Genomic DNA, 55,571 nt, shown 5'->3' on the forward strand with positions numbered 1-55,571 from the left:
CCGTCATCGGGATGAACGCGCAAATGAAGAAGATCAAACCCCTTGCACTCTCACGCCAGATCGGAGCGCTCATCCAGGCAGCTCGAAGTACTCGCGTTGAGCAAACGGCCAGCGCCAGTCAAACCCATCACGAACGAGCGGTTCAACGCCCGGGTCCATCACCACGACGCGGAGATCTCGTAATGAGGCAACGAATCAATCTTCGCGGAGGTATTGACGTGAGGCAACAGGGTACCCGCAGGCAAAATTTGAACATCTCTTGACATTCACAAAAACGTTTATGTAAGCTCTCACCCACATCAACAAAAACGTTTTTGGGATTGGGTTCAACGATGAGCAAGCGTGTGGGCATTCGAGAGGTCGCGGCCGCGGCCGGCGTCTCTGTGACGACCGTGTCGCACTCGCTCAGCGGTGGCGGACAGATCAGCGACGCCACCCGGGAACGGGTCAAGACCGTGGCCGAGGGCCTCAATTACGCCCCCAACCGGCTCGCCAGCGGCCTGCGCAGCAAGCGGTCGCAGATCATCGGTTTCGTCAGCGACGAGATCTCCACCACGCCATACGCCGGCAACGTTCTGCTCGGCGCACAAGACGCCGCCGCGGCCAACGACCAGGTGCTCATGGTCGTCAACTCCAACCGCAACTCCACGATCGAAGACCGCGGCATCGACGCACTGCTGCAGCACCGGGTAGACGGCATCATCTACGCCCGCATGTACCACCAGGCGGTTGAACTGCCGGCGGCCCTGAGCGGGATTCCCACCGTGCTGCTCGACGCATCCAGCGACCGCACCGACCTTTCGTCGGTGGTGCCCGACGAAGAAGGCGCCGCCCGCACCGCCATGGCGCACCTGCTCGAGGCCGGGCACCGTCGCATCGGCTACCTGGGCAACATCGACGACATCCCCGCCACCCGCGGCCGCCTCGCCGGCTACCGGGCAGCCCTGGCCGAACACGGCATCGCCTTCGACGAGTCGCTGGTCACCGAGAGTGAATCGATGACCGGGCCGGGTCGGGATGCCGCCAGCCGACTGCTCGCCCAGCCCGAACGGCCCACCGCACTGTTCTGCTTCAACGACCGCATCGCCATGGGCGCCTACCAGGCCGCACACCTCGCCGGCCTGGAGATCCCCCGGGACCTGAGCATCGTGAGCATCGACAACTTCGAGGTGCTCGCCGACGCCCTGCTGCCGGGGCTCACGTCCATCGCGCTGCCGCACTACGAGATGGGCCGGTGGGCCATCGAACGGCTCGCCGCCGAGCTGGCCGACGACGCCGATTCGGCACCGCAGCAGATTCAGATGCCCTGCCCGCTCGTTCTGCGGCAGTCAGTTGGCCCGCCTCCGCGCTAGCGCGGCGACGAGCCAACCCACATACTTCGCGCCCGCTGGAACGGCCGCGACGATCGGCGCAACCGCCGATGCACACCCCAAACCCCCGAATAGAAGGAATGAAGATGAGACACGCAAAGAAGCGCCTGATCGTAGCGAGTTTACTCGCCACGAGTCTCGTTGCCGCCCTCGCCGGCTGCGCCCCCAGCACGGCTGGCGGCTCCGACGGCCAGAACGGTGAATTGACCATCTGGACGCACAACGGCGGCAACACCGAAGAGCTCGCCGCGGTGCAGGCCATCGTCGACGGCTACAACTCCAGCCAAGACGAAACCACCGTGAAGCTGCAGGCGTTCCCGCAGGCCTCCTATAACGACTCGGTGATCGCGGCCGCGGCATCCGGCAAGCTGCCCTGCATCGTCGACATCGACGGCCCGAACGTGCCCAACTGGGCCTGGGCCAAGTACCTCACCCCGCTCGACCTGAGCGTGGACCTGGACGAGAACCTGCCCAGCACGCTGGGCATCTGGAACGGCGAGACCTACTCGGTGGGCTACTACGACGTGGCGCTGGCGATGTTCGCCCGCAAGTCCGTGCTCGAGGCGAACGGCATCCGCCAGGCCACCATCGACCAGCCCTGGACCCAGGCCGAGTTCGACGACGCACTCGCGAAGCTCAAGGCCGACGGCACCTGGGCCAACCCGCTCGACATCGGCACCGGCGACGTGGGCGAGTGGTACCCCTACGCGTTCTCCCCGCTGCTGCAGTCCTTCGGCGGCGACCTCATCGAACGTGACGAGTACCAGTCGGCCGAGGGCGTGCTCAACGGCCCCGAAGCCCTCGAATGGGCCGAGTGGATGCAGTCCCTCGCCACCGACGGCTACATCGCCACCAAGAGCGGCGCCGACTCCGCCCTCGACTTCCAGAACAACGTCACCGCCATCCAGTACGGCGGCAGCTGGGCCGCGGCCCAAAACTCCGCCGCCCTCGGCGACGACCTGGCCGTGATGCCCTCCGTCGACCTCGGCGAAGGCACCAAGATCGGCGGCGGCTCCTGGCAGTGGGGCGTGACCACCGGTTGCGCCAACCCCGAGGCCGCCATGGACTACCTCTCCTACTCGCTTTCCCCCGAGAACATCGCCGCGGTCGCGGTGGCCACCGCCACCATCCCCGCCACGGATGCCGCCGCCGCCCTGGTGCCCGGCTTCGAGGAGGGCGGCGACCTCGCCATCTTCCGCGAGTTCTCCGCGAACAGTGCGGTGCTGCGCCCCGAGACCCCGGCGTACCCGTTCATCGCAACGGAGTTCACCAAGGCGACGCAGGACATCATCAACGGCGGTGACCCGCAGGGCACCCTCGACGCGGCGGTCAAGGCCATCGACGCCAACATCACGTCCAACGGCGGTTACACGCAGAAGTAGTCGACCGCGGGGGCGCGACTCACGCGCCGCGCCCCCGCCCTCGCTCAGGGAGACTCTCATGACCACCACGATCGAACGACCCCCCGCGGCCCCCGCCGCCGCCGGCCCGGCCCGGCCCCGCAGGCCCAAACGTGACCGCACCAGCAAAACCGAGAACCTCGCCGGGCTGGCCATGCTCACGCCCGCCGTGCTGCTGCTGGCCCTCTTCATCTTCGTGCCCGCGATCCTCGCATTCGGGCTCGCCTTCACCAACGCCCGACTCATCTCGCCCTACCCGGCGGTGTTCGTCGGCCTCGACAACTTCGTGCGGCTGTTCGCGGATGCCGCGTTCTTCCGGGCGCTGATCAACGTCGGCTACTTCGCCGTGGTCGTCGTGCCGCTGCAGGCCGGGCTCGCCCTGGTCATGGCCATCCTGGTGAACAAGAAAGTGCGCGGCACCACGTTCTTCCGCACCGTGTACTTCCTCCCGGTCGTCACCTCCATGGTGGTCGTGTCGCTGCTCTGGCTGTTCATGTACCGCCAGGACGGCCTGATCAACGTGATCATCGACCGGGTCACGATGGGCCTGGTCACCGGGCCGGACTGGCTCAACGACACCACCACCTCGATGCCGGCGATCATCCTCATGTCGGTCTGGCAGGGCGTGGGATTCCACATGATCATCTGGCTCTCCGGCCTGCAGACCATCCCCGCCGACCTCTACGAAGCGGCCGACCTCGACGGCGTCTCGCCGTGGCAGCGGTTCAGGTACATCACCTGGCCGGGCCTCTCCGCCACCCGCAGCCTGATCCTGGTGACCATCACCATCCAGGCGCTCAGCCTGTTCACTCAGATCAGCGTGATGACCCAGGGCGGTCCGCTCAACTCCACCACCACGGTGGTCTACGAAGCCGTCGAATCCGGCTTCGCCCAGCAGGAGACCGGCTACGCCTCGGCGATCTCCCTCGTGTTCTTCGTCATCGTGCTGCTGATCTCGGTTGTGCAGCGGTTCCTCAGCAGAGAGAAGGCCTGATCATGGCGATCTCAAACGTAGCCATCGCAGAGGTGGCACCGGCATCCGCCCCGCACGTGGTGCTCGGTCGAAAGACGGCCCGCAAGAAGCGCGTGATCGGCATCGGCGGCTACCTCCTCCGCATCGGCCTGGCCGTGCTGTTCCTCTTCCCGATCCTGTTCATGTTCGTGTCGTCGCTCAAGCCCGACCAGCAGATCTTCGGCGACCTGTCGTCGATCGCCGCGTTCCTGCCCATCGGCAACATCTCGATGGACAACTACGCCGCGGTGTTCGACCGGGTGCCCGCCGCCCGATTCCTGGTCAACTCGATCGGCATCTCGGCGATCACCGTGGTCGCCGGCATCCTGGTGAACAGCCTGGCCGCGTTCGCGCTGAGCCGGATGCGGGTGCGCGGCAAGACCGTCATCCTCACGCTCATCATCGCCACCCTGATCGTGCCGTTCGAGACCCTCGCGCTGCCGCTGGTGTGGTGGGTGAACCAGCTGCCCTCGTTCGAGCTGACCGAGCTGGGCTTCATGTTCAGCAAGGGCTGGATCGACACCTACCAGGTGCAGATCATCCCGTTCGTGGCCAACGCGTTCTCGATCTACCTGTTCCACCAGTACTTCGAGTCGATCCCCAAGGAGCTCGACGAGGCCGCCCGCATGGACGGCGCCGGCTGGTTCCGCATCTACCGGCAGGTGGTGATGCCGCTCTCCGGCCCCGCCATCGCCACCGTCGCGATCCTCACCTTCCTGCCCGCCTGGAACTCCTACCTCTGGCCGCTGATGGTGGTGCAAACCGAGGAGCTCCGCCCGGTGATGGTGGGCGTGCAGTACTTCTTCCAGCTCAACGTCTCCTGGGGCGAGGTGATGGCGTACTCCACGCTGATCACGCTGCCCGTGGTGGCCCTGTTCATCGCTTTCCAACGCTCATTCGTCAACAGCATCGCGTCCAGCGGTGTGAAAGGTTAGGCCGGTTCTATGTCGCTCCAACTGCCCGATAAGTGGATCTGGGACTCCTGGTACGTTCAGGTCGACGGCGTCACCCACGCCTTCTATCTGCACGCCAGCAAGGCCCTTGGCGATCCGGAACGCCGGCACCGGCACCCGATCGTCGGCCACGCCGTCAGCACCGACCTCACCAACTGGACCGTCGTGCAAGACGCGCTGATCATCTCGGATGCGCCCGCCTTCGACGACGGAACCACCTGGACCGGCTCGGTCGTGCGGGCCGACGACGGCCTCTGGTGGATGTTCTACACCGGCACCTCCCGCGCCGAGAACACCATGGTGCAGCGGGTGGGCGCGGCCACCTCGGCCGACCTGCTCAGCTGGACCAAGGTCTCGACCGAACCTCTCGTGGAGGCCGACCCGGCCTTCTACGAGACGCTCGACCTCACGGTCTGGCACGACCAGGCCTGGCGCGACCCGTGGGTGTTCCGTTTTCCGGGCGAGAGCACCTGGCAGATGCTGATCACCGCCCGCGCCGCCACCGGCGACCCGCTGGTGCGCGGGGTACTCGGCCACGCCACCAGCTCCGACCTGCTGAATTGGACCGTGCAGCCGCCGCTCAGCCAGCCGGGACAGGGCTTCGGCCAGCTCGAGGTGTTCCAGTTCGAGATCGTCGACGGGGTGCCGATCCTGCTGTTCTGCTGCGGCGTCAGCGAGCTCTCACCCGAGCGCCAGGCCGCCGGTGAGGTGGGCGGGGTCTACAGTGTTCCCGTGGACTCACGACTCGAGCAAGTGGACTTCTCCGGCTCGGTGCTGTTCGATCGCACCGACCTCTACGCTGCACGGCTGCTGCAGGATGCCGCGGGCGGCTGGGCGCTGCTCGGCTTCATCAACACCGTCGACGGCGAGTTCGTCGGCACACTGAGCGACCCGATCCCGGTCACGGCCGATCCGGTTCTGGGCCTCGTGCACCGGTCGGTACCCGACGCAGCCGCAGCGCCCGCGTTGGCGGCGGCGCTGTGACCGGGGCGGATGCTGCCGGGCGAGCTGTGCTGGTGGTCGGCGAGGCGCTGATCGACCTAGTGCAGCGGGCCGACGGCTCCCGGCACGAAGCCCCTGGCGGCAGCCCCGCCAACGTGGCGCTGACGCTGGGCCGGTTGGGCCGGCATCCGCAACTGCTCACCAGCCTGGCCGATGACGATCGCGGCCACGCCGTGCGCGCCTGGCTGACGGACTCGGGGGTGCGGGTCGCGGCGGCGAATGTCGCCGGGGCACGCACCTCCACCGCAGCCGCCGTGCTCGACGCCACCGGCGCAGCGAGCTACGAGTTCGACCTGACCTGGGCCGTGGACGCCTCCCTGGCGGGCCCGGCTGATGTGCTGCACGTCGGCTCGATCGCCACCGTGATCGAGCCGGGCGCGTCAGAGGTGGCGAGTCTGGTGCAGGAGCGCCGCGCGACGGCCACGATCACGCTCGACCCCAACATCCGCCCGGCTCTGATCGAGAGTGCCGGTGCCGCACGGTCACGCCTCGAGCAGCTCGTGCGCCTCGCCGATGTGGTGAAGGTCAGCGACGAAGACCTGCTCTGGCTGCGCCCCGACCAGAGCCTGGCCGACGCCGCGGCCTACTGGCTGGCCGCCGGCCCTGCCGTGGTGGTGGTCACCCTCGGCGGGCAGGGCGCCTTCGCGCTCACCGCCGCCGGCCGGGTGTCGATCGCTGCCCCGACGGTGACGGTGGTGGACACCGTCGGAGCCGGCGACACCTTCATGGGCGCCCTCATCGACGGGCTCATCGACGCGAACCTGATCGGCGCCGACCGCCGGCAGGCCCTGCGCGATATTCCGCTGGGCGTTCTCGAGGGCATCATGCGCCAAAGCGCGGCCGCCGCGGCGATCACGGTCTCCCGCCCCGGCGCCGACCCGCCCACCCGCGCGGAGCTCGACGCCGCCTGAAGCCAGCGGGGGCGAGCTGGCGATTCGCGACCAGGCCCGAGTTGCGTCACTGCTTCCACTCGGCGCGGCTGCGTGCGGCACCGATTTGTGACGTTGCCCCCATCGGCATCCTGCCGCGTGGGCCGCCTGCTCCATACTTGGATACACGGGCATTCGCCCGCCACGATCCACGGAGATGAGACCGGTGTCAGACCCCAGCCTTCGCCTGCCCAACACGCAGTTCTGCGCGGTGCTCAACCTTGGCGTGCTGCCCCTGGTGGCGCCGCCGCTGCCGCCCCGGTTCGCGTTCCCGGTTCTGGATGCCCAGTGGCTGGAAGACGGCGCCGCGATCTACATCGGCTTCGAAGAGGGCGAGCTGCACTTCGACGTCACCGAGCACGGCACGGAGCACCACTTCCACAACGCCGACGGCGTCGACAGCGACATCAGCCCGTGGCCGCGCGCCGACACCGCGGCCCTGCTGGCCTGGGCCGTGCCGTTCGTGGCTCACGTGAGCGAGTTGCTCGAAGAGCTCACCATGGATGCCGCGGAGGCCGCCGAATGGAGCGCGCTGGGCCTGACCGTCTACGCGACCAGCCCGGAGGAACCCGTGCAGCTCGAGGTCGTCGACCTCGAACTCGAGGGGGAACAGCTGATGCTGCCCTGGCTGGGCGCCGGACACGTGGGCCACGACCACATCGACGGCCCCAACCATCCGATCGCGCTGCTCTGGAACGCGCAGCACGACGAGCCCGACGTGCCCCTGGCCTCGGCCTGGACCGACCCGGCCACCGGCCAGCCGGCCGTGCTCGCCCGCCCCCAGGTGGACTGGGACGCCGTTGGCCTGCCCGAGGCCGAGGTGCTCGAGTGGCTGGAGGGGCTCTACCTCAACCACCACCTGCTCGCCGACCCCGAAGAACTGATTCTGCGGGCCGGCCTCGAGCGGATCGCCGGGATTCGCTAGCCCGGACGCCGCAGCCTCCGACCGACAAGGAGTACGCATGACGAACCGACAGCGCAGGGTGAGCGTGGTCAGGACGCCGTGACACCCTGCCGGCTGCGGCTCCAGGTGACCAGCGGATGCAGCAGCGAAATCAGTTGGCGCCCAGACGGCGTGAGGTTGTAACTGATCGACACCGGAGTGGTGGGCTGCACATCCCGCTCGATCAGGCCTTCGGTTTCGAGTTCCTTGAGCCGGGCCGCAAGCACCCGGTCGGAGATGCCGTCCACGAGGGCGCGGTACTCCGAGAAGCGGCGAGCGCCGCGAGCTCCGGCCATCAGGATCGCCGCGCTCCACTTGCGGCCGGCCAACTCCACGGAGATCTGGAACCGGCGGCACTCCTCCTCGTCGAGGGCAAAGGTGGATTCGGTTGGGGTCTTCATTTCCGACTGCTGCACTGACATTCCGCTCCCTCGACTCGCTAACTATTGGTTAGCAGCTTACCCCCGGATGGCGAAAAGTGGCGAGGTTTGCCATCGTGGGGTATCGGCGCTCGTTCGAGACGCCCGCACTGTGCACAGAAAGGCCCCCATGGTCACCACGATCGGCATCCTCGGGGCGGGCCGCGTCGGCTCCGCCATCGCCCGCACCGCACTCAAGGCCGGCTACGCCGTGCACATCGCCGGCTCCGGGCCGGCCGCCGACATCGAACTGATCGTCGACATCGTCATCCCCGGCGCCGTGCCGATGACGGCCGCGGAGGTCGCAGCGTCCTCCGACCTCGTCGTGCTGGCCGTGCCGATGCACAAGTTCCGCTCGGTCGACCCCGCCACCCTGGCCGGCCGCATCGTGATCGACACCATGAACTACTGGCAGCCCATCGACGGCGAGCTCGACGAGATCGCCGCAGACCCCCGCGGCAGCAGCGAGGTCGTCGCCGACTACTTCGCCGATGCCCGCCTGGTGAAGACGCTCAACCACATCGGCTACCACGACCTCGAGACGGATGCCCGGCCGGCCGGCCACCCCGAGCGGCACGCCCTGGCCATCGCCGGCGACGCGGATGCCGCGGCCGTGGTCGCCGAGGTCATCAACCGCTTCGGCTTCGACCCGGTGCTCGCCGGCCCGTTGGCATCCGGTGTCGCGTTCGAGCCGGGCTCGCCCGTCTTCGGCGGCCGGCACACCGCGGCCGAGCTCGCCGCCGAGCTGGAGCCGGCCGAGGCCGCCTAGCCCCGCTCAGACTCGCTCCACCCACCAGACAGAGGACAGAACCATGGAAATCGGCGCCTACAGCTTCGGCGACACCCCGTTGAACCCCGACGGCTCCCCGCGCAGCACGGCGGAGGGCATCCGCAACCTCTTTGACGCCATCGTCGTCGCCGACAAGGCCGGCCTGGACTACTTCGGTATCGGCGAGCACCACACCGTGAGCATGCCGGCGTCCTCCCCCGGGGCCCTGATCAGCGCCGCCGCCGCCGCGACCGGCCAGATCATTCTCGGCAGCGCCGCGAGCGTCATCAGCACGGATGACCCGGTGCGGGTCTTCCAGCAGCTCGCCACCGCCGATGCGATCTCCGGTGGCGGCCGGGTGGAGATCACCGCCGGTCGGGGGTCATCCGTGGAGACCTTCCCGCTGTTCGGCTACGACCTGGCCGACTACGACCGGCTCTACGCCGAGAAGCTCGACCTGCTGATGACCATCAACGACAGCGCGACCGAGAACGTGACCTGGTCGGGCACGGTGCGGCCGACGCTCGACGACCTGGCCGTGGTGCCCCGCCCTGTCGCCGGTCGCCTGCCGATCTGGTTGGCCACCGGCGGCAACGCGGCCTCGTCGGCCCGGGCCGGCAAGCTCGGCCTTCCGGTCTCGTACGGCATCATCGGCGGCGAGCCGCACCGGTTCGCCCCGCTCACCGAGCTGTACCGCCGGTCGGCCGCGCAGGCCGGTCACACCGAGAACATCAAGGTGTCGGTAGCTACGTTCGGGCTGGTGGCGCCCACGAAGAAGGAGGCCCTGGAGCGCTTCTACCCCGGCTGGCACAGCCTCAACGTGGAGATGGGCCGGCTGCGCGGCTGGGGCGCCCCCGATCGCCGGCAGTTCGACGCCCAGGCTGCCGCGCCCGGCGCCTACTACGTGGGCGACCCCGACGACGTCGCCGAGCGCATCGTGCACCTGCACGGCTACCTCGGTCACATGCGGCACTTCCTGCAGGGCGACTTCGGCGGCCTGCCCACCGAGCACCTGCACGAGTCGCTCACCCTGCTGGCCACCGAGGTGAAGCCGCGCGTGGCGCGGCTCCTCGCCGCCAAGTAACCCAGGCCAGGCTCGCCGGGCGAGCTCGCTGCGGCGCGGATGCCTCGCCCGTGCAGCGCGCGCGGGCACCACTCGGGAGGTGCGCGGGTGGCGCGCCGCTTCGCGGGTGGCGTGCCGCCCGCGAAGCGGCGCCTGACCCGCGAAGCGGCTGCCGACCCCACGAGAACGCGGTGGGGCGTGGCCCCGCCGGCGGCACCCGCGGGTACGGTGGGGCCATGACGGATGCGGCACTAATCGGCTCGGTGAGCGCACCCGACCTGCACGTGATGACCTACAACATCCGGCGCAAGCTGCCCACGCTGCGCCCGGACAGCCCCGACCGGTGGGACACGCGCAAACGGCTGCTGCAGCGGCTGCTCGCGGCCGAGCAGCCCACCCTGCTGGGGGCGCAGGAGGCGCTGGCCGAGCAAATCGACGTCGTCGCCGCCGCCCTCGGGCCGCACTACAGTTGGGTCGGGCACGGCCGCCATGCCGACAGGAGCGACGAGCACAACCCGATCTTCTACGACACCCGCCGCCTGCAGCTCACCGACTGGCGCCAGTGGGCGCTCTCGAGCACGCCGGAGGCACCGGGGTCGAGGTCCTGGGGCAACCTCGTGCGCCGGGTGGCGGTGTCGGCGGACTTCATCGACACGGCCACCGGCATCCGAGTGCTGGCGTTCAACACCCACTTCGACCACCTGTCCTGGCGGTCCAGGTTGAAGGCAGCCACGTTCCTGCTCGACCGGGTGCGCACCGCCCGCGCCGCTGAGCCGGATGCCGCGGTGGTCGTCACCGGCGACTTCAACGCCTCGGCCGATTCGGCGGTGTACCGCCGCCTCACCGAGGAGGGCTTGTTGCGGGACACCTGGACGGCCGCGACCACCCAGCTGACGCCGCAGTGGGGCACCATCTCGCACTACAAGCAACGCCGCCGCGGCGGGGCCCGCATCGACTTTGTGCTGGTCGGGCCGGGTATCGACGTGAGCAGCGTCGGCATCAATGCCGCCAGGTACGCCGGCAGGGCCGCATCCGACCATGAACCGGTGCAGGCCGTTCTGCGCCCGATGCCCTCGCCGACCGACGGGCAATCCGGTTAGGGTGCTGGCATGATCTCCGGGCTGCGTCGGCCCTCCGGGGCTGCAGAGGTGCTCGCCGACGCGCTCCGGGCCGTGGCGTTGGTGGGCATTGTCGTCGCCGGCGTCGGCTGGGGGCCGCTCTCCGGGGTCAGTCTCGCGCTCGTGGCCGGCGGGATGCTGCTCCCCCGGCTCCTGGGCCTGCGGCCGAGCGTGGACATCGCGTTCGGCATCGTGGTGCTCGTGGCGGTGTGGAGCAGCGTGTTGGACATCTACCTGACCACCAGGTGGTGGGACCTGCCGATGCACTTCCTGACGAACGGTCTGTGCGCCGCGCTGCTCTACATCGTGTTCGTGCAGCTCGGGGTGCTGGCCGACGCCGAGACACTTCCCCGGCCGCTGGTGACCACCGCTGTCGTGACCCTGGCGCTGGGCATGGCCCTCGGCGTTGTGTGGGAGGTGTTCGAGTGGGTCGGGCACAACTTCATCGACAACGCGATCTTCGTCGGCTACGACGACTCCATCGGCGACATGGTCTGGGGTGCCGCGGGCGCACTGCTCGCGGGCTGCCTGATGCGCCATCTGGCCGGCCCGTCCACTGCCGCCGCACGGTGCGACAACATATTGCTCAGCGACGAGGCCTGACCGGAGCGCTGCCGACTCCCGTCTCTCGTGTCGCCCCCCCTTGTATCGGACCCTTTGTATCTGATAGATATAGCTGTGAGTGAGAGCGAGGGTACGGATGGCGGTGTCAGAACAGACCCGTATGGCCGTCCTCGGCGGGCTGAGCATCACGCCGATGACGGGTTATGCCCTGCGCGAGCAGATCCGCGACACCCTCGGGCACTTCTGGGCGGAGAGCTTCGGCCAGATCTACCCAGCGCTCTCGGCCCTGGAGCGCGAGGGCCTGATCGAGCGTCAGCCCGCCGCGCGAGCGGGTTCGTCCACCTTTGCGATCACGCCGGCGGGCAGCATCCGGTTGCGCGAACTGCTCTCAGAGGCCCCACAGCCCGCCCAACCGCGCAACGGCCTGCTGCTGCGGCTGTTCTTCGGGCGGCAGCTGGGCGAGGCGGCCTGCCGGGCGTTGGTGCAGGATGCCCGCGCCCGCGCCGAGACCGACCTCGCCCGGATGCGCGGCCTCCGCGCCGAGCTGCGGGGCGATATCGGCCCGGATGCGCCGTTCATCCTGCTCACCGTGCTGGCCGGGGAGCACTCCGCGCGAGCCTCGATCGCGTGGGCGGAGGAGGCCACCCGGCTTCTGGACGGCCTGGTCGCCGCGGAACCGGAGCCCTCGTGAGCGCGGGCCTGGTCACAGCGGCCTCGATCGTTTTCTGTGTGCTCATGGTCGCATTGATCGTCTTCCAGGCCGCGCTCATCGCCGGGGCGCCGCTGGGGCACCTCGCCTGGGGCGGCCAGGACCGGGTGCTGCCCATTCAGAAACGTCTGGGCAGCGCCGTCTCGATCGGGCTGTACCTGGTGTTCGGCGTGGTGGTGCTGCAGCGAGCCGGGTTGGCCGACGTGATCCCCTGGCCGGGGTTCGTCGGCGTCGCCATCTGGGTGCTCGCCGGCTATTTCGCGCTCGGCATCGTGCTGAACGGCATGTCCAGGTCGAGGCCGGAGCGGTGGACGATGGCGCCGCTGTGCGCGGTGCTTGCGGGCCTCACGGTGATCGTGGCTCTGGGCTGAGGTCGGCTCGCAGGGGCGCGGCGAAGAACTCCCGCTCGTGCCCGGCCGAGGCGCGAAAGGCCAGCGCCATGCGGCGCCGGGCCGGTTCGTTCGCGGCTGAGGCCGCCCCTGTGACGATCTCGATCGCGCGGGCCGTCGACGCGGCGAACGCCTCGTCCGCGTAGGTGTCCAGCCAGCTGCGGTACGGATGCTCCGCGTGCGACAGCGGATGCAGCCGCGCGCCGACATCCTGGTACATCCAGAAGCAGGGCAGCAGCGCCGCGACGAGCACGCCGTAGTCGCCGCTCGCGCCGGCGGCGGCCAGATGGTTGAGGTAGGCCGTGGTCGCCCCGCTGGGCCGCACGTCGGCCAGGTTCTCCTCGTCGATCCAGCCGGTGTGCAGGGCGAGTTCGGCGGCGATCGCACCGTGCGCGCTGGCCGCCCAGAACGCCTGCTCGGCGCTGGTCGGGGCGAGCCGGCTCGCGATGGCCAGCATCCGGGCGTACTCGCGCAGGTACAGCGCGTCCTGCTCGAGGTACCAGAGGAACACCTCCCGGTTGAGTGAACCGTCACCCAACCGCCGAACGAACTGCAGCTCGTCGGTCTCGCTGCGGATGTCGCCGATGTCGTGCCACCACGACCGGGCGACCTGCGCCGGGGTGGGGTGGGTCTGCAGACCGCCGCGCTGCCAGAGGCCGGCGAAGTGCTGGATCGGACCGTGCCCCGTGCCCACATCGAGGTCGTCGGAGTGGGCGATGCTCTCGGTCAACCAGAGTTTCGCTTCGGCGACCGCGTCACCCCAGTCCGCCAGGGTCGGTTCGGCCCCGCCCGCCAGGGCCACCACCCGTGTGGCGACCGCAGAGGAGAAGGAACATCCGGTTCCGTGGGTGTTGACGGTGTCGATCCGCAGCCCGGGAAATTCCCGCACGGTGTGGGCGTCGACGAGCGCATCCGGCACGGCATCACCGGCCAGGTGCCCGCCCTTGGCCAGCACCAGCACCCCGTACGTGTCGGCGACCTGCCTGGCCTGGCGCAGTACCTCGGCCCAGCTGCCGGCCACGGCTTCCCCGGCGAGAACGGCGAGCTCAGGGATGTTGGGCGTGACCACGTGCACCACGCTCAGCAGCTCGCGCAGGGCCTGTTCGGCATCCGTCGTCAGCAGCCGGTCGCCGCTGGTGGCGATCATGACGGGATCGAGCACCACGATCGGGGGTGCAACCTGGGCCAGCCACTCGCCGACGGCACGGGTGACATCGACGTCGGCGAGCATGCCGATCTTGACGGCATCGATCCGCACGTCATCGCTGACGGCGATCAGTTGGTCGCGCAGGAAGGCCACCGGCGGCACGTGCACCGAGCGCACGCCATGGGTGTTCTGCGCGACGAGCGCGGTGACCACGGCCATGCCGTAGCCACCGTTGGCCGCGATGCTCTTGAGATCGGCCTGGATGCCCGCACCACCGGTGGGGTCGGTGCCGGCGATGCTCAGCACGCGCGGGATGCGTGGGGTGGCGCCGGTCATGCGCTCGCTCCCCACGCTGCTCGCAGCTCGCGGGCTGCCTGGTCGGGGTGCGGTGCCGCGCAGATCGCCGACACCACGGCGGCGCCCGCGGCACCGCACTCGCGGAGGGCGGCCAGGTCGCGCAGGCCGACCCCGCCGATGGCCACGGCCGGAAGCGTGCTGACCCCGACCAGGCGGGCGAACTCGGCCAGCCCGAGGGCCGGCGGGGCATCGGTCTTGGTGCGGGTGGGGTGCAGTGCGCCGATGCCGACGTAGTCGATGAGGGCCGGGTCGTCGGCCGCTCGGCGCAACTGCGCATCCGTCGACGCGCTCAGCCCGATCACGGCGTCGAAGCCGACGAGGTCGCGCACGGCGCTGACGGGCAGGTCGGATTGCCCGACGTGCACCCCGGTCAACCGGCGGCCGGCGGCGCGGGCGGCCAGGAACACGTCGACCCGGTCGTTCACAATCAGCGCGACGGTGTCGGGCAGCTCGTCCGCGATGCGCAGCACGGTGTCGAGGAACTCCTGTGCGGAGGCGTGCTTCTCGCGCACCTGCACGGCGCTCACTCCCCCGGCGACGGCGTGGCGCACCACGTCGACGACGGTGTGCCCGGCCGCGGCGGCCTGGGCCGTGTCGGTGACCAGGTAGAGCGACAGGTCGATCGGAGCACGGTTCAGCGGAGCACCGTTCATCGGAGCACCGCCCGACGCTCGATGTCCTGCGCGTTGACGGTGGCCAGGGCGTCCACGAAGGCGACGGCGAAGCTGCCAGGTCCGGCGGCGGTCTCCGCCGCCAGCTCGGCCGCGACCGTGTACACCGTGGCCGCGGCCACCGTGCTGGCGAACCTGTCGTCGTCGACCGCGGCGAACGCGGCCATCACCGCGCCGAGGGCGCAGCCCCCGCCGGTGACCCGGGTGAGCAGCGGATGCCCGTTGTCGATGCGCACCAGCTGGCGGCCATCCGTGATGATGTCGACGGGACCGGAGATGGCGATCACCCCGCCGGTCGACTCGGCGAGCGCGGTGGCCGCCGTGAGTGCGGCATCCACCTCGTCGGAGGAATCAACGCCGCGGCCGCCGGAACCGGCGCCGGCCAGCGCAATGATCTCGGAGGCATTGCCGCGCACCACGGTGGGCCGCAGGTCGCGCAGGGCGAACGCCAGCGGCGTGCGCACGGGCAGGAAGCCGACGGCCACAGGGTCGAGCACCCACGGCGTCCCGGCCGCGTTCGCGGCGGGCACGGCCTCGACCATGGCGTCACGTTGCTCGGCCGTCGGGGTGCCGAGGTTGACCAGCAACCCGGATGCGATCGGCGCGAACGCACCCGCCTCGCGCGGGATGTCGACCATCGCCGGCGCCGCCCCGAGCGACAAAAGCACGTTCGCGGTGAAATTCACCACGACGCTATTGGTGATGCACTGCACGAGCGGCGAGCGGGATCGCACCTCGTCTAGCGCTGAACAGGTGAATGAAATCAGGTCTTCTGGCGTGCGCATATGCGCGACATCCCTTCGCTAGTACTAACTAGATCAGGTTCAACGGGTGTTATCTCAGCTCCAGATGGAGCACCCCGTGTCACTTGGCTTCTGTGCAGCGTAGTGGAAAGCGCGACGCAGATTCGCGCTCGAGAAACCCCAGACCCACGTGTGAGTCCCCGCCTGCCCGTGCGACGATAGAACAGCACCGCACCCGCCCGATCGCCATCGAGAGGTGACCAGATGTCCGGCACGGCCGTTGTCACCCCGATCGCCCCGCGCCTGCAGCGTGACCGGCTCGTGGTGCCCGATGTGGCCCGCGGCGTCGCGATCATGGCCATGCTCGTCGCCCACGCCGGCCCCATCATGGTCGACCAGCCCGCCGCCACGGCGTTCCTGCAGGGGCAACTCAACGACCTCGCGTCGCCGCTGTTCGCGGTGGCGATGGGTGCGGCCGCGGCAATCGTGCTGGCCAAGGCCGGCCCCACCGCATCCGCCCGGCTCACCGTGGTGCTGCAGAACCTCATCCGCGGCGTGATCCTGGTGCTGCTCGGGGTGGTGCTGTCCACCTGGGGCAGCTGGATCGCCATCGTGCTCTCGTTCCTGGGCATCGTGCTGGCCATCGGCACGCCGCTGGTGCTGCTCGGCACCCGGGCGCTGATCGCGGTAACGGCGGCGGTGCTGGTGCTCGGCGCCCCCCTGAACGAACTGGTGCTCACCGCCACCGGCCCGCTGATCACCTCCGGCGAGCGCGGCCCCACGAGCTTCCTGCTGGAGTGGCTCTTCCTCAGCCCGCACTACCGGGTGACCAACCTGCTGCCGTGGTTCCTGATCGGGGCGTTGTTGTTCCGCATCCGCTTCGGCGGCCGCCTGACCGGTTGGATCATGCTCGCGATCGCGGGGCCGGCCTGGCTGCTCGGGCCGCTCTGGCGCGGCGCCACCGGTGAGGAGTTCAGCGCGTCTGGCAGCTACCTCGACACCCTGCACGACGCCGGGCTGGTGCTGCTCACACTGGGGCTCATCATTTTGCTCGCCTCGGTTCGGCAGCCAGGTGCCGCCCGGGTGATCCATGCCGGGTTCCTGCCGTTTCAGGCGATCGGGTCGATCTCCCTGTCGCTCTACGTGTTCCAGGTGGGTGTGGTCGCGCTGATGGCCGACAACGGCATCCGCTACGGCACCACCGACCCGGTGGCTTGGCTGGTGCTCGTCGTCGGCGTGCCGTTGGTGGGGATCCTCTGGTGGCGGTTCGTGGGCAAGGGCCCGATCGAGTGGCTGATCGGCGTGGTGTCTGGCCGGTATCGCTTGCGCCGGGCGAGCGTCGGAGCCGACTCGGCCCGATAGGCAGCGCGCCGAGTCACCGCGGCACCCCTCATCTGCGGACTTTGCACGGTTCTGGGGCCGGTGCACTATGCAAAGTCCGCAACTGAGCGCTCGAATGCTCTGGCTAGGCGACCGACCAACCACCGTCGCTGGCCAGCACCTGGCCGTTCACGTTCACGCCGTCATCGCTGAGCAGGAACGTGATCGACGCGGCGAGCGCATCCGCTTCGACGGCGTCGGTGAGCACCGCCATGCCGGCGCGCACCCGCTCTGCGCCGAGCGCCGAGGCGAAGGTGGCCTCGATGTTGGTGATGACGGGGCCGGGTGCCACGGCATTGACCCGGATGCCGCTGGGCCCGTACATGTAGGCGCTGCTCTTGGTCAGCCCCACGACGGCGTGCTTGGACGCCGTGTACGCCACCCCGGCCGCCGAGCCGCGAAGCGCCGCCTCTGAGGCGACGTTGACGATCGAGCCGGACTGGCGCTCGAGCATGCCGGGCACGACGGCGCGCATGAGCTTCATGCTGCCGTCCACGTTGATCGCGAAGACCCGCTGCCAGACGGCGTCGGTCACCTCGTGCACCGGGGTCATGTCGTCCATGATGCCGGCGACGTTGGCGAGGGCGTCGATCCGGCCGCCCGCGGCCTCGACGATCCTGGCGATGGCGGCGTCGTCGGTGATGTTCGCCACCACGGGCACGATGTCGGCGCCGGCCAGCTCGGCCGCGAACTCGGTGAGGCGCTCTTCCGAGATGTCCACCGCGATCACGCGGCCGCCCTCGCGGGCAACCCTGGAGGCGGTGGCCCGGCCGATGCCGGAGCCCGCACCGGTGACGATGACGGTCTTGCCGGTGAACCGGCCGGTGTCGAGGCGCTCGACCCACTCCGGGCGCTCCACCGGTGCGGCGACGGATGCGCTGGGCTCGGCCGGCGCCGGCGCATCCGTCGTGGCAGACGCGGGCACGTCGCCGAGCTCGACCCGGCGCACCAGCTCCTCGATCAGCTCGGCCGGGAACTTGCCCTTGCTGAGCTTGACCAGGCGCTTGAGGGCGAGCTTGCGCACGGGCTTGAGCGCGTCGGCGCTCTGGCCGCCCTGGGCCAGGAGGTCACGCAGGATCGGCCCGCCGATCGGGTCGTCGAGCCAGGTGCCGACCGAGGAGTCGGCGGAGAGGGTGGTCTGGGGCATGAGTGTGGTTCCTTGTCTTGTCGGGTGACCGGCTCGGAAAGCTTGTCTGTGATCCGGACAACGTTGTCCGGATGTAACCTACCTCGGTGGCCACAATTTCCAAAGCGAACCGCGGACCGAGCGCCGGACCCGAGAACCGGCGGGCGCTCCTCGATGCTGCTCGAGCGGTTTTCGCCACGGATGGGTTCGCCGCGCCGCTGAGCGCCGTGGCCAGACGCGCGGGGGTGGGCCAGGGCAGCCTCTACCGGCACTTCCCCGATCGCACGGCGTTGGCGATCGCCATCTTCGACGAGAACCTCACCGCGCTGGAGACCTTCGTGGACCGGCCGGAAAGCACCCTGGACGACCTGCTCGACCGCGTGATCGAGCAGGCGCTCACCTCCACGGCGCTCATCGACCTGGTGATGGCCGACGCCCACGACCCCCGCGCGGTGCACCTGGCGGACCGGCTCACGGCCGTCGTCGCGCGCCTGCTCGCCCGCGAACAGGCCGCCGGCCGCATCGGCGAGCACGTTGGCACGGCCGATGTGATCCTCGCGGTATCGATGCTGGCCGGGGTGCTCGCCCGCAGCGACTCCGCCGATCGCCCGGATGTGGCCCGGCGCGCCTGGGCGCTCTTCCACGCGGCCTTCACCCCGCGCTGACACCTGCTGCCCGCAGCACCCAGCACGATGCTCACCCGCATGGCGTCCGGGCGGGGCATACTGGCGGGAACATCCGTCTGAGATGCACCACGGAAGGACCCCCGTGAGCTTCTGGATCTGTGCCACCTGCGGCGTCGAGCACGCCGACAACACCGGCGTCTGCGCCATCTGCGCCGATGAGCGGCAGTGGGTGCCGGCCACCGGGCAGAGCTGGACCACGCTGTACGACCTGTTCGAAGGCGGCTACCGGGCCGAGCTGCACCGGCTGGAACCTGACCTATTCGGCATCGAGAGTCGCCCGAGCGTGGGCATCGGCCAGCAGGCCAAGCTGCTCTGCACCCCCACGGGCAGCGTGCTCTGGGACCCGATCGGCTTCGTCGACAATGACATCGCCAACCAGGTGCTCGACCGCGGGCCGGTGCGCGCGATCGTGGCCAGCCATCCGCACATGTTCGGGGTGCAGGTGGAGTGGAGCCGTGCGCTCGGCGGCGTGCCGGTGCTGGTGGCCGAGGCCGATCTGGCCTGGGTGGCCAGGACCGACCCGGTGATCGAACCCTGGTCCGCAGAGAGGACGCTGCTCCCCGGCGTCACCCTGGTGCCGGTCGGCGGGCATTTTCCCGGCAGCGCGGTGCTGCACTGGGCGGCCGGCGCCGACGGGCGCGGGGTGCTACTCAGCGGCGACACCGTGTTCGCCAATCCCGACCGCACCTCGGTGAGCTTCATGCGCAGCTACCCCAACCGGCTGCCGCTCTCCGGGGTGGTGGCGGAGCGCATCGCCCGCACCCTGGAGCGGTTCGACTTCGACCGGTTGTACGGCAATTTCGACACCGTGATCGACACGGATGCCCGCGGCATCGTGCGCCGGTCGGCCGACCGGCACTGGGGCTGGGCGCGCGGCGACTTCGACCGCCTCACCTGAGTCGGCGCCTCACCTGAACTGCGGGCAATTCGGCGAGGCGGGTCCGGTCAGGCCGGGTGGGCTCAGGCCGGGTGGGGTGGGGTCGGACCGGGGCGTTCCGGCGGTTCGGGCAGGATGCGCAGGCCAGCCGGGGTGTTCGCCACTTGAACGAGCTCGTCGATCCAGGCCCGGTTGAGGGTGGGCTCACGTTTGCCGGAGAACTCGAAGTCGAGCGGCACCGCAGGGTTCAGCCAGATGGAGCTGTGCCCGCTGCCGGACTCCTTGGACCTCTCCCAGGAGAACGCGAAACTCTCACCGCGGCGCAGCTTGGCGACGATCACGACCTTGAGGTGCGCCAACGTGCGGTCGTCGATCTCCACCGAGATCGCGGGCGACCCGTAGATGAACTTGCCCATCACATGCCCTTACCCTGGTCGATCTCCTCGACGGCCTGATTGAATTCCGCGGCGTGCAACTCGGCTTCCGCCTCGGTCTCGGCCGAGGGCTCCTGCACCGCCAGGATGTGGGCGGGCGGGAACACCGGCAGGGGAAAGAGCGCGATCTCGCCTTCCAGGGACTCCTCCGCGACATCCGCCACGTCGAGTTCGGTGGCCGGGCCGAGCACCAGGGTGTGGGTACGGGTGCTGCCGTCCGGTTCGCGCACCTTGATGCCGACCGCGACGCTCTCCTCCCCCTGGGAGTGAGCGGTGACATAGCCGAGCAGGGCCTCCGCCACGTCGTCGCCGGTGAGGAGGGTGCCACCGGCGTAGGTGATGAGCTTCATGTTCCCGACCATAACCGCGCCGTCGGCTCTGCGGAAGGTGGCCGCGCCGAACGCGCCGGGTCCGGGGTCGGGAGAATCGCTTTCGAGAGTGCTAACACGACAACGATGCATTCCGGCCCCGGCGCGCCGACAGTTGTGCAGCGAAGTGCACAGCCCTCTCCCCAACGATTCCACAGGGTAATCCACAGCCATCGGCCCGTGTTTGCGGCGGTTTCCACACTCTCTGCACAGGGTTATCCACAGGATGGGGAGAGAAGAGATATTCGATTTTCCTGTGGCGGCATCCGAACACCGGTTACCGTACCGCTCTCAGCCCTGAACAGGTAGCCGGAGCGGAGCTACACTCCCTGCATGAAGACTCAGCATTTTTCCGCAGAGATCAAGGCCCCGGCCGACATCGTCTGGGAGACGATGCTCGACGACGCCACCTACCGGCAGTGGACCACGGTGTTCAATCCGGATTCGCATTTCCTCGGGAGCTGGCTGCCGGGTAGCGAGATCCGGTTCCTGGGCACGGGCCCGAACGGCGAGGTGGGCGGCATGGTCGGCGTGATCGCCGAGCACCGGCCGCACGAGTTCGTGTCCATCGAGTACCGCGGGCAGATTGTGGACGGCATCGAAGACACCAGTAGCGCCCTGGCCCAGCGAATCACCGGCATGCACGAGAACTACACTTTCACCGAGGTGGACGGCGTCACCACCGTGGCCGTTGCGATCGATCTCGACGAGGCCTACGCCGATGAGCTCAGCGCGGAGTGGCCGGTGGCGCTGGCCAAGCTCACCGAGCTTGCCGAGGCCGAGGCGGTCACGCAGGGCCAGCATCCGGACCGGTAGCCTCTCGGGCGGCGCGGGCCGCGCGGGCCGCACGGCTACTCGCGCAGGCCGAAGCGGGTGTGGATGGGCGCACTCCAGCGCGGCGCCCACCAGAGGATGCGCTCGAGTGCGGTCATCACCGCCGGCACGAGCACGATCCGCACCAGGGTCGCATCCAGCAGCACCGCCACGGCAAGAGCGGTGCCGATCTGCTTCATCTGCATCAGCTCGCCGGTGGCGAAGCCCGCGAAGACCAGCACGATGATCAGCGCCGCCGAGGTGATGATGCGCCCCGAACTCTGCAGGCCGGTCTCGATGGCTCCGCGGGTGCTCTCGCCGCGATCGTGATGCTCCTTGATGCGAGCGAGCAGGAACATCTCGTAGTCCATGGCCAGGCCGAAGCCGAAGGTGAGCACCAGGGCGAGCACGAGGGCGTCGACGCCCGAGATGGCGTCGGGGTCGAAGTTGAGCAGGCCGGACAGGTTGCCGTCCTGGAACCCCCAGACCAGCACGCCCGCGGCGGCACCGAGCGAGATCGCGCTGATCACCAGTGCCGTGAGCGGGATGACCACCGACCCGGTCATGAGGAACAGCAGAACGAAGGTGGCCACGGCGATGATCAGCACCGCCCACGGGGCCCCGGCGGCCAGGGAATCGAGGTAGTCGACGGACTGCGCGTCTGCGCCGCCTACCCAATTGTCGAAGGCCGGCCGGTCCGCGCGGATCTCGCGCACCACGTCGGCACCCCGGTGGGTGTCGACGCTGACCCTGCTCACCCAGTAGCCGTTCTGCAGAGCCGGCGGCGCCACATCCGTCACCCCGGGCAGGTCGGCGACGTCTTCGGCCCACCCGGTGGCGCCGGCCTCGTCGGTGCCGGACACCAGCAGCACGCGGGGCGCGGTGGCCAGCTGGAACTCCTCGTTCAGGGTGGTGATGAAGTCGTACTGGCTGGACGAGCGCGGGATGACATCGTCGGCGCTGTTCGCCACCGTCATCGACAGCACCGGGCTGCTGAGCAGCAGAAGCACGGCCGTGCCACCGAGGGCGACCAGCACCGGCGCCCGCTGCACGAGCCGGGCCAGCTTGGAGAAGACCCCCTCCTCCGGCGCGATGTCGCCGAACCGGGTGAGCCAGCGACCCACCCCGGGGATGCGGGTGAGCAGACCGGGCTGCACCAACCGCTCGCCGAGGTAGCCGAGCAGCGCCGGCACGAGCACGAGCGCGGTGAGAATGGCGATAAGCACCACGCAGATCGCCCCGATGGCGATGGCACGGATGATCGCCGGTTCGAACACGAGCAACCCCGCGGCGGCGATGGCGAAGGTGAGCCCCGAGTACAACACCGTGCGGCCGGCCGTGTTCACCGTGCTGCCCACAGCCTGGAGCATGAGTTCGTGCCGACTGTGCCGGTGGTGGGGCAGCGCGGCCAGCTCCCCGGTCTCGAGCGCGGGCAGCTGGCTGAACGGTTCGCCGTGCGGGCCGGGCGGGGCACCGGGGCCGCCGCCGCCCACCCGCGCCCGGAACTCCTCCCGGAATCGGCTGACCATCAGCAGGCCGTAGTCGATGGAGAGGCCCAGCCCGATCACGGTGATCACGTTCATCACGGTGATGCCGATGTCGAGTACGAAGGTGAAGGCGTAGAGCATCCCCAGCGCACCGATGATTGACGCGATGGCGCCGACCAGGGGGATGCCGGCCGCGAGGAAGCCGCCGAAGATCACCAGCATCACCAGTAGAGCGATGGGCAGGGCGATCAGTTCGCCCTTCTGCAGATCGGACTCGGCGACGGCGACGAGCGAGTCCACGATCAGGGGCGCGCCGCCCACCTCCACCCGGGCGGGCGGGTCGAGCTGGCTGATTTCATCCGCTGTGATCTGCAGGAGGCGGTGCACCTGGCTGAGCAGCGGGTCGGGAACGGAGCCGTCCGTGGCCGCCATGGTCACGGTCAGGAGCATCCCCTCGCCGTCCGCGGAGAGCAGCGGTGCGGCCGCCGGGTTGATGGTGCCATCGGGCAGCGACGGCATGGCCAGCGGGTTGATCACCTGCGCGACGCCGTCCACCTGGTCGAGCCGCAGGGTGGCGGAGTTCAGGACGGCCGCGAGGTCGGGCGAGGCCAGGTCGGTGGGATGCACGAGGAGCGAGAGCGACTCGGTCTGCTCGCTCTCCGGCCCCTCGATCAGGTCGGCGGCGGCCTGCGCCTCCCCCTGCACCGACGGCCCCTCACTCGAGAGCCTCTCGAACAGGCTCTGTCCGCTGACCCCGAATAGCGCTGTAGCCACACAGGCGGCGAGCGCGACGACCCAGCACAACAGTGAGATGAGGCGGTGGCGGGCGACGCTCACGCCCAATTGTCGCAACATGACGGGTCATTCCTCGGCTAGTGGATGCGCACCGCTCGGCCGGGTACGCCGGGCCCCCGGCCCTACCGCGGCCAAACTACTCCCGTCGCAGCGGTCGCGTCGGGCCACACACACCGCCACCGGGTCTACCCTGCAGGCATGACCGCACACGGGCAACCCATCCCATTGGAGCAGCACTTCGCCGGGCAGGATCCGTTGGCGCGCACCCTCTTCGACGACGTCGCCGCTGCCGTGCGTTCGATCGGCGAGGCCGAGGTGCGCGTGACAACGAGCCAGATCGCCTTTCGACGCGCACGCTCGTTCGCCTGGACCTGGCTGCCCGGCCGGTACCTCGCCGGCGGCGTGGCTCCGCTGGTACTCACGATCGACCTGGATCGGTTCGACACCTCGCCCAGGTGGAAGGAGGTGGCGGAGCCCACCCTCAACCACTTCATGCACCATCTCGAGCTGCACAGCACCGCAGACCTCGACGCCGAGGTGCTCGACTGCCTGCGCGAAGCCTGGACCAAAGCCGGCTGACCCGGAGCGACGACCAGAGCGGGCAGTCAGTTGGCTTGGGCGCAGGAGTCGTCCGCGGCGGTGCGCCCGGTGATTCCATCGAGCGGCTCTGGGCTGGGCGTTGCCGGCTGGGTCGGCACGTCCGTCGCCCCCGCATCGGCGGGTGGGTCGGCGGGCACATCGGCCGGCGGGTCAGCAGTGACGGGTTCCTCGGTCGGCTCCGCGGCAAGCGAGAACGGTTCGTCGGCGGCGATCTTGGCGAACATGGCGTCGGCGAGATCCTGCGTCGGAACCACCTTGCCCGGGAAGGCGGGGTCGTCCGTGGTGCCCGGATACTGCACGAACACCAACCGGTCGAGGTCGATGTCCTTGATCGCCAGCGCCATCTCCACCATGGTCTGCGGGGAGGCCAGGCTGGTCGAGAGCTGAATGTTCCTGGTGGCGGCATTGGCCAGGGTGAACAGCCGGGGGATGTTGCCGAAGGTGCCGTCGCCCTGCACCGTGCGCATCAGCGACGCCAGATAGATCTGCTGCGACGAGATGCGGGAGAGGTCGCTGCCGTCACCGACACCTTTTCGGCTGCGCAGGAACGCCAGTGCTGTCTCGCCGGAGACGACACTCGTGCCGGCAGGCAGGTTGAGGGCGGCCTCCGGGTCGTTGATCGGTGCGCTCAGGCAGATCGGTACCCCGCCGACGGCGTCGCTCATCTGCACGACACCGTTGAACGACACCAGGCCGGCGAACGGAATCTCCAGCCCGGTGACCGCGGCGACCGTGTCGACCACGCAGGGCAGCCCGCCTCTGGACATGGCCTCGTTGATCGGCGCGGCCGCCATGGCGTCGAACTGCTCGCCGGTCTCGGCGTGTGTGCATTCCGGATGCGCCACGATGAGGTCCCGAGGAATGCTCACGACGACGGCGTTGCTGTGGTCGGCCGAGACGTGCACGAGGATGTTGACGTCGTTGAGGGCGCTCTCCCGCACACCGTAGGCGGCGCCCTGGGCGGCATCGTTGTCGACGCCGACGATCAGGATGTTGAATCCGTCCTTGTAGCCGGCGATGGTGACCGGTTCCTCCGCCGCATCACCGCCGGTGATGTCGATGGAGTTCGCGGACACCTCGCTCGTGAGCTGCCACACGGCCAGCGCCGCCAGCGCGGTCCCGCTCACCAGGAGCACGGCCAGCACCATGGCGACCCCGGCCAGGAGGCCGGTGACCGGGTTCGACCGCTTGAGCCGGCCATGCCTGGCGATGCCGGCAATCCGCTCGTGTTCTTCGCCCACCTTGCGCCCGCCCCTCGTGCCACAGTCCTGCGGACGATAGCACCCCCACCGGGCTGCCGCCGGAGTTGGTGCCCCTCACACCCCGATCCCGACGGCTTCGGCACAGCGAGGGGCGACCGGCCTAGCCGGTCGCCCCGTCGGTGCGCGTGGTGCTCGCTCTAGACGGCCACGTCTCCGCGCCAGCCGTCGCCCTGGTTGGCGGGGTTCTCGACGAAGGTCTTGAACTGCTTGAGGTCCTTGCGGATCACGTGGTCGTCGACGCCGAAGACGGCGCCCATCTTCTCCAGGAAGCCCTCGGCCTCCCAGTCCAGCTGCACGGTGACCCGCGAGGTGGTGTCGCTCAGGCGGTGGAAGGTGACCACGCCGGCGTGCTTCTCGTCGCCGGAAGTGCTCTTCCAGGCCACGCGCTCGTCGGGGTGCTGCTCGGTGATCTCAGCATCGAACTCACGTTCGGCTCCACCGATCTTCACCTTCCAGTGCGTGTGGGTGTCGTCGATCTGGCTGATGCTCTCGACGTAGTCGAGGAAGTGCGGGAATGATTCGAACTGGGTCCACTGGTTGTACGCGGTGCGTACGGGAACGTCAACGTCGATTGTCTCGATTACCTGGGTCACGGTTAGATCCTCTGTCCTGTTTCGCGATGCCCGCGTCATCGGTGTTGACTGGCGGGCGAACGCTCTGGCGGGGTGGTCGACTCCTGGCCGGGTAGGCGGACTCGATTGTGCGAGTGTTCGTCTAGCTATGACGTATCCAGTGGCCCATTCGTCACGGCGGCGGCCGGATCCGGTGCTGAATCCGGCCGCCTGAGGCGGGTTATGCCTTGCCGACCGGGCGGGTCGAGTCCTTCGCCGTGGCCTTGCGGGGCTTACGGTCCTCTGCGCTGACCATCCAGATGTACTGCTCCAGCTTGAGGATGAAGCCGTTCAGGATATCAGCGCTGGCCGGGTCTTCTTCGTCGACAGCCTCGTGAACTTCGCGGATGTTGTCGACCGTCGCGGTGAGCAACGCTGTGACCAGTCCCACGGTTTCGGTGGTGTCCACCTCGCCGGCGGGGAACTTGGGCAGGTGCGTGGTCTTCGTGACGGTTTCGGTGCGGCCGTCGGGCAGAGCGTCGAGTGCGCGCATCCGCTCGGCGAGCTCATCGGTGAAGATTCGGGCGTCGTCGATGATCTCGTCGAGCTGCAGGTGCAGGTCGCGGAAGTTCTTGCCCACGACGCTCCAGTGCGCCTGCTTGCCCTGGACGTGCAGTTCGATCAGGTCGACCAGGACCGACTGCAGATTGCTGCCGAGCTCTGCGGATGCCTTCATTGGGATTCCCTTCGTCACCGGCGGGAACGGATCTGGGCCGAATGCTCAGCCGGGGTCCCGCCTGGTTCTGAGAGCACACTAGCAGCGGCCGCCGACAGAATCGCCACTCAGGCCTTTCCCAGTTTTGGTCGGCCTGTCGCAGCTATTCTGACGAATCATTCGGTAGTTCTTCCGAATAACTACCGACCGAAAGCACCCCATGACCACCGTCACGCCCCGCTCGCTTCCCTACCCGCTTGGTGCCACTCTCGTCGACGGCGGCGTCGACGTTGCGGTGTATTCCGAGACCGCCGACCGCGTCGAATTCTGCTCCTTCGACGCCGACGGAGCGGAGTCGCGCACCGTCCTGACCGAGCGCACCGGCCACGTTTTCCACGGCATCGTGCCTGGCGCAGGGGTCGGCACCCGGTACGGCCTGCGGGTGCACGGACCGTGGGATCCGGCGAACGGCCTGCGGCACAATCCGAACAAGCTCCTGCTCGACCCGCACGCCACCGCTGTCGAAGGTGACTACGCCTGGGGCCAGGAGGTTTTCGGTCACGACCAGCAGAATCCTTCGGAGCTGGACCCGAGCGACTCGGCCGGGAGCACCCCGCGCTGCGTGATCACCGACCCCGCCTTCGACTGGGCCGGCGACACCGCCCCGCGCACCCCGCTGGCCTCCTCGGTGATCTACGAGGTGCACGTCAAGGGCTTCACGCAGACGCATCCCGACGTGCCGGAGGACATCCGTGGCAGCTACGCCGGTCTCGCGAGCCCGGCGGCCATCAAGCACTTCACCGACCTCGGCGTCACCGCCGTCGAGCTCATCCCGGTGCAGCAGTTCGTGCAGGACAGCCACCTCGAAGAGAAGGGCCTGCGCAACTACTGGGGCTACAACACCATCGGCTTCTTCGCCCCGCACGGCGACTACGCCGCGGCCGGCGACGGTGGCGCCCAGGTGGCCGAGTTCAAGGAGATGGTCAAGGCGCTGCACGCCGCCGGCCTCGAAGTGATCCTCGACGTGGTCTACAACCACACCGCCGAGGGCAACCACATGGGCCCGACCCTGTCGTTCAAGGGCATCGACAACGAGGCCTACTACCGCCTGGTGGAGGGCGACACGGGCAACTATTTCGACACCACCGGCACCGGCAACAGCGTCAACGTGAGCCACCCGGCCGCGCTCGGCCTGATCATGGACTCCCTGCGGTACTGGGTCACCGAGATGCACGTGGACGGCTTCCGCTTCGACCTGGCCACCACCCTCACCCGGCAGGGCGGCGACGCCGAACTGCACAGCGCCTTCCTCACCCTCATCCAGCAGGACCCGGTGCTCGCGCCGGTGAAGATGATCGCCGAGCCGTGGGACACCGCCGGCTACCAGGTCGGCGGGTTCCCTGCCGACTGGTCGGAGTGGAACGGCAAGTTCCGCGACGACGTGCGCGGCTTCTGGCACGGCAACGCCGCCCTGCTCAGCACCCTCAGCCAGCGGGTGCTCGGCAGCCCAGACGTGTACGAGGGTGATCGCCGCTCGCCGCTGTCGAGCGTGAACTTCGTCACCGCGCACGACGGCTTCACCCTGGCCGACCTCACCATGTACGACGAGAAGCACAACGAGGCCAACGGCGAAGACAACAACGACGGCGAGAGCGACAACCAGTCCACCAACAACGGCGTCGAGGGCCCCACCGACGACGCCGAGGTGAACGAACGCCGCGACCGGATGCGCCGCAACCTTCTGGCCACCCTGCTGCTCTCCGCCGGTGTGCCCATGATCCTCGGCGGCGACGAACTCGGCCGCAGCCAGGGCGGCAACAACAACGCCTACTGCCAGGACGACGAGATCTCCTGGTACGACTGGGCCAACACCGATGACGACCTGCTGGCCTTCACCCGCACCCTGCTCGAGCTGCGTCGGGAGAACCCGGCGCTTCGACCCGCCTGGTTCCGGCAGGCGCCCGGCGCAGACGCCATCGACACGGTGCGGGTGCTGCGGGCGGATGCCGCGGAATTCACCGACGAGGACTGGGCCGACGACGACGCCCACGCGATCACCTTCGTGCTCGAGCACACCGGGGCGGATGCCTTTGCGCTGCTGCTGAACGCCGCCGCCAACGGGGTCGAGTTCACTGTTCCGGTCGCGCCGAATCGCGAGTGGGAACTCGCCGCTTCGAGTGACCCCGACCAGCAGGTGAGCGCCCCGGCGAGCACGCTGATCGTGCGCGACGGATCGTTCACGCTGCTGCGCTCGCGCGCCTAAACCCGCCGCTGCACGGTGCGCGCATAGGAAATTCTTAGGCCGCGTGCAGCCCACGTGCAGCCCGGAGGGCGTAGCGTTGCACGTGGAGTTCCCCCACTCCAACGATTGGCCCCGGTGCCAGCTCCCTTTCCCCCGAAGCGCGAGCGGCACCGGGGCTTTTTTGCGCAGGGCGGCGCCGTTCGCCCGGTCGCTGGAGCATAACTCCTGCAATTCGTGCCGGAACGGGGCAGAACAGCCAGTTGCGGCCCCAATTGGGAGAAAGAGCAGGAGTTATGCTCGGCGTTCCATCCAGTGGTCGGGGGCGGCCACCGTCTCGAAGCCGTACTTGGCGTAGAGGCCGTGAGCGGAGGAGGTCGCGAGCACCACCCGCCGCAGGTTCAGGCCGTCGAGCATCGCGCCGACGTTCTCGATCAGGGCCACCCCCACGCCCTGTCCGCGCACGGCCGGGTCGACGAACACGTCGCAGAGCCAGGCGAAGGTCACCGAGTCGGTCACCAACCGCGCGTAGGCCACCTGCCGGCCGGTCGCGACGTCGAACATGCCGAAATTCACGGATGCGTCCATCGCGGTATCCTGCACGGCTCGGGTTCGCCCCAGGGCCCAGTACGCCTCGCGGCTCAGCCAGGTGTGCACCAGCTCCCGGTCCATCTCGTCGCGGTCTGCAGAGAAGCGGTAGGCGGCATCCGTCATGGGTTCACTCAACCGGATACCGACTCGACCGCGCAAACTCGCCTGCCCGGCATAACTCCTGCAATTTCTGCCCGACAGGACCAGAACAAGCATCCTGGGCCGCTTTTCGAAATAATCGCAGGAGTTATGCCCGCGCGGGATGGGGCACCGGGGGTCTGTAGACTGCCCAGAACGACGCGCCCAGGCGCGGATGGGGGGAGGCTGTGGCGATGACGGTGAGCGAGCGCGAGTCTGATCTGCTGTTCAGCGCGATACTCGCGGATGGCCTGATCACCAGCCGTTTCCAACCCATCGTCGAGCTCGAGACCTGCACCATCGTGGCCTACGAGGCGCTCAGCCGCGGTCCGGTGGACACCGTGTTCCACAACCCGGCCGCACTCTTCGACCACGCCCACGAGCTGGGCCGAGTGACCGATCTCGATCTGGCCTGCTGGTTGTCCAGCGTGCAGACCGCCGCGGAACTGGGTTTCACCACCGCCCACACCCTCTTCGTCAACGTAGAGCCCGCATCGCTGCGCCGATCCGACGTCGTCGACGTGCCGCATCCGCCGGCCCCCGCCGTGCTCGAGGTCACCGAGCGCGCCCTGATGGAGGACCCGGCCGGACTGCTCTTCGCGATCAACCAGGCCAGAGCGTTGGGCTACCGGATCGCCATCGACGACCTCGGTGCCGACCCGGCCTCGCTCGCCCTTCTGCCCCTGCTGGCACCCGATCTGATCAAACTCGACATGGGCCTGATCCGCGAGCGCCCCGACCAGGACGCCGCCCGCGTCATGAGGGCCGTCTCCGCGCACGCCGAACGCACCGGGGCCGTGGTGCTCGCCGAGGGCATCGAGACCGAGGAACACCTGATCACAGCCCTCGCACTCGGAGCGACCTACGGGCAGGGCTGGCTCTTCGGCCGGCCGGAGGCCGAGGTGCCGAACGCGGCCGGACTCGCCGGGATCAGCTTCCCCACCGGTCCCACGACCGCACCGCCCACGACCGCGACCCCGTACGAAGTGGTGGCGCCGCGGCTCGCCCCGCGGGTGTCCAACCGGGCCCTGCTGGTGCAGATGAGTATCTTCCTCGAGGCCAGGGCCCAGGCCAGCGGCGACTCCGCCGTGGTGCTGTCCACCTTCCAGCACCACCCGAACCTGACCCCGGCCACCCGGCGCCGCTACACGGCCCTCGCGGCGACGGCCGGTCTGGTGGCGGTCTACCTCGCCGGCGACGCCGAGCTCGACGACGGCAGCGGCATCCGTTCGGCCCAGATCGACCCGGCCGACCCGCTGGTGGACGAGTGGGACATCGTGGTTCTCACCGCGGACTTCGCCGCGGTGCTCGCCGCCCGAGAGGTCGACCCCGACAACCATGCGGAGGGATCGTACGAGTTCGTGCTCACCCACGACCGCGACCTCGCCACCGCCGCTGCCCTCACCCTGATCAACCGCCTGCCCGCCTAGCCGTGCGGATGCGCGGCGTGGGCCTGGTGGGCCAGTCGGGCCAGTGGGGCCAGGCGGCTCAGCTCACCGCATCCGCGAGAGGCCGGTCGTAGCGCGGCCGGCTGGCCAACAGGGCGCTGACGTCGCCGCCGAGGTTGCGCGGCGCGCGCCCCCGTTCGAACAGGATGGCCGGCTCGGTTGCCGCATGACCGGCGGAGCCAGAACCCGCGGTGCTCGAGTCGGCGGTGCCAGGATCGGTCGCATTGCTCACCACGGCGAGCGCGCAGGCCGTGCTCGAGGTGACGCTGAGGTGGGCGCCCTCGCGCAGGCCCAGCACCGGCACATTGTTCTCGTCCAGAAACTCGATCAGCCGCTCCTCGCGGGTCTCCCCACCGTACGATGCGGCCGGGTCGGCGTCGACGTAGTGCGGATTGAGCTGGAACGGCAGCAGGCCCAGCGCGTCGAAGGATTCCGGCTGCACGATGGGCATGTCGTTGGTGGTGCGAATGCTCGGGCCCACGATGGTCGTGCCCGCGCTGGATCCCACGTATGGCAGGTCGTTCTGCACCCGGGCGCGAATCACCGGCAGCAGCCCCTTCCGCTGCAGGGCGGCGAGCAGGCGGAAGGTGTTGCCGCCGCCGACGAAGAGGGCCTGCGCCGCGGCGACCGCGGCGACGGGGTCGGCGGCTTCGTGCAGGCCGCGCACCGCGATGCCGTGCGGCTCGAACACGGAACGCACCATGGCCGTGTACGCGTCGAGGTTTCCGCCGGCGAAGGGCACGAAGGTGAGCTCGGTCACCTCGTGCAGGAACGCCAGCACCTCGGGCAGCGCGTGCTCGAGGTAACCACGGCGAGGGCTCGTGCAGTTGGAGAGGAGGAGTAGCTGCATTGGGTCCGTCCAATCGGAGGGGTTCTCGGGCCGTCGGGGTGACCCCGGGACGGCCCATCCGTCACTCGATGAGTGATACTACCTCCCCTTTCGCCCCTGGCGCGGGATATGGTTTTTTCCTCCCCACGAGGAAGCCGCAACAGATTCCCGTTCGACCAGATCTCCGCCCATAACCCGCCCGCCGGGTTCCTCGGCCGGGGGTTCCTAGGATGGAACCCGTACCCGACAACCACGGAGGTCATCATGTCTGCCACGTCCCCGCACACGCCCGAACTACCGTCATCCGTGCAGCTGGGCCTGGGCCGGGGCGGCCTCACCGTTGCCCGCGTCTTCGCGCCGGGCGGCACCGCCGAGGTCTACCTCCGCGGCGCGCACCTCAGCGCCTGGGCCCCGACCGGCAGCGCCCCGGTGATCTGGATGAGCGAACAGAGCGAGTATGCTCCCGGCGTCCCGCTCCGCGGCGGCGTGCCGGTCTGTTTCCCGTGGTTCGCCGCGCACCCCACGGATGCCACCGCGCCGTCCCACGGGTTCGCCCGGCTGGCCGACTGGCAGCTCGCCGAGGCGCGTGAGGTCGGCGACGAGGTGGTGCTGGTCTTCGTTCTCACCGACACCGAGGCCACCCGGGCGTCGGCCTGGCCGCACCGGTTCGAGGCCAGGTACACGATCACGGTGGGCGCCGAGCTGTCGCTCGCGCTGCGGATCACCAACCGCGACAGTGTCACCGTGGGCTTCGAGGAGGCCCTGCACACCTACCTGGCCGTGGCCGACATCCGTCAGACCGAGGTCTCGGGGTTGGAGGGCGCTCCGTTCACCGACCGGCTCACCGGGCCACGCCCCGCCGAGAGCACCCCGGTGCGCTTCGAGGCCGAAACCGACCGCATCTACCTGAACAGCACGGCCGCGACCACCGTGACGGATGCCGCCACCGGCCGCGCCATCACCGTCACCAAGCAGGGCTCGGCCAGCACCGTCGTCTGGAACCCGTGGATCGACAAGGCCGCCGCCATGGCCGACTTCGGCGACACCGAGTACACCGGCATGGTGTGCGTGGAGACCTGCAACATCCGCGACAACGCGATCACCCTCGCGCCAGGAGCCAGCTCCGAGATGAGCGTGCGTTACACGGTGGCCTGAGCCACGCCCCGCGGTGACGGCGCGCAGCACCCCGGTACTGCGCGCTACGCGGGCACCGCGCCGTTTCGCGGGTGGCACGCCACCCGCGAAGCGGCGCCCGACCCGCGAATCTCGGGGAGTGCCCGCGGACCGTCGGGCGGCCGCGTCAACCCTTGCGGCTCGGGGTGGCGTAGCCGCCGGCGCTCGCGGGCCCACCGAAGGCGAGAGCCACCCCGATCATGAAGCCGAAGTTGTACCAGTTGCCGTCGTTCCGCACCTCGTAGATGCCCACCTCGGGGTTGAACAACGAGACGATGAACGTGATCGGGCTGATGAAGCCCTGCCAGAGGCCCAACCAGAACCCGGCCAGTTCCTCTGGCGGCACCGTTGCCGGCACATCGTTGGCACCGGGTGCGCAGCCGGTGAGCACCAGCGCCGCCAGCACGAGAGTTCCGGCAAGCGCCGCGATGCGTGAGGTGCCCATGATTCCTCCCGGAGCGACCGCCCCGCCCGCGGCCGGTGCCGCGGACCGGAGTGCCGACGACGCCCACGGTAGGCGCGCTCCCCCCGACCGGCAAGGTGCGCTCCTCCACCCGCGCAGCGGCGAACCGAGCCAGCCGAGCCGGCACGGCCCCGCGATGGAATTCCCCGGCCGCCCCACACGTTGTGCCCGGTGATGCCTACTTCCAGCGAAGCCCTGCCCGTTCCCAATCCCGCCACCACGACCGGGCCGGCAACCGGCTCCGCCGGCCGTACCGCCCTTGTGGCCGGCGCCAGCGGCATCGCCGGGTCGGCGCTGGTCGACCAGCTCACCGAGGCGGGCTGGAGCGTCATCGCCCTGTCCCGCACCCCGATCGCGGCCCGCCCCGGCGTGATCCCGGTCAGCGCCGACCTCCGCAGCGTCGACTCCCTGCGCACCGCCCTCGCCGGGCACGCCCCCACCCACGTGTTCTTCACCGCGTGGCTGCGCCAGAACACCGAGGCCGAGAACATCGTCGTCAACTCCGCCATGGTGCGCGACCTGCTCACCGCCTTGGCCGACGCCCCTGTGCAGCACGTGGCCCTGATGACCGGGCTCAAGCAGTACCTCGGCCCGTTCGAGGCCTATGGCCAGGGCGAGGTGCCAGACACCCCGTTCCACGAGGACGAACCGCGCCTATCGGTGGAGAACTTCTACTACGCGCAGGAGGACGAGCTCTGGGCTGCCGCCGCCGCGCGCGGCTTCACCTGGTCGGTGCACCGCGCCCACACGGTGATCGGCCACGCCGTCGGCAACGCCATGAACATGGGCTCCACCCTCGCCGTCTACGCCACCGTCTGCCGCCGGCTGAACCGACCGTTCATCTTCCCCGGCTCCGAGACGCAGTGGAACGGCGTCACCGACATGACCGACTCCGGCCTGCTGGCCGAGCAGATGGTCTGGGCCGCCACCACCCCGGCCGCCGCCGACACCGCCTTCAACATCGTCAACGGCGACACCTTCCGCTGGCGCTGGCTCTGGCCGCGCCTGGCCGCCCACTTCGGTGTCGAGCCGGAGGGCTTCGTCGACGCCCCGCGCCCGCTGGAGACCCAGATGGCGGATGCCCAGCCGGTCTGGGCCGCCATCGTGGCCGAGCACGGCCTCGTCGAGGCCGACCTGGCCCGACTGGCGTCCTGGTGGCACACCGACGCCGACCTCGGCCGCACCATGGAGGTCTTCGCCGACATGGGTCGCAGCCGGGCCGCGGGCTTCACCGGGTACCGCAACACCGAGCAGGCCTTCCTCGACCTGTTCGAGCGCTACCGCGCCGAGCGACTCATTCCCTAGCCGCGCATCCGCTCACCGTGGCCAACACATGACCTGATCAGGCGGCGCGGGTAAACTACGTCATAGGTGAGCTGGGAAGTCTGGTCAGCACTCGTTCGATCGACCCCCAAACCTCTGGAGTGCCTTGACTCACGACACCCCCCGCCCACCCAACGCCCAGACTGTCCCCTCGCGTGGCAGCTACCGGGAAAAGCTGCGCATCGGCGCCATCCTGCGCAAGGAGACCGTCGGCGGCTTCCTGCTGGTCTTCGCCGCCGCCGTGGCACTGATCTGGGCCAACTCGCCCGCCTCGGAGAGCTACTTCGCCCTGCGCGACTTCCGGATCGGCTACGAACCGTGGCACCTGGAGCTGAGCCTGGGTGCCTGGGCGGCCGACGGGCTGCTGGCGATCTTCTTCTTCCTGGTGGGTCTGGAGCTCAAGAAGGAGTTTGTCGCCGGCGATCTGCGCTCCCCGTCACGGGCGATCGTGCCGGTCACCGCGGCGATGGGCGGCGTGGCCGTGCCCGCGCTGTTCTACGCCGGGGTCAACCTGGTCAGCCCCGAGACCCTGCGCGGCTGGGCCATCCCCACCGCCACCGACATCGCCTTCGCGGTTGCGGTGCTGGCCATCGTGGGCTCGCACCTGCCCAGCGCCCTGCGCATCTTCCTGCTCACCCTGGCCGTGGTCGATGACCTGCTGGCGATCTCGATCATCGCCGTGTTCTACTCCGACGACGTGCAGTTCAGCCCGCTGCTGTTCGCCCTGATCCCACTGGCCCTGTACACCTTCCTGGCCCAGAAGTACCGCAGGTTCTTCGCCGAGAAGGCCTGGTCGGCCTGGGTGATCCTGCTGCCGTTGGGCTTCGCGGTGTGGGCGCTCGTGCACGCCGGCGGCATCCACGCCACCGTGGCCGGTGTGCTGCTCGGCTTCGCCGTTCCAGTCATCCACCGTCGCACCGGCCCCGGCGTGGCCGCGACCGAGGGCCCCGGCCTGTCGGAGAACTTCGAGCACCGGTTCCGGCCGCTCTCGGCCGGGTTCGCCGTGCCGGTCTTCGCGTTCTTCTCCGCCGGGGTAACCGTGGGTGGCTGGGACGGCCTGGTCGGCGCCCTCACCGACCCCGTCGCGATCGGCATCATCGTGGGCCTCGTGCTCGGCAAGCCCGTCGGCATCGTGGGCACCACCTGGCTGATGACCAAGCTCACCCCGGTGAAGCTCGACCCGGCGCTGCGCTGGATCGACCTGGTCGGCGTCGCGATCCTCGCGGGCATCGGTTTCACGGTGTCGCTGCTCATCGCCGACCTGAGCTTCGCGGCCGGCGGCCTCACCAATGACCATGCCAAGGTGGGCATCCTGGTCGCCTCGATCACCGCCGCACTGCTGGCCTCGGTGATCCTGCGTGCCCGCAACCGCATCTACCGCCGCATCGAGCAGGCCGACGCTGTAGACACCGACCACGACGGCATCCCCGACGTCTACGAGCAGAGCGAGACCGACCGCACCACGGCGAACTGACCGACGCGCGGGTCGGCTATTCGTCGAGAGAGTACAGGCTCAGCGCGTTGCCGTCCGGGTCGGTGAAGTCGAAGTAGTCCACCACCCCCGGCACGTGCTCGAGCGGGCCGAGCGTGAGACCGAGCCCGGTGAGGCGCTCATACTCAGCGGATGCGTTCGGCACGCCGAGCCGCAGGGTGACCTGCGCGCCCGTGCGCTCCGGCGGTTCCTCGCTCAGTTGCAGCTCGAGGGGGCCCAGCTCGAGCTCGACCACGCCGGGGGCGGGTTCCACCGCCGGGCCGGTGAGATCGAACACCCGCCGGTACCAGCTCTCGGCGGTCGTGAGGGAGCGCACGGGCAGTCCTACGGTCGCAGTCGTCACCTTCATGGCACCCATCACACCGTGGGTCGCTCCACCGCGCAAGGGAAGGCACGGGATTGCTGCGCCGGCGTGCGGCGCGCCTGCAGCGCCGCTACTCGTAGCGGAGCGACTCGATCGGGTCCTGCCGTGCGGCGCGGAGCGCCGGGATAGTGCCGGCCAGGAACGCCAGGCCCATCACCACCAGGATGATCGTGGCCAGGGCCACCGGGTCGAACGCCACCAGGGTGAGACCGGGCAGGTCGGCGAGCAGGGTGTCGGCCAGGAGCGTGTTGGCGCCCAGTCCGGCCAGCATGCCCACGCCCACGCCGATCGCGCTGCCCATCAGGCCGATGAACACGGCTTCCAGGCTGAACAGACCGAAGATCTTGCCGCCGCCCAGGCCCATGGCCTTCATCAGGCCGATCTCCCTGGTGCGTTCCTGCACGCTCATCAGCAGGGTGTTGACGATGCCGAAGCCGGCGGCCAGCAGGGCGATCACGGCGAACGCGTTGAGCACCAGCACGATGCCGTCGATGACGGCCTTGAACGAGCCGATCGCGTCTTCCACGGTGGTGCCGGTGTAGCCCAGGTCGGCCAGATCGGCCTTGAGCGCGGCCAGGTCGGCCTCTGGCCCGGTCGGGTCGAAACGCAGCACGGCCTGTGCGTAGCTGTCCTTGCTGGTCTCCGACAGACCCACGCTCTGGGCGTCGTAGAGCGCCTCGGTGAGCACCTCGTTGGCGGTGAACGCCGTGGAGCCGACCAGGCCCTCCTCTGAGACGCCGACGATGGTGGCGGTGAGCTCGGACTGGGTGCCAGTGACGTCGGTGATGCCCAGGGTGAGCGTGGCACCGAGGGCGTCCGCGTCGTCCGTGAAGCCCAGGGCTGAGACGAACGAGACCGGGATCGCGACCTCGTACTCGCTGCCGGCCGGGTCGGGCTCTGCGCCCGCGGCGAGGTCCAATGCCATGCCGGGGATGAAGCTGCCCACGTTGGCCTCGTACGGAGTTCCGCCGTCGACCTGCACGAAGTCGGGGCTCACGCTCAGCTGCGGCTGCACGGAGAGCACACCGTCGACGTCACCGATGGTGTCGAGGTCGGCGGGGGTGAGGGCGACGAGGCTGGCCCCTGGCGCGCCGGGGGGCGCGTTCGGGGAGTCGATGGCCATGGCGTCCGGGTCGTACTCGACCGGGCCATCCGTCGTGTCTTCGGCCGCCTTGGTGACGGTGATGACGTCGTCGGCGCCGATGGAGGCCACGGTCGTGTCGATGTACTGGTTGATGCCGGTGCCGACCCCGCTGGTGAGGGTGAGGGTGAAGGCACCGATGAAGATCGAGAGCACCGTGAGGAGGGTGCGGGTCTTGCTGCGCAGGCTGTTCTTGATCGCCGAGCGGATCAGGTCGACGACGTTCATGCGCGCACCTCCGAAGGGGTCGTGGCCGATACCGGGGTGGCGGGCACCGCGGTGAGACTGTCGGTGATGAGGCCGTCGCGGATGTACACCCGGCGGTCGCAACGGGCGGCGAGGTCCTCGTCGTGGGTGACGATGATCAGGGTGATGCCCTTCTCCGTCTGCAGCGAGAAGAGGATGTCTTCGACCACCGCACCTGTGGCGGAGTCGAGGTTGCCGGTGGGCTCGTCGGCGAAGATGACACTCGGGTTGTTCACCAGGGCCCTGGCGATCACCACGCGCTGCTTCTGCCCGCCGGAGAGGTCGGTGGCCTTGTTCCTGGCCTTGTCGGCCAGCTCCAACTGCTCCAGGGCCGCCATGCCGCGGCGCTTGCGCTCTGCGCCGGAGACGCCGGCGATCTGCAGCGGCAGGGTCACATTGTCGAGCACGCTCGTGTTGGGGGTGAGGAAGAACTGCTGGAAGACGAAGCCGAAGGTCTCGTTGCGGGTCTGGTTGACGACCTTGCCACTCAGGGCGCTGGCGTCGCGGCCGCTGAGCTCGACGGATCCGGCGCTGGGGTTGTCGAGGAGTGCGAGCAGGTGCATCAGGGTGGACTTGCCCGACCCGCTCTTGCCGACGATGGCGATCGACTCGCCCTGGTGGATGTCGAGGGAGACGCCCTTGAGGGCATCGAACCGGGTGGCGCCGCGGCCGTACGACTTGTGTATGTCGCGGGCGGCGAGAATGGGCACGGTCATGGGTGGGGTCTCCTGGCTGAGGCGCTGACTGAGGCGGGTGCTGCGGGATGCGGGTGCGACGGGAGGCGGAAGCCGCGGGTTGGCGTGCCGGCCGGACCGATTCACGTCGAACCGGTCCACCAGCACGACTCCAGTCTCGCGGGGCGTGCCCGCCCTGGCATCCTCCCGCCGTGGCAACCTCCGCGTACCGCGCTGGTCACCGTTTCGACAGCTGCGTCACCTGAAGTACCACGAACGCGGTACGCCGAGCACCCACGCTCGCGGGCAGACGGCGCCCGGATCGGTTGACAGAATGGGCTCAGGCCCGATTCTGCGCGGGCGGCCCGACTCGCGGGCGGGAGGACGACATGCACAACCAACCCGATCAGGCCGAGCGTGACTTCTCGCCGCTGTCGCGATTGCCCGCCTGGCTGCGCCACACGATCCTGGTGGTGCTCGTCGTTGGCCCGAGTTTCGCCCGCACCGAGCTCGGCGGCAACATCACCTCCAGCCCCGCGGCCGCCCTGCTGGTGCTCGTCTCGGTGGGCTCTGTGCTGCTGCGTCAGCGGGCACCGCTGGTGGGCGCATCCGCTGCCGTGCTGGCCTGCGTGCTCGGCCTGGCGGTGGACGGCCCAGTCGTCACCTACCTGATCGCCGTGTTGATCGGGGTGTTCGCGGTGGCCCGCTGGTTGTCCCGCCGCACCTCGCTGATCTTCTCCGGCCTCACCGTCGTGCTGATCGGCGCCGCCACCCTCGTGTTCCTGGACTCGTCCTGGCACGATGCCCGCGCGATGCTGCAGCTGGCCGCGTTCGTGGGGTTCGCCACCGCCGCCGGCGACGCCAACCGGTCGCACGCCGCGTATATCCGAGGCATCACCGAGCGCGCCCGCCGCGCCGAGGAGACCAAGGAGGCCGAGGCCCTGCGCCGGGTGGCAGAGGAGCGCCTGCGCATCGCGCGCGACCTGCACGACCTGCTCGCGCACCAGATCGCGGTGATCAACCTGCACTCCAGCGTGGCCTCGCAGGCACTTCCGGAGCGGCCGGCCGATGCCGAACAGTCGCTGGCCACCATCCGTGCAGCGGCCCGCACCGTTCTCGGCGAGATCGGCAGCCTGCTCTCGGTGCTGCGGGCCACGGATGCCGACGGGGGCGGACTCTCGACCGCGCCGGTCGCCGGGCTCGCCGACCTCGAACCGCTACTGATCGACTTCGAACGCAGCGGCCTGAGCGTGGACAACCGGGTGGTCGGTTCCCCCCGGCCGCTGTCGGGCGCCGCGGACATGGTCGCCTACCGGGTGGTGCAGGAGGCCCTCACCAACGCCCACAAGCACGGCGCTGACCACACCGCGCTGCTGCACCTGGACTACCAGCCGGACGCCCTGGAGATCACCGTGACCAACACCGTCGATCCGCAGCCGCGCGCCGGCTCGACGGCGGCCCCGGTCGCGCCCGCCCCGGTCACGCCGGCCGGCGACGGGCACGGTCTGCTCGGCGCCCGCGAGCGGGTCGGCTCCGTCGGCGGCCGGCTCACTGCCGCCAGGGGGCCCGGTCCGGTGTTCCGGTTCACCGCGTGGCTGCCCACCGAACCCGCTCTCGATCCCCAACCGAATGGTGCCTCATGATCTCAGTGGTCCTCGCCGACGACCAGTCCCTGATCCGCACGGCCGTGGCCGAGCTCGTCTCGCACGAAGAGGGCTTCACCGTGGCCGGGCAGGCCGGCAACGGCCGGGAAGCCGTGGACCTGGTGCGGCGCACCCGACCGGACATCGTGCTGATGGACATCCGAATGCCGGTGATGGACGGCATCCAGGCGACCGCGGCGATCTGCGCCGATCCGGCGCTGGCCGGCACCCGCATCATCGTGCTCACCACCTTCGAGGAGGACGAGTACGTGCTGCAGGCCCTGCGGGCCGGGGCCAGCGGCTTCGTCGGCAAGGGCACGGAGGCGGCCGACCTGATGAACGCCATCCGCACCGTGCACGGCGGTGACGCCCTGCTCTCGCCGCGGGCCACGAAGGCCCTGATCGACCGGTACACCGCACCGGTACAGCCCGCCGCGCCGGTGGCGCCGCCCGCGCTGGCGCTGCTCACCGAGCGGGAAATGGAGATCCTGCTGCTGGTGGGCAGGGGTCAGGCCAACGGGCAGATCGCCGACGAGCTGGTGATCTCGCCGCACACCGCCAAAACCCACGTGAACCGCATGATGACCAAGCTCGGCGCACACGACCGGGCCCAGCTGGTGATCATCGCCTACGAGTCCGGCCTGCTGGTCCCCGGCGCGCACCCCTGAAACCGCGAACTGAACTACCGGTAGTGCCGCTCGCCGCGGGCGGCCTTCTCCACGACGTCCCGGATGCGCGCGGCGCGAACCGCGGGCGTCTTGATGTTGGCCAGCCGGAAGTAGATCTGGAAGCGGTCCACCTTCGCGAGCGACGCCAGGTACGCGGCGGCAACCGGGTCGGCGTCCAGGGCCGCCTGCAGGTCCGGCGGCGCCACGGCGTCCCGCATCCGGTAGGCCGCGTCCCAGCGGCCATCGGCCTTGGCCCGCTCCACCTCGGCGAGGCCGGCCGGCCGCATCCGCCCCTCGTCGATCAGCCGGGCCACGTGCTCCCGGTTGATCTGCGACCACGGGCTGTTCTTCCGCCGGGGCGAGAAGCCCTGCAGGGTGTAGTCGTCGTCGAGCCGGCTGGTCTGACCGTCGATCCAGCCGTAGCAGAGCGCCACATCCAGGGCCTCTGACCAGGTCATTCCCGGCGCCGTCGAGTTCTTCTTGCGCAGCTTCAGGCGCACGCCGCCCACGTCGGGCTCACCGGCGAGGTAGGCCTCCCACTCCAGGACGGTGACGTCGAGGATGATCCGGTCCTGCATTCCCACCATGCGCCGATTTTACCGGCGATCCCGTCCGGCGCCACCGCGCCGGCGCTGCGGATGTCGATGGCCGATGTTGATGGCCGCTGTGACGTTTCCCACCCGGCACCCGACATAGCTGTACCGACCCGGCCGCACGGAGGCCGTCGGCCCGATCAACGAATGCGAGACACCCATGTTCATGCGCTACCTCATGCCCATCCTGCTCGGCTTCGCCGCCAAGCAGCTCAAGAAGAACTCCGCCGCGAAGAAGGGCACGGGCGCCGGTGGGCGCACGTCCCGCACCAGCCGGGCCGGTGCCGGCACGGCGCGCCGCCGCTAGAGCCGTTCGGTCGGGCGGGGCCGACTCGGCGCCAGATTCACGGCGCCAGGGTCAGGTCCCGCACCGATCCGCGCTCCACCAGCTCGACATCCATCACCGTCTCGTTCGTGGGCACACCGTCAGAGTGCATACTCAGCAGCAGCAGTTCGACCGCGCGGGTGGCCTTGGCGGTCAGGTCCTGGGTCACGGTGGTCAGCTGCGGCGAGACGTAGGTGGCCAGGTCGAGGTTGTCGAACCCCACCACCGACAGGTCGGCCGGAACATCCCGGCCGGCCGCGCGCACCCCCTCCATGATGCCCGCCGCGAGCAGGTCAGCCGTGGCGAACACCGCGGTGACATCCGGGTGCTGGTCGCTGAGCAGGCGACCGGCCTCGATGCCGTTCGCGTGCGCCACGTCGGTGGCCACGATGAGGGCGTCGTCGACGGGCAGGCCGGCCTCCCGCAGCGCCTTGCGGTAGCCGTTGTAGCGCTCCTTGACCACGCCGCGCTCGGTGATCCTGGGCCCGACGAAGGCGATCCGGGTGTGGCCCTTCTCGATCAGGTGCCGGGTGGCGAGATAGCCGCCCTTCCGGTCGTTGAGGCGCACATTCATCAACTCGGAGTTCTTCTCGTAGCTGTCCAGCACCACCAGGGCGGTGTCCAAGGTGGCACGCATCGCCCGGATCTGACTGTCCAGGAAGCCGATGAAGACGGCGCCGTCGAGGTTCCAGGAGCGTAACGCGGCCGTCACCGAGGCCGGATCGTTCGAGGGGATGCTGCGCAGCAGCACGTAGTAGCCGTGCTCCTGCAGCATCCGCTCGATGACACCGATGACGGCCACGTTATGCGGGCTCACCAGCACATTGCTGCCCTCTGAGTCGGGCAGGAGCACCCCGACCAGACGCGATGACCTGGCCACCAGGCTGCGCGCGGTGGCGCTGGGCACATAGTCGAGCTTCTCGGCGATCGCGCGCACCTTGTCGACCGTCGCCTGGGACACCTTGCCGTAGCGACCGTTGATCACGTTCGACACCGTCATGACGGTCGTGCCCGCCTCCTGGGCAATGTCCTTGAGCGTGACCGCCACAGCACTCACCTCTCGAGTCGACCGCACCGCGATACCGGCGCACCCCAGTTTAGGCAGTCGGCGACCGGACGGACCCGCGGTCACGAAATATTTGACAGCCCCGATCCGGGCTGATAACTTCACGAGGTATAACGCTAAACCTTCGGAGCGGGCAGCCGCTCAGGGTTCGGTGTTCCCCCTCGACAACCCCGCCTCCCTGGCGGGGTGTCCTCGAAGATAAAGGAGTCTTCATGCGCCACCGAACCCACCTCGTGTCCGGCCTCGCCGTGATCGCGGCCGTCGGCCTTCTGGCCACCGGATGCAGCAGTTCACCGACAACCGCCCCCGCCGAGTCCGCGGCGGAGTCGACCGAGGCGCCGGTGCGCGCCGACGCCGACCTGGTGATCTGGACCTCCCAGGAGCAGGCCACCATGCTCAAGCCGTTCGCCGCCACCTTCGGCGAGGAGAACGGCATCTCGGTGGAGGTGCAGGCCATCAGCGGCGAACTGCGCGCCACCTACGTCACCGCCACCAATTCCGGCAAGGGCCCTGACATCCTGGTGACCGCCAGCGACGCCATCGGCAACCTCGTGCAGAACGACGCCATCGACCCGCTCAACCTGTCGGCAGAGCAGCTCGGCAAGTACCAGGGTGTGGCCGTGAACGCGATGACCTACAACAACCAGGTCTACGGTGTGCCGTACGCGATCGACAACGTCGCCCTGTTCCGCAACACCGACCTCGTCGCCGAGGTGCCCGCCACCATCGAGGACCTCGTCGCCACCGGCCAGCAGCTCGTCGACGCCGGCACCGTGGCGAACGTGCTCTCCCTGCCGGTCGGCCAGAACGGCGACTCGTACCACCTGCAGCCGCTGTTCACCGGAGCCGGCGGCTACCTGTTCGGCACGAACGCCGACGGCACGTACAACCCCGACGACCTCGGCCTGGATTCGCCGGAGTCCATCGCCGCGATGACCAAGGTGCAGGAGCTCGCCAACCAGGGCGTGCTCACCACCTCCATCGACGCCGACAACAGCATCTCCCTCTTCGCCGAGGGCAAGACCCCGTTCATGGTCTCGGGCGGATGGGCCATCGAGGCTCTCACCGAAGCCGGCCTGAACTACGAGATCACCGCGGTTCCCGGCTTCACCGGCGGCACCGCCAAGCCGTTCGTGGGCGTGCAGGGCATGTACATCTCGGCCAAGGCCACGAACAAGTCGTTCGCGCAGGAGTTCGTGACCAACTTCATCGGCAGCGACGTCGACACCTCCCTCGCGTTCAGCGAGGCCAACGGACGACCGTCAGCCGTGACCGAGGCCTTCGTGCAGCAGTCCGAGACGAACGCCGACATCAAGGGCCTCGGCGACGCCGGCGTCCTCGGCCAGCCGAGCCCGACCTTCCCGGCCATGGCCGTGGTCTGGGACCCGCTGAGCAAGGCCGAGGCGGCCATCATCGGTGGCGCAGACCCGACGACGACCCTGCAGGGCGCCGCCGCAACCATCCGTCAGCAGATCGCAGACGCCAACTAAGAGACCCCCGCGACCGGTGCGGGCGCCCTCGGGGCCCGCACCGGACGCTTCCGCCTTGAAGGGGCGACGCGCTATGACCATCCTGCAGAAACGCCCGGAGCAGGCGACGACCGCTCCGCCGACCACCCGCCCGCCGCTTCGCCGCACCGGCAACGGTGGCCTCGGCATCGTCATCAGGTACCTGATGCTGGCGATCGTCCTGGCCGTCGCCATCCAGGCCCTCTCGATCACCGTCGCCAACGAACAGTGGTGGGCCAGCGCGCTCGTTCTCGCGGCCACCCTCGCGGTCGTCGGCACCTACGCCACCCGCAGGGCCGTGCCGCTCAAGTACCTGATCCCGGGCATCCTGCTGATGCTGATGTTCCAGATCTACCCGGTTTTCTACACCTTCTACACCGCGTTCACCAACGCCTCAGACGGTCACACCATCTCCAAGGAGGAGTCGATCGAGGCCATCACCGTGGACGGGCCCATCGTGGAGGGCCAGAACGCCGACCGGTTCGCCCTGAGCATCGCCGTGGCCGACGGTGCCGACCCGAACACCTCCCCGTTCGTCTACCTCCTGGTCGGCGACGACGGCACCGTGTTCCTCGGCGACGAGAGCGGCATCGCCTCGCTGCCGGATTCCAGCGTCACACTCGACGACGGAAAGGTCACCGCAGCGGACGGCTTCACCCTGCTCAACGGCGTACAGATCAACGACCGCTCCGGCGAATTCGACGCCTTCAGCGTTCCGCTGGACGGGGACGAGGCGGTCAAGAAGATCGGTCTCTCGGAAGCATTCGCCGGCACCGTGCAATACCGGTACGACGAGGCCACCGACACCATCGTCGACACCGTCTCCGGCACGGTCTTCGTCGCCGAGAACGCCAGCTGGGTGCCAGAGGACGGCGGTCCGACCCTCGCCCCCGGCTGGAAACAGTTCGTGGGCGTCGACAACTTCGCCAAGGTGCTCACCAACGACACCGTACGCAACAGCTTCATCGGCATCCTGATCTGGAACATCGCGTTCGCCGGCCTGTCGGTGTTGACCACCTTCGCGTTGGGTCTGCTGTTGGCGATCGTGCTCAACCGCAAAATGATCGGGCAGCGCCTCACCCGGTCGCTGCTCCTGCTGCCGTACGCCCTGCCCGGCTTCATCACCGCGCTGGTCTGGGCGAGCATGTACAACAAGGACTTCGGGCTGATCAACAACCTCACCGGCCTCGACGTCAACTGGCTCGGGGATGTCTGGTGGGCCAAGGTGGCCCTGCTGGTCACCAACCTCTGGCTCGGTTTCCCGTACATGTTCCTGATCTGCACCGGAGCGCTGCAGTCGATGCCGGCCAACCTCACCGAGGCGGCGATCGTGGACGGTGCGTCACCGTGGCGGGTCTTCCGCTCCATCACGGTGCCGATGCTGATGGTCGCGATCGCGCCGATGCTGGTGGCGTCGTTCGCGTTCAACTTCAACAATTTCACGCTGATCTTCCTGCTCACCGAGGGCGGCCCGTTCCCGGCCGACAATCCGTCCGCCGGCGCCACCGACCTGCTGATCAGCTACACCTACCGGCTGGCCTTCGGTGACGGCGGGTCGCAGTTCGGGTTCGCCGCGGCGATCTCGATCTTCATCTTCATCATCGTCGCGATCCTGTCGATCTCCAGCTTCAAACGCGCACTGTCCCTCGAGGAGGTCAACTCATGACGATCGCACCCCTGGCACCGACCCCGACCGACCCCGACCCGGTCGGCACCCCGAGACCCCGCCGCGGCCGGTTCGCCAGCGGCATCCAGGGTTCCTGGTGGCAGCGCACCGGATGGCGGTACCTGGTGGCGCTGCTGGCCCTCGCGTTCGCGCTGTTTCCGGTGTTGTTCATCGTCTCCGCCGCGATCAACCCGCTGGGCACCCTGCAGAGCACCTCGGTGATTCCCACGAGCGCGTCGCTGCAGAACTTCACCGACCTGTTCAACAACCCGGAGATCCAGTTCGGGTCGTGGTTCTTCAACTCGATCCTGGTCACCCTCACCGCCACCGTGGTCACCGTGCTGATCTCCGGCGCCGCCGCGTTCGCGTTCTCCCGCCTGCGCTTCCGCGGCCGGTACCAGTTCCTGCTCGGGCTGCTCCTGCTGCAGATGTTCCCGTCGCTGTTGGCCCTCATCGCGCTCTACCTGATGTTCGTCGAGATCGGCGGCATCTTCCCGGCGTTCGGGCTGAACGCCTCGCTCGGCCTGGTCCTGGCCTACCTGGGCGGGGTGCTCGGCGGCAACGTCTGGCTGCTCAAGGGCTACTACGACACGGTGCCCCGGGAACTCGATGAGGCGGCCCGCATCGACGGCGCCTCGCACGCGCAGACCTTCTTCCTGATCGTGCTTCCCCTGGTGAAGCCGATCCTGGCGACGGTGGCGCTGCTCACCTTCGTGGCCACGTACAGCGAGATCATGCTGGCGTCGGTCTTCCTCACCGAGTCCGACGCCAAGACCCTCGCGGTGGGCCTCTACGGACTCATCCAGGGCCAGCGCAATGCCAACTTCGGCGTCTTCAGCGCCGGCGCCCTGCTGGCCTCGCTGCCGGTGCTGATCGTCTACCTGGGGCTGCAGAAGTACCTCGTCGGCGGGCTCACCGACGGCTCGGTCAAGGGCTGATCCGCACCGATCATCTCCAGACCTCCCCCGACTCTTCTTTCGATAAGGACCCGTTTCGCCATGACCATCAGCTCCACCACCCCCGCCTTCCCCGCCGCGGCCGTCTCCGCCGCCGCCGCCGTACCGGCCCCGGTCCGGCCGACGCTGCCGGTCGCGCCGCACGCGCATCCGGCCGCCGTTGTCACCGGCCCGAACTATCGGTTCACGGTGCTCACCTCCCGCCTGATCCGGATGGAATACAGCCAGCAGAACCGCTTCGAGGACCGCGCGTCCCAGCTGGTGCTGAGCCGCGAGTTCGACCTGCCGCAGTTCAGGGTCATCGACCACGGCAGCCACCTGCAGATCATCACCGCACACCTGCAACTCTCCTACGACAAATTGCCGTTCACCCCCAACGGGCTGAGCGTGCAGGTGACCGGCAACCTCAGCGACCACAAGAGCATGTGGCGCTTCGGCGAGCCGGCCGCAGACCTCGGCGGAACCGCGCGCACCCTGGACGATATCGACGGGCCCGTGCCACTGCAGCCCGGCCTGATGTCCCGACACGGGTTCTCCGTCGTCGACGACAGCGCATCCCTGGTCTTCGACGACGACGGCGGGCTTGAGCCACGCTCAGGCACGGGCACCGACCTGTACTTCTTCGGCTACGGGCGCAGCTACCGGGATTGCCTGGCCGACTTCTACGCCCTCACCGGCCCCACCCCCCTGCTGCCCAGGTTCGCGCTGGGCAACTGGTGGAGCCGGTTCCACCGGTACTCCGACGCGGATTACCGGGAGTTGTTCGAGAGGTTCGAGAGTGAGAGATTGCCCTTCTCCGTCGCCGTCGTCGACATGGACTGGCACACCGTCGACATCGACCCGAAGTACGGCAGCGGCTGGACCGGCTACAGCTGGAACACCGAGCTGTTCCCCGACCCGGACGAGTTCATGGCCTGGCTGCACGAGCGCGGGCTCAAACTGACGCTCAACGTGCATCCGGCCGACGGCGTGCAGGCCCACGAAGACGCCTACGCGTCGATGGCCCGTCGGCTGGGGGTCGACACCGAGAACGAAGACCCGATCGTGTTCGACATCACCGATCCGGCCTTCCTCTCGGCCTACTTCGAGTGCCTGCACCACCCGCTGGAGGAGCGCGGGGTGGACTTCTGGTGGCTGGACTGGCAGTCGGGGCCGCACTCCAGGGTGGCGGGCCTCGACCCGTTGTGGATGCTCAACCACTTCCACTTCCTCGACAGCGCCCGCGCCGGCAACCGGCCGATGACCTTCTCCCGGTATGCCGGCCTCGGCAGCCACCGCTACCCGATCGGCTTTTCCGGCGACAGCATCGTGAGCTGGGAGAGCCTCGATTTCCAGCCCTACTTCACCGCCACCGCGGCCAACGTGGGCTACGGCTGGTGGAGCCACGACATCGGCGGCCACATGGGCGGGGTGAAGGACGACGACCTGGCCGTGCGCTGGACCCAGTTCGGGGTGTTCTCCCCGATCATGCGCCTGCACAGCCAGGGCAACCCGTTCAGCGGCAAGGAACCGTGGAACTTCCGGGCAGACTCCGCGGCCGTGATGAGCGACCATCTCAGACTGCGCCACCAGCTGGTGCCGTACCTGTACTCCATGAACTACCTGGCCAGCGGGCAGGCCCGACCGCTGGTGCAGCCGCTGTACTACGACTACCCAGAGGAGGACGGCGCCTACCGCGCCCGCAACCAGTACCTTTTCGGCAGTCAGCTGATGGTGTGCCCGATCACACAGCCGATGAACAGCGCCCTGGGCGTGGCCAAGGTGACCGCCTGGCTGCCAGAGGGCAGTTGGATCGATTTCTTCACCGGGCTGCGGTACCGGGGTGGCCGTGAACTGCACCTCTACCGCGGGCAGGAGTCGATCCCGGTGCTGGCCCGGGCCGGCGCGATCGTGCCGCTGGTACCGGTGACGGACGTCGGCAACGCCACCGAGAATCCCGCCGGCCTGCAGGTGCGGATCTTCCCCGGCGCCGACGGCGTCTTCGATCTGCTCGAAGACGACGGCAGCGGCAGCCTGGTCGACGAGCCGGCCTGGGCGCGCACCACAATGGAGTTCACCGCGGCCAGCGGCACCTTCACGATCCGTCCCACCGTGGGCAACCTGGCCTGTGTGCCCACTGAACGGGACTTCAGCCTGGGGTTCGTCGGTGTGACTGCCACCGACACCGTCGACGTGCGCGCCGGCGGGCTCCCGGTCACGTACACGACCGAGTACTCGGCGCTCAGCCGCACCCTCACGGTGTCGGTGCAGCGGGTCCCCGGTGCCGGCGGGCTGGTCGTGCGGTTCGACGGCGGCCTGGCCACGGCCGGCAACGACGTGACCGGGCTCTCCCGCGCCCTGCTCACGGATGCGCAGATCGAGTTCGACCTCAAGGCCCGCCTGCAGCGCACCATCGCGCAGGCGACGCATCCGGCCCTGCTGATCGGTCAGCTGCAGACCATGGATCTGGCGCCCGACCTGCTCGGGGCGCTGAGCGAGATCATCCTGGCGGATCCGCTGCACCCGCAGGACTGAGGACGACCGGGCCGGGGTGGCGGATCAGGCGGGGCACCAGCCGCACCAGAACCACCATCCCGACCAGTTCGACGAGGGTCTGGGTGACCACGACCAGCGGCACCAGCGCGAGCGAGGGCGGTAGGGCGAGCGCCAACGGCAGCACCACCAGGGAGTTGCGGGTCGCGCCGCTGAAGACCAGAGCGCGGCCGGCCGGGGCGTCCAGCCGGGTCAGCCGGGCCGCGAGCACGCCCACCGCCACCATGACGACCAGGAAGGCGAGGTAGAGCGGCACCACCGTGAGAAGCGCCGCCGCCTCAGCGCCCACGGCCGCCACCTGGGAGCCGACCACCACGGCGAGGGTGGCCATCATCAACGGCACCATCAACGCCTGCACGGCGCCGTCGACGGTCTGGGCCAGGCGGGGTATTCGACCAGCTGGGGCGCCGCGCGCACTGGGCCTGCCCAACGCCTGCACGGCGGCTGCGGCCGCCAGCGGGAGCACGATCAGCAGGAGGAACGCCTCCAGGAACGGGGCGACCTCGATCAGACCGACGGCCTCGGAGCCGGCGAAGAGCAGCAGGTACACCGGCAGCAACAGGATCTGCAGCAGCATCAGCAGCGGCGTCGCGGCCAACAGCCGGTCCCTGGCGCCCCCGGCCAGGCCGGTGAAGACGATCACGTAGTCCACGCACGGGGTGAGCAGTACGAGCAGCACCCCGAGCAGGAGCGCCCGGTCGTCGGCGACGAATCGGCTGAGCGCGTACACCACGACGGGTACGACGAGGAAGTTGAGCGCGAGCACGGCGCAGAGGAAGCGCAGATCGCCCGCCGACCGCCGCAGCTGCGCCAGCGGGATCCCGAGGAACGTGGCGAACAGCAGCAGTGCGAGCAATGGGGTGATGCCGAGTGCGAGGGCGGGTGCCGACGCGGGCGCGCACCAGCCGAGGAGCGCCCCGCCGACGATCGCGGCCAGGTAGAGCGGCACCTGCCGGCGCTCCATCCGTCGTCGTATGCCGGTCATGCTCCGGATGGGCTAGTCGGCCGGGGTGGCGTTGCGGCGCAGGTGAACGTCGGTGATGGTCACGTTGACCGCCTGGATGTTCAGTTCGGTGTGGTGGAGCAGCGACGTCGTGATGGCGTCGCGCAGTCGCTTGGCGGTCTGCGGCATCCGCTCGCCCCAGAAGACGCTCGCTTCGACGTTCACCGTGATCGGGCTGCCCGGCACGGCCACATCGCCGTCGAGCGTGCAGGAGCCGATGAAGGTGCCGGCGACGGCGTCGCCGGCGGCGCGGATCAGACCTCGAACGGCGCCCTCGGTGAGGCTCAGGGCAGCCTTCGGCGAGGGGTGCGAGACCGGGATCGTGCGGCCGACGCGGGATTCCCGGTGGATGCTCTTGAGAATTCCGGCCACCCAGCTGTCGGCGTCAGCCGAAAGCTCCGAGACCTCCTCCGCGAGGATGTCCTGGGCCATCGACCTGAACCGGGTGAGCGCGTCGTAGGCGAGGCGGTGGTCAGGTGTGGTGTTGAGCAGCTCGTCCGGCGGGCTCTCGCCCCGGTCGAGGAAGTCGCTGAGATGGGCGATCAGGTCGAAGTCCGGGTCGTCAGGAGAGGAGGTCATCGCCATTCCTCCATCTCTTGCATGAGTTTCTGCCTGGCCCGGGCCAACAGTCCCCGCACCGTCGATGGAGGCAGATCCAGCTCCTCGGCGATCTCGGCGTAACTGTGCCCGCCAATCTCCCGCAGCGTCCAACATTCACGCTGTGATTCGCTCAGAGTACCGAGTGCACGTGTGAGACGCTCCCTTTGAGACGCAGCTTCGGCCCGATGGTGGGGAGATTCGGATTCTGGGGCGGCAACATCCCACTCGCCGAGGGGCTGGTCCGCCCGACGCGCACGGATGCGGTCGATGGCCTTGCGGCTGGTGATGCGCATCAACCAGGCTTTCGTCGCGGCCGGGTCCTGCAGCTCGTGCAGCCGTTCCCAGGCGGTGATGAAGGTGTCCTGCACGACGTCATCGGCATCGCCGTTCGACCCCAGGATGCGCGTGGCGTACGCCCGCATCAGCGGACCATGACGCCGCACGATCACCTCGAAGGCGCGTACGTCGCCGTCGACGGCGCGGGCAACCAGAATCGAGTCTGCTGCATCACCGAGGTTGGAAGGCTCATCGGACACCAATGCTGACACCGGACTCCTCTTCTCCCCCATACGAACGCCCTGCGGGCTGGCCAATTTCGTGACGAACCCCTTGCGAGACTCGTCTGAACAGTATCAATGGAGTTTCACAGAGAGAAAAAACACTCCGAACTGAGAACCGTGCGACATAGTGACTATCTCACCATCCCGCGAATTGTCACAACCGAACCGCACGCGGCCCAACAACCAGGAGCAGCACTCATGACCGGCACCTCTCCCCACCCCGTCACCCCCAACGATTCCACGGCTGATCCCGCAATTGATCCCGCGAACGCCACCCGCGGCACGACGGTCATCACCGACTCCGTCGTCGCCAAGATCGCCGGGCTGGCCGCGCGGGAAGTACCGGGCGTGCACACCCTCGGTGGCGGCGCCGCACGCGTGCTTGGCGCCATCCGTGAGGCCCTCAGCAGCGCCGATCACAGCCAGGGCGTCAGCGTCGACGTCGGTGACGGCCAGGTCAGTGTCGACCTGACTATCGTCGCCACCTACCCCGCGGCCCTGCCCCGGGTTGCCGAGGACGCGCGGAACGCCGTCATCGAGGCGCTCGAGACGCTCGTGGGCCTGCGGGTCACCGGCGTCAACGTGACCATCAACGACGTGCACTTCCCCGATGAGACCGCGGACACCGACTCCGATTCCGACACCGACCAGACCACGATCACCGACGAGAACCGGGCGCAGTGAGCACGGTTCCCGACATCGCCACCACCCGCGGACGCACCCAGATCGGCACCCGCGCGGTGTCCCAGGTCGTCTCTGCGATTGCCGCCGAGGCTCTCGGACTGCGCCGGCGTCAGGTTTCCGTCGATCTGAACGACACTGCGGGGGTCGTCGACGTCACGGTGCGCGCACCCCATCGGGCGTTGCCCGACGCCGCAGCCGACACGGACGATGACGAGCTGGCCCGCACAGAGCACACCCGGAAGCAGGTGCGCGGTACCGTCGGCGAACTCACCGGCATTCAGGTCGGCGCCGTCACCGTGCGCCTGACCACCCACCGGCTGCACCTGCCCCACCGGGGCAGCTGACCTCGACCACCCGCTCCACGGCCACACACCCGCGACCCGGCACCCCGACAGAACGGCTCACCATGAACGGCACGATCAGATCAGCGCAACCCTCGATGAGCCGAGCTGCCGCATCCGAGGGCGAGCCAGGAACGGTGAGCCCCGGTACTCGGCGAGACGCGGAAGCGCTGGCATACGATGCCCGCCGCCCGACGCTCGCGCCCACGGTCATCCACCCCCCAACCTCCCTGACCACCCCCTAGAGAAAGAGAGAACACAATGAGTGGATCCGACAAGATCGAGAACGCCGCCCAGGACCTCGGCGGCAAGGCGAAGGAAGCCTTCGGCAAGGCCACCGACGACGACTCGAAGGTAGCCGAAGGCAAGTCCGACCAGGCGCAGGCCGACCTCAAGAAGGCCGGCGAGAACGTCAAGGACTCCTTCAAGAAGTAACCAATCCGGTCACCCGGCCGGCACCATCGGATTCTCGACGGTGCCGGCCGGGCAGGCCGCGTTCACCCGCATCATCGCCGCCGCGTCGTCTGCCGTCCAGGGCAGGGCCAGGCGCGGTGCCACCTGCCCGTCGGCCGTCGCCGCCTGGGTGGCGATCGCCGCGAGTCGCATCGCCAGGTCAAGGGCAAAATCGGCTCCCGCGCTGGAGTCGTTCACCATCACCACCACCGTCAGCCCGGTCTCCGGGTCGGTGAGACTTGCCGAGAGGTAGCCAGGGATCTCGCCCCCAGCCCCCCGCATCGGGCCCAGCTGCTCCGCCCCCAGGCCCTGCCGCTGCCAAAACGGCTTGCCGCCCTGCGCAACCGTCGCCCACTGCTCGTTCACCGTGTCGGGCTGCAGCAGAGTGCCCGCCGCCAGCGCCTGCGACCAGGTCTTGAGGTCGGCCAGGGTGGACACCACCCCACCGGCCACACCGGCCACGGACGGGGACAGCCGCGTGACGTCGAGCATCCTGGCGCAGTCTGCCCGGCCGGCGCCGTCGACCGCGGCGGTCCAGCCGTGCGGGTGCGGGCCGGGCACCGCCAGCTCCCTGGCGTCGGGGTAGCTCGTCTCCCTCAGGCCGAGCGGGTCGAACAGATAGCGTTGGTAGAGGTCGGCCCAGTCCTGCCCTGTCGCCTCCGCCAGGGCCATCCCCAGCAGCTGCACACCCGCGTCCGAACGGCTCCACAGTCGGCCGGGCGGCCCGACCCTGGCTGTGCCGAGCCCGGCGGAAACGAGCTCGAGCGCCGGCCAACGACGGGTGGGGTTGCTCACGAACTGCGCATCCAGTTCGGGCTGACCCAGGCCCGAGGTGTGCTGGCAGAGCTGGCGCAGCGTGATTCCCTCGATCCCCGGCTGCCTGGTCAGGTAGGTCGACACCGGGTCATCCAGGCCCACCCGCTGCTCCTCTGCCAGCCTGAGCAGCACCGTGCAGGTCATCGCGGTGGTCTGCGTGCCGATCCGAAAGCCCATGTCGGTGGTCAGCGCACCACCGCCAACGGCTCGACCCGTTTCGGGGTCCGCTCGGGTACCGAGCGTGCCCGGGCTGGCCAGCCACCGGCCGGCCCACGGCACCCAGACGCCCGCAATCGCCCCGGATGCCCCGGCCAGCGCCATCCCGTCGGCCAACGCCGCATCCAGCGCGGCCAGGGTCTCCGCCGACAGTGTGCCCGTCGCCTGCTCCGGGCCGAACGGCTGCGGAACCTCGGCCTGCGCGCACCCCGCCAGCGGGAGCACCAGGGTGAGCAACAGGGCTACCCCCGCGCGCACCAGTGCCCGCCGATGCCGTTCCCCCGGGACGGCTGTCGTGTCGCCGCGCGCCGAACCGCCGCCACTCGTTCCCGTCCGGTCAGCTGTCACGGCAACCCCACGACCAATCTGCGCCCTCTCGAGCCATCCCGCAGGATGCACCGGTCAGGCCTGTTGCCGTGGAGTGTACCCAGAGCGCTGGCGGTGCGCTCGGTCAGGGAGCGGTTAGCGGCGGGTCCGGCCGCTCAGCGAGCCCGAGTAAACCCGAGCAAGCCCAATAAAGTTCTCCACAGGTGTCATTTCCGCAACACAAGACTTCGATACTGAGCTATTCTCACTACATGCCCAGCATCGCAGCTGTATCCGCCCCCGACACCCCGGAAAGTGCCGTGCTGCCTGCGGATTCGGTGCTGGTGCATCCGTTGGCCGCCGCGGTTGAGGCGGTCGAGATGCTCGGGGCGTCCAGCGCCGACTACGACGCCTTGACGGATGCGGAGTTGATCGCCGGGCAGAAGAAGCTCGCGACGCTACGGGCTCTGCTCGAGACCCGGGCGGTGTGGCTGGCGAAGACCCTCACCCACCGGTCGCGCCGTGAGCTCGGCCAACAGGGCCTGGCCGCCACGCAGGGCTTCCTCTCCCCGGCCGAGCTGATCCAGGAGTTCACCGGCTGCACCCGGGCAGATGCCCGCAAGCTGATGGATGTGGGCGCGATGCTCGACGACACCGAGACCGCCGAGGCCGAGCAGGCTGTGCAGGCCGAGGCGGACGATTCCGATGAACCTGCCTGTTCGGAGCCGACTGGGTTGCCCTGGTACAGCCCGATCTCCGCCGCGGTCGCCACCGGTTCCCTCTCCGTGGCCGCCGCGCACGCGATCCGCGCCGGGCTCGGCGCCATCGACACCGTCGTCACCGCCGAAGTCCTCCGCACCGC

General features: G+C 69.2%; 57 protein-coding genes and 1 riboswitch (1 of these 58 running past the window's edge). Of the genes, 34 read left to right on the plus strand and 23 right to left on the minus strand.

Features of this window, described 5'->3' with window-relative positions:
• The first annotated feature begins 332 nt into the window (after positions 1-332).
• From K2F54_RS10945 to K2F54_RS10975, 7 genes are all read left to right on the plus strand, one after another.
• Positions 333-1,352, plus strand: coding sequence for a LacI family DNA-binding transcriptional regulator (locus K2F54_RS10945; protein ID WP_220605908.1), 1,020 nt, complete (start codon positions 333-335; stop codon positions 1,350-1,352).
• A gap of 104 nt (positions 1,353-1,456) precedes the next feature.
• On the plus strand, positions 1,457-2,752 hold the full coding sequence (locus tag K2F54_RS10950; protein WP_308287618.1) for a sugar ABC transporter substrate-binding protein: 1,296 nt from the start codon (positions 1,457-1,459) through the stop codon (positions 2,750-2,752).
• Between the two features lie 58 nt (positions 2,753-2,810).
• Positions 2,811-3,764 (plus strand): carbohydrate ABC transporter permease, encoded by a 954-nt coding sequence (locus K2F54_RS10955; protein WP_220605910.1) that lies wholly within the window; start codon positions 2,811-2,813, stop codon positions 3,762-3,764.
• Between the two features lie 161 nt (positions 3,765-3,925).
• A complete protein-coding gene (locus K2F54_RS10960) occupies positions 3,926-4,717 on the plus strand; it encodes a carbohydrate ABC transporter permease (RefSeq protein ID WP_241979923.1) in 792 nt (263 codons plus the stop codon).
• Positions 4,718-4,726: 9 nt separating this feature from the next.
• On the plus strand, positions 4,727-5,719 hold the full coding sequence (locus K2F54_RS10965) for a glycoside hydrolase family protein (RefSeq protein ID WP_220605912.1): 993 nt from the start codon (positions 4,727-4,729) through the stop codon (positions 5,717-5,719).
• A complete protein-coding gene (locus K2F54_RS10970) occupies positions 5,716-6,648 on the plus strand; it encodes a carbohydrate kinase family protein (RefSeq protein WP_308287619.1) in 933 nt (310 codons plus the stop codon). Before K2F54_RS10965 ends, K2F54_RS10970 begins: the two co-directional genes overlap by 4 nt.
• Positions 6,649-6,832: 184 nt before the next feature.
• A complete protein-coding gene (locus K2F54_RS10975) occupies positions 6,833-7,591 on the plus strand; it encodes a hypothetical protein (RefSeq protein WP_220605913.1) in 759 nt (252 codons plus the stop codon).
• Between the two features lie 68 nt (positions 7,592-7,659).
• Here the strand turns inward: K2F54_RS10975 and K2F54_RS10980 are convergent, their stop codons facing one another.
• Positions 7,660-8,010, minus strand: coding sequence for a winged helix-turn-helix transcriptional regulator (locus K2F54_RS10980; RefSeq protein ID WP_255577017.1), 351 nt, complete (start codon positions 8,008-8,010; stop codon positions 7,660-7,662).
• A 67-nt stretch (positions 8,011-8,077) separates the two neighbouring features.
• Between K2F54_RS10980 and K2F54_RS10985 the strand changes: the two genes are divergently transcribed.
• The 6 genes from K2F54_RS10985 to K2F54_RS11010 all read left to right on the plus strand — a co-directional run bounded on the left by K2F54_RS10985 (position 8,078) and on the right by K2F54_RS11010 (position 12,622).
• Complete coding sequence (locus K2F54_RS10985; RefSeq protein WP_255577018.1) at positions 8,078-8,797, plus strand: NAD(P)-binding domain-containing protein; 720 nt, start codon at positions 8,078-8,080, stop codon at positions 8,795-8,797.
• Between the two features lie 43 nt (positions 8,798-8,840).
• Positions 8,841-9,881, plus strand: a complete 1,041-nt coding sequence (locus K2F54_RS10990) for an LLM class flavin-dependent oxidoreductase (protein WP_220605916.1) — start codon at positions 8,841-8,843, stop codon at positions 9,879-9,881.
• Positions 9,882-10,096: 215 nt separating this feature from the next.
• The gene (locus K2F54_RS10995) at positions 10,097-10,960 is read left to right on the plus strand and encodes an endonuclease/exonuclease/phosphatase family protein (protein ID WP_220605917.1); all 864 of its coding nucleotides are present in this window, start codon (positions 10,097-10,099) and stop codon (positions 10,958-10,960) included.
• Positions 10,961-10,969: 9 nt separating this feature from the next.
• On the plus strand, positions 10,970-11,581 hold the full coding sequence (locus K2F54_RS11000; RefSeq protein ID WP_220605918.1) for a DUF2238 domain-containing protein: 612 nt from the start codon (positions 10,970-10,972) through the stop codon (positions 11,579-11,581).
• A gap of 97 nt (positions 11,582-11,678) precedes the next feature.
• Entirely contained in the window at positions 11,679-12,233 is a 555-nt protein-coding gene (locus tag K2F54_RS11005) for a PadR family transcriptional regulator (RefSeq protein WP_220605919.1), read from the plus strand.
• Positions 12,234-12,277: 44 nt separating this feature from the next.
• On the plus strand, positions 12,278-12,622 hold the full coding sequence (locus tag K2F54_RS11010) for a hypothetical protein (RefSeq protein ID WP_255577019.1): 345 nt from the start codon (positions 12,278-12,280) through the stop codon (positions 12,620-12,622).
• Here K2F54_RS11010 and K2F54_RS11015 read toward each other — a convergent pair.
• The 3 genes from K2F54_RS11015 to thiM all read right to left on the minus strand — a co-directional run bounded on the left by K2F54_RS11015 (position 12,597) and on the right by thiM (position 15,600).
• The gene (locus K2F54_RS11015) at positions 12,597-14,123 is read right to left on the minus strand and encodes a bifunctional hydroxymethylpyrimidine kinase/phosphomethylpyrimidine kinase (protein WP_220605920.1); all 1,527 of its coding nucleotides are present in this window, start codon (positions 14,121-14,123) and stop codon (positions 12,597-12,599) included. The genes K2F54_RS11010 and K2F54_RS11015 overlap by 26 nt on opposite strands.
• Positions 14,120-14,797, minus strand: coding sequence for a thiamine phosphate synthase (gene thiE / locus K2F54_RS11020; RefSeq protein ID WP_220605921.1), 678 nt, complete (start codon positions 14,795-14,797; stop codon positions 14,120-14,122). Before thiE ends, K2F54_RS11015 begins: the two co-directional genes overlap by 4 nt.
• Positions 14,794-15,600 (minus strand): hydroxyethylthiazole kinase, encoded by an 807-nt coding sequence (thiM, locus tag K2F54_RS11025; protein WP_220605922.1) that lies wholly within the window; start codon positions 15,598-15,600, stop codon positions 14,794-14,796. Before thiM ends, thiE begins: the two co-directional genes overlap by 4 nt.
• Positions 15,594-15,687, minus strand: a riboswitch (TPP riboswitch). It overlaps the preceding gene by 7 nt.
• Positions 15,688-15,822: 135 nt before the next feature.
• Between thiM and K2F54_RS11030 the strand changes: the two genes are divergently transcribed.
• Complete coding sequence (locus tag K2F54_RS11030; RefSeq protein WP_220605923.1) at positions 15,823-16,920, plus strand: hypothetical protein; 1,098 nt, start codon at positions 15,823-15,825, stop codon at positions 16,918-16,920.
• A 103-nt stretch (positions 16,921-17,023) separates the two neighbouring features.
• Here the strand turns inward: K2F54_RS11030 and K2F54_RS11035 are convergent, their stop codons facing one another.
• Positions 17,024-18,085 (minus strand): SDR family NAD(P)-dependent oxidoreductase, encoded by a 1,062-nt coding sequence (locus tag K2F54_RS11035; protein WP_220605924.1) that lies wholly within the window; start codon positions 18,083-18,085, stop codon positions 17,024-17,026.
• Between the two features lie 86 nt (positions 18,086-18,171).
• Here K2F54_RS11035 and K2F54_RS11040 point away from each other — a divergent pair, with 86 nt between their 5' ends.
• Both K2F54_RS11040 and K2F54_RS11045 read left to right on the plus strand, forming a co-directional pair.
• A complete protein-coding gene (locus K2F54_RS11040) occupies positions 18,172-18,729 on the plus strand; it encodes a TetR/AcrR family transcriptional regulator (protein ID WP_220605925.1) in 558 nt (185 codons plus the stop codon).
• A gap of 103 nt (positions 18,730-18,832) precedes the next feature.
• On the plus strand, positions 18,833-19,648 hold the full coding sequence (locus K2F54_RS11045; RefSeq protein ID WP_308287621.1) for an MBL fold metallo-hydrolase: 816 nt from the start codon (positions 18,833-18,835) through the stop codon (positions 19,646-19,648).
• 62 nt (positions 19,649-19,710) lie between these two features.
• Here the strand turns inward: K2F54_RS11045 and K2F54_RS11050 are convergent, their stop codons facing one another.
• Both K2F54_RS11050 and K2F54_RS11055 read right to left on the minus strand, forming a co-directional pair.
• Positions 19,711-20,043 (minus strand): DUF7882 family protein, encoded by a 333-nt coding sequence (locus K2F54_RS11050; RefSeq protein WP_220605927.1) that lies wholly within the window; start codon positions 20,041-20,043, stop codon positions 19,711-19,713.
• Positions 20,043-20,411, minus strand: coding sequence for a hypothetical protein (locus K2F54_RS11055; RefSeq protein WP_220605928.1), 369 nt, complete (start codon positions 20,409-20,411; stop codon positions 20,043-20,045). The genes K2F54_RS11050 and K2F54_RS11055 overlap by 1 nt, the downstream gene beginning before the upstream one ends.
• A gap of 351 nt (positions 20,412-20,762) precedes the next feature.
• On the opposite strand from K2F54_RS11055, the gene K2F54_RS11060 reads away from it, so the two are divergent.
• On the plus strand, positions 20,763-21,245 hold the full coding sequence (locus K2F54_RS11060) for an SRPBCC family protein (protein WP_220605929.1): 483 nt from the start codon (positions 20,763-20,765) through the stop codon (positions 21,243-21,245).
• A 35-nt stretch (positions 21,246-21,280) separates the two neighbouring features.
• Here K2F54_RS11060 and K2F54_RS11065 read toward each other — a convergent pair whose 3' ends face one another.
• Positions 21,281-23,584: an MMPL family transporter gene (locus K2F54_RS11065; protein WP_220605930.1), complete on the minus strand. Its 2,304-nt coding sequence runs from the start codon at positions 23,582-23,584 to the stop codon at positions 21,281-21,283.
• Between the two features lie 138 nt (positions 23,585-23,722).
• Here K2F54_RS11065 and K2F54_RS11070 point away from each other — a divergent pair, with 138 nt between their 5' ends.
• Complete coding sequence (locus K2F54_RS11070; RefSeq protein WP_220605931.1) at positions 23,723-24,103, plus strand: DUF5655 domain-containing protein; 381 nt, start codon at positions 23,723-23,725, stop codon at positions 24,101-24,103.
• Between the two features lie 26 nt (positions 24,104-24,129).
• Here K2F54_RS11070 and K2F54_RS11075 read toward each other — a convergent pair whose 3' ends face one another.
• The 3 genes from K2F54_RS11075 to K2F54_RS11085 all read right to left on the minus strand — a co-directional run bounded on the left by K2F54_RS11075 (position 24,130) and on the right by K2F54_RS11085 (position 26,673).
• Positions 24,130-25,365 (minus strand): LCP family protein, encoded by a 1,236-nt coding sequence (locus K2F54_RS11075; protein ID WP_220605932.1) that lies wholly within the window; start codon positions 25,363-25,365, stop codon positions 24,130-24,132.
• 158 nt (positions 25,366-25,523) lie between these two features.
• Positions 25,524-25,979: an SRPBCC family protein gene (locus tag K2F54_RS11080; RefSeq protein ID WP_220605933.1), complete on the minus strand. Its 456-nt coding sequence runs from the start codon at positions 25,977-25,979 to the stop codon at positions 25,524-25,526.
• A 199-nt stretch (positions 25,980-26,178) separates the two neighbouring features.
• Complete coding sequence (locus tag K2F54_RS11085) at positions 26,179-26,673, minus strand: Dps family protein (protein WP_220605934.1); 495 nt, start codon at positions 26,671-26,673, stop codon at positions 26,179-26,181.
• Between the two features lie 199 nt (positions 26,674-26,872).
• Here K2F54_RS11085 and glgX point away from each other — a divergent pair, with 199 nt between their 5' ends.
• Positions 26,873-28,915, plus strand: a complete 2,043-nt coding sequence (gene glgX, locus K2F54_RS11090; RefSeq protein WP_220605935.1) for a glycogen debranching protein GlgX — start codon at positions 26,873-26,875, stop codon at positions 28,913-28,915.
• A 270-nt stretch (positions 28,916-29,185) separates the two neighbouring features.
• On the opposite strand, the gene K2F54_RS11095 is transcribed toward glgX, so the two are convergent.
• The gene (locus tag K2F54_RS11095; RefSeq protein ID WP_220605936.1) at positions 29,186-29,605 is read right to left on the minus strand and encodes a GNAT family N-acetyltransferase; all 420 of its coding nucleotides are present in this window, start codon (positions 29,603-29,605) and stop codon (positions 29,186-29,188) included.
• Positions 29,606-29,814: 209 nt separating this feature from the next.
• Here K2F54_RS11095 and K2F54_RS11100 point away from each other — a divergent pair, with 209 nt between their 5' ends.
• On the plus strand, positions 29,815-31,050 hold the full coding sequence (locus K2F54_RS11100) for a sensor domain-containing phosphodiesterase (RefSeq protein WP_220605937.1): 1,236 nt from the start codon (positions 29,815-29,817) through the stop codon (positions 31,048-31,050).
• 58 nt (positions 31,051-31,108) lie between these two features.
• On the opposite strand, the gene pepE is transcribed toward K2F54_RS11100, so the two are convergent.
• Complete coding sequence (gene pepE / locus K2F54_RS11105; protein WP_220605938.1) at positions 31,109-31,918, minus strand: dipeptidase PepE; 810 nt, start codon at positions 31,916-31,918, stop codon at positions 31,109-31,111.
• A gap of 243 nt (positions 31,919-32,161) precedes the next feature.
• On the opposite strand from pepE, the gene K2F54_RS11110 reads away from it, so the two are divergent.
• Complete coding sequence (locus K2F54_RS11110; RefSeq protein ID WP_220605939.1) at positions 32,162-33,052, plus strand: D-hexose-6-phosphate mutarotase; 891 nt, start codon at positions 32,162-32,164, stop codon at positions 33,050-33,052.
• Positions 33,053-33,197: 145 nt separating this feature from the next.
• On the opposite strand, the gene K2F54_RS11115 is transcribed toward K2F54_RS11110, so the two are convergent.
• Positions 33,198-33,515 carry a hypothetical protein gene (locus K2F54_RS11115; protein WP_220605940.1) on the minus strand — a complete coding sequence of 106 codons (318 nt, stop codon included), beginning with the start codon at positions 33,513-33,515 and terminating at the stop codon, positions 33,198-33,200.
• Between the two features lie 192 nt (positions 33,516-33,707).
• On the opposite strand from K2F54_RS11115, the gene K2F54_RS11120 reads away from it, so the two are divergent.
• Together K2F54_RS11120 and nhaA are read left to right on the plus strand one after the other, a co-directional pair.
• Positions 33,708-34,838 carry an SDR family oxidoreductase gene (locus K2F54_RS11120; protein ID WP_220605941.1) on the plus strand — a complete coding sequence of 377 codons (1,131 nt, stop codon included), beginning with the start codon at positions 33,708-33,710 and terminating at the stop codon, positions 34,836-34,838.
• 124 nt (positions 34,839-34,962) lie between these two features.
• Complete coding sequence (nhaA, locus tag K2F54_RS11125; RefSeq protein ID WP_220605942.1) at positions 34,963-36,330, plus strand: Na+/H+ antiporter NhaA; 1,368 nt, start codon at positions 34,963-34,965, stop codon at positions 36,328-36,330.
• 16 nt (positions 36,331-36,346) lie between these two features.
• On the opposite strand, the gene K2F54_RS11130 is transcribed toward nhaA, so the two are convergent.
• From K2F54_RS11130 to K2F54_RS11140, 3 genes are all read right to left on the minus strand, one after another.
• Complete coding sequence (locus K2F54_RS11130) at positions 36,347-36,697, minus strand: VOC family protein (RefSeq protein ID WP_220605943.1); 351 nt, start codon at positions 36,695-36,697, stop codon at positions 36,347-36,349.
• An 85-nt stretch (positions 36,698-36,782) separates the two neighbouring features.
• Positions 36,783-38,081, minus strand: coding sequence for an ABC transporter permease (locus K2F54_RS11135; protein WP_220605944.1), 1,299 nt, complete (start codon positions 38,079-38,081; stop codon positions 36,783-36,785).
• Positions 38,078-38,815 carry an ABC transporter ATP-binding protein gene (locus K2F54_RS11140; protein WP_220606027.1) on the minus strand — a complete coding sequence of 246 codons (738 nt, stop codon included), beginning with the start codon at positions 38,813-38,815 and terminating at the stop codon, positions 38,078-38,080. Before K2F54_RS11140 ends, K2F54_RS11135 begins: the two co-directional genes overlap by 4 nt.
• 347 nt (positions 38,816-39,162) lie before the next feature.
• Between K2F54_RS11140 and K2F54_RS11145 the strand changes: the two genes are divergently transcribed.
• Positions 39,163-40,416 (plus strand): sensor histidine kinase, encoded by a 1,254-nt coding sequence (locus K2F54_RS11145; protein ID WP_220605945.1) that lies wholly within the window; start codon positions 39,163-39,165, stop codon positions 40,414-40,416.
• Complete coding sequence (locus K2F54_RS11150) at positions 40,413-41,084, plus strand: response regulator transcription factor (protein WP_220605946.1); 672 nt, start codon at positions 40,413-40,415, stop codon at positions 41,082-41,084. Before K2F54_RS11145 ends, K2F54_RS11150 begins: the two co-directional genes overlap by 4 nt.
• A gap of 14 nt (positions 41,085-41,098) precedes the next feature.
• Here the strand turns inward: K2F54_RS11150 and K2F54_RS11155 are convergent, their stop codons facing one another.
• Positions 41,099-41,671, minus strand: coding sequence for a YdeI/OmpD-associated family protein (locus K2F54_RS11155; RefSeq protein ID WP_220605947.1), 573 nt, complete (start codon positions 41,669-41,671; stop codon positions 41,099-41,101).
• A 172-nt stretch (positions 41,672-41,843) separates the two neighbouring features.
• Here K2F54_RS11155 and K2F54_RS11160 point away from each other — a divergent pair, with 172 nt between their 5' ends.
• Positions 41,844-41,984: a hypothetical protein gene (locus tag K2F54_RS11160; protein ID WP_220605948.1), complete on the plus strand. Its 141-nt coding sequence runs from the start codon at positions 41,844-41,846 to the stop codon at positions 41,982-41,984.
• Positions 41,985-42,021: 37 nt separating this feature from the next.
• Here the strand turns inward: K2F54_RS11160 and K2F54_RS11165 are convergent, their stop codons facing one another.
• Positions 42,022-43,059: a LacI family DNA-binding transcriptional regulator gene (locus K2F54_RS11165; RefSeq protein WP_220605949.1), complete on the minus strand. Its 1,038-nt coding sequence runs from the start codon at positions 43,057-43,059 to the stop codon at positions 42,022-42,024.
• 221 nt (positions 43,060-43,280) lie between these two features.
• Here K2F54_RS11165 and K2F54_RS11170 point away from each other — a divergent pair, with 221 nt between their 5' ends.
• From K2F54_RS11170 to K2F54_RS11185, 4 genes are all read left to right on the plus strand, one after another.
• Entirely contained in the window at positions 43,281-44,558 is a 1,278-nt protein-coding gene (locus K2F54_RS11170; protein WP_220605950.1) for a sugar ABC transporter substrate-binding protein, read from the plus strand.
• 73 nt (positions 44,559-44,631) lie between these two features.
• Positions 44,632-46,242 (plus strand): ABC transporter permease subunit, encoded by a 1,611-nt coding sequence (locus K2F54_RS11175; RefSeq protein WP_220605951.1) that lies wholly within the window; start codon positions 44,632-44,634, stop codon positions 46,240-46,242.
• Positions 46,239-47,180 carry a sugar ABC transporter permease gene (locus K2F54_RS11180; RefSeq protein WP_220605952.1) on the plus strand — a complete coding sequence of 314 codons (942 nt, stop codon included), beginning with the start codon at positions 46,239-46,241 and terminating at the stop codon, positions 47,178-47,180. The genes K2F54_RS11175 and K2F54_RS11180 overlap by 4 nt, the downstream gene beginning before the upstream one ends.
• Positions 47,181-47,240: 60 nt before the next feature.
• On the plus strand, positions 47,241-49,712 hold the full coding sequence (locus K2F54_RS11185; protein ID WP_220605953.1) for a glycoside hydrolase family 31 protein: 2,472 nt from the start codon (positions 47,241-47,243) through the stop codon (positions 49,710-49,712).
• On the opposite strand, the gene K2F54_RS11190 is transcribed toward K2F54_RS11185, so the two are convergent.
• Genes K2F54_RS11190 through K2F54_RS11200 form a run of 3 tightly spaced genes read right to left on the minus strand, consistent with a single transcriptional unit; the run spans position 49,678 to position 51,881 of the window.
• Complete coding sequence (locus K2F54_RS11190; RefSeq protein ID WP_255577022.1) at positions 49,678-50,715, minus strand: bile acid:sodium symporter; 1,038 nt, start codon at positions 50,713-50,715, stop codon at positions 49,678-49,680. The genes K2F54_RS11185 and K2F54_RS11190 overlap by 35 nt on opposite strands.
• Before the next feature lie 12 nt (positions 50,716-50,727).
• Entirely contained in the window at positions 50,728-51,312 is a 585-nt protein-coding gene (locus K2F54_RS11195) for an Asp23/Gls24 family envelope stress response protein (RefSeq protein ID WP_220605954.1), read from the minus strand.
• Positions 51,309-51,881 carry an RNA polymerase sigma factor gene (locus K2F54_RS11200; protein WP_308287622.1) on the minus strand — a complete coding sequence of 191 codons (573 nt, stop codon included), beginning with the start codon at positions 51,879-51,881 and terminating at the stop codon, positions 51,309-51,311. Before K2F54_RS11200 ends, K2F54_RS11195 begins: the two co-directional genes overlap by 4 nt.
• A gap of 210 nt (positions 51,882-52,091) precedes the next feature.
• Here K2F54_RS11200 and K2F54_RS11205 point away from each other — a divergent pair, with 210 nt between their 5' ends.
• From K2F54_RS11205 to K2F54_RS11215, 3 genes are all read left to right on the plus strand, one after another.
• Positions 52,092-52,577, plus strand: a complete 486-nt coding sequence (locus K2F54_RS11205; protein WP_220605955.1) for an Asp23/Gls24 family envelope stress response protein — start codon at positions 52,092-52,094, stop codon at positions 52,575-52,577.
• Positions 52,574-52,921 (plus strand): hypothetical protein, encoded by a 348-nt coding sequence (locus tag K2F54_RS11210; protein ID WP_220605956.1) that lies wholly within the window; start codon positions 52,574-52,576, stop codon positions 52,919-52,921. The genes K2F54_RS11205 and K2F54_RS11210 overlap by 4 nt, the downstream gene beginning before the upstream one ends.
• Before the next feature lie 258 nt (positions 52,922-53,179).
• On the plus strand, positions 53,180-53,353 hold the full coding sequence (locus K2F54_RS11215) for a CsbD family protein (protein WP_220605957.1): 174 nt from the start codon (positions 53,180-53,182) through the stop codon (positions 53,351-53,353).
• Positions 53,354-53,362: 9 nt separating this feature from the next.
• Here K2F54_RS11215 and K2F54_RS11220 read toward each other — a convergent pair whose 3' ends face one another.
• Entirely contained in the window at positions 53,363-54,751 is a 1,389-nt protein-coding gene (locus K2F54_RS11220; RefSeq protein ID WP_220605958.1) for a serine hydrolase domain-containing protein, read from the minus strand.
• 230 nt (positions 54,752-54,981) lie between these two features.
• On the opposite strand from K2F54_RS11220, the gene K2F54_RS19440 reads away from it, so the two are divergent.
• On the plus strand, positions 54,982-55,571 hold the 5' portion of the coding sequence (locus tag K2F54_RS19440) for an HNH endonuclease signature motif containing protein (RefSeq protein WP_220605959.1). Its footprint extends 1,108 nt past the window's final position; the window shows 590 of its 1,698 coding nt (coding positions 1-590); it begins with the start codon at positions 54,982-54,984; the stop codon falls past the right edge of the window.

The organism is Cryobacterium inferilacus, assembly GCF_019599185.1.
GTDB lineage: Bacteria > Actinomycetota > Actinomycetes > Actinomycetales > Microbacteriaceae > Cryobacterium > Cryobacterium inferilacus.

Bases quoted from the DNA above. Each gene is read 5' to 3' on its own strand.
- K2F54_RS11145 (WP_220605945.1), top strand. From the start codon at position 39,163: ATGCACAACCAACCCGATCAGGCCGAGCGTGACTTCTCGCCGCTGTCG.
- K2F54_RS11095 (WP_220605936.1), bottom strand. From the start codon at position 29,605: ATGACGGATGCCGCCTACCGCTTCTCTGCAGACCGCGACGAGATGGAC.
- thiM (WP_220605922.1), bottom strand. From the start codon at position 15,600: ATGCGCACGCCAGAAGACCTGATTTCATTCACCTGTTCAGCGCTAGAC.
- K2F54_RS11085 (WP_220605934.1), bottom strand. From the start codon at position 26,673: ATGAAGGCATCCGCAGAGCTCGGCAGCAATCTGCAGTCGGTCCTGGTC.
- K2F54_RS11190 (WP_255577022.1), bottom strand. From the start codon at position 50,715: ATGACCGGCATACGACGACGGATGGAGCGCCGGCAGGTGCCGCTCTAC.
- K2F54_RS11100 (WP_220605937.1), top strand. From the start codon at position 29,815: ATGACGGTGAGCGAGCGCGAGTCTGATCTGCTGTTCAGCGCGATACTC.
- K2F54_RS11195 (WP_220605954.1), bottom strand. From the start codon at position 51,312: ATGACCTCCTCTCCTGACGACCCGGACTTCGACCTGATCGCCCATCTC.
- K2F54_RS10995 (WP_220605917.1), top strand. From the start codon at position 10,097: ATGACGGATGCGGCACTAATCGGCTCGGTGAGCGCACCCGACCTGCAC.
- K2F54_RS11000 (WP_220605918.1), top strand. From the start codon at position 10,970: ATGATCTCCGGGCTGCGTCGGCCCTCCGGGGCTGCAGAGGTGCTCGCC.
- K2F54_RS11140 (WP_220606027.1), bottom strand. From the start codon at position 38,815: ATGACCGTGCCCATTCTCGCCGCCCGCGACATACACAAGTCGTACGGC.
- K2F54_RS10960 (WP_241979923.1), top strand. From the start codon at position 3,926: ATGTTCGTGTCGTCGCTCAAGCCCGACCAGCAGATCTTCGGCGACCTG.
- K2F54_RS11205 (WP_220605955.1), top strand. From the start codon at position 52,092: ATGACCGGCACCTCTCCCCACCCCGTCACCCCCAACGATTCCACGGCT.
- K2F54_RS11110 (WP_220605939.1), top strand. From the start codon at position 32,162: ATGTCTGCCACGTCCCCGCACACGCCCGAACTACCGTCATCCGTGCAG.
- thiE (WP_220605921.1), bottom strand. From the start codon at position 14,797: ATGAACGGTGCTCCGCTGAACCGTGCTCCGATCGACCTGTCGCTCTAC.
- K2F54_RS11005 (WP_220605919.1), top strand. From the start codon at position 11,679: ATGGCGGTGTCAGAACAGACCCGTATGGCCGTCCTCGGCGGGCTGAGC.
- K2F54_RS11055 (WP_220605928.1), bottom strand. From the start codon at position 20,411: ATGAAGCTCATCACCTACGCCGGTGGCACCCTCCTCACCGGCGACGAC.
- K2F54_RS10945 (WP_220605908.1), top strand. From the start codon at position 333: ATGAGCAAGCGTGTGGGCATTCGAGAGGTCGCGGCCGCGGCCGGCGTC.
- K2F54_RS11185 (WP_220605953.1), top strand. From the start codon at position 47,241: ATGACCATCAGCTCCACCACCCCCGCCTTCCCCGCCGCGGCCGTCTCC.
- K2F54_RS11115 (WP_220605940.1), bottom strand. From the start codon at position 33,515: ATGGGCACCTCACGCATCGCGGCGCTTGCCGGAACTCTCGTGCTGGCG.
- K2F54_RS11030 (WP_220605923.1), top strand. From the start codon at position 15,823: ATGTCCGGCACGGCCGTTGTCACCCCGATCGCCCCGCGCCTGCAGCGT.
- K2F54_RS10990 (WP_220605916.1), top strand. From the start codon at position 8,841: ATGGAAATCGGCGCCTACAGCTTCGGCGACACCCCGTTGAACCCCGAC.
- K2F54_RS11060 (WP_220605929.1), top strand. From the start codon at position 20,763: ATGAAGACTCAGCATTTTTCCGCAGAGATCAAGGCCCCGGCCGACATC.
- K2F54_RS11215 (WP_220605957.1), top strand. From the start codon at position 53,180: ATGAGTGGATCCGACAAGATCGAGAACGCCGCCCAGGACCTCGGCGGC.
- K2F54_RS11050 (WP_220605927.1), bottom strand. From the start codon at position 20,043: ATGGGCAAGTTCATCTACGGGTCGCCCGCGATCTCGGTGGAGATCGAC.
- K2F54_RS11015 (WP_220605920.1), bottom strand. From the start codon at position 14,123: ATGACCGGCGCCACCCCACGCATCCCGCGCGTGCTGAGCATCGCCGGC.
- K2F54_RS10985 (WP_255577018.1), top strand. From the start codon at position 8,078: ATGGCGAAAAGTGGCGAGGTTTGCCATCGTGGGGTATCGGCGCTCGTT.
- K2F54_RS11155 (WP_220605947.1), bottom strand. From the start codon at position 41,671: ATGGTGGGAATGCAGGACCGGATCATCCTCGACGTCACCGTCCTGGAG.
- K2F54_RS11150 (WP_220605946.1), top strand. From the start codon at position 40,413: ATGATCTCAGTGGTCCTCGCCGACGACCAGTCCCTGATCCGCACGGCC.
- K2F54_RS11035 (WP_220605924.1), bottom strand. From the start codon at position 18,085: ATGCCCCAGACCACCCTCTCCGCCGACTCCTCGGTCGGCACCTGGCTC.
- K2F54_RS11120 (WP_220605941.1), top strand. From the start codon at position 33,708: ATGCCTACTTCCAGCGAAGCCCTGCCCGTTCCCAATCCCGCCACCACG.
- glgX (WP_220605935.1), top strand. From the start codon at position 26,873: ATGACCACCGTCACGCCCCGCTCGCTTCCCTACCCGCTTGGTGCCACT.
- pepE (WP_220605938.1), bottom strand. From the start codon at position 31,918: ATGCAGCTACTCCTCCTCTCCAACTGCACGAGCCCTCGCCGTGGTTAC.
- K2F54_RS11010 (WP_255577019.1), top strand. From the start codon at position 12,278: ATGGTCGCATTGATCGTCTTCCAGGCCGCGCTCATCGCCGGGGCGCCG.
- K2F54_RS11160 (WP_220605948.1), top strand. From the start codon at position 41,844: ATGCGCTACCTCATGCCCATCCTGCTCGGCTTCGCCGCCAAGCAGCTC.
- K2F54_RS11180 (WP_220605952.1), top strand. From the start codon at position 46,239: ATGACGATCGCACCCCTGGCACCGACCCCGACCGACCCCGACCCGGTC.
- K2F54_RS11135 (WP_220605944.1), bottom strand. From the start codon at position 38,081: ATGAACGTCGTCGACCTGATCCGCTCGGCGATCAAGAACAGCCTGCGC.
- K2F54_RS11070 (WP_220605931.1), top strand. From the start codon at position 23,723: ATGACCGCACACGGGCAACCCATCCCATTGGAGCAGCACTTCGCCGGG.
- K2F54_RS11170 (WP_220605950.1), top strand. From the start codon at position 43,281: ATGCGCCACCGAACCCACCTCGTGTCCGGCCTCGCCGTGATCGCGGCC.
- K2F54_RS10950 (WP_308287618.1), top strand. From the start codon at position 1,457: ATGAGACACGCAAAGAAGCGCCTGATCGTAGCGAGTTTACTCGCCACG.
- K2F54_RS10955 (WP_220605910.1), top strand. From the start codon at position 2,811: ATGACCACCACGATCGAACGACCCCCCGCGGCCCCCGCCGCCGCCGGC.
- K2F54_RS11065 (WP_220605930.1), bottom strand. From the start codon at position 23,584: ATGTTGCGACAATTGGGCGTGAGCGTCGCCCGCCACCGCCTCATCTCA.
- K2F54_RS10980 (WP_255577017.1), bottom strand. From the start codon at position 8,010: ATGAAGACCCCAACCGAATCCACCTTTGCCCTCGACGAGGAGGAGTGC.
- K2F54_RS11175 (WP_220605951.1), top strand. From the start codon at position 44,632: ATGACCATCCTGCAGAAACGCCCGGAGCAGGCGACGACCGCTCCGCCG.
- K2F54_RS11130 (WP_220605943.1), bottom strand. From the start codon at position 36,697: ATGAAGGTGACGACTGCGACCGTAGGACTGCCCGTGCGCTCCCTCACG.
- K2F54_RS10965 (WP_220605912.1), top strand. From the start codon at position 4,727: ATGTCGCTCCAACTGCCCGATAAGTGGATCTGGGACTCCTGGTACGTT.